The 55071-nt window shown below is 70.2% G+C and carries 58 protein-coding genes, 2 rRNA genes and 1 riboswitch (1 of these 61 only partly in view); of the genes, 25 read left to right on the top strand and 35 right to left on the bottom strand.

Going from position 1 to position 55071, the window contains the following annotated elements:
* The 10 genes from ACIO1C_RS13605 to lnt form a co-directional block, all read left to right on the top strand.
* Positions 1-180, top strand: the end of a protein-coding gene (locus ACIO1C_RS13605) for an undecaprenyl-diphosphate phosphatase (RefSeq protein WP_401862306.1). 693 nt of this gene lie to the left of the window's left edge; only the last 180 of its 873 coding nucleotides appear in the window; its start codon lies off the left edge, out of view; its stop codon occupies positions 178-180.
* 152 nt (positions 181-332) lie between these two features.
* Positions 333-503, top strand: coding sequence for a hypothetical protein (locus tag ACIO1C_RS13600; protein ID WP_356431818.1), 171 nt, complete (start codon positions 333-335; stop codon positions 501-503).
* 89 nt (positions 504-592) lie between these two features.
* The gene (locus ACIO1C_RS13595; RefSeq protein WP_401862303.1) at positions 593-1159 is read left to right on the top strand and encodes a hypothetical protein; all 567 of its coding nucleotides are present in this window, start codon (positions 593-595) and stop codon (positions 1157-1159) included.
* 217 nt (positions 1160-1376) lie between these two features.
* The gene (locus tag ACIO1C_RS13590; protein WP_401862301.1) at positions 1377-2828 is read left to right on the top strand and encodes an MFS transporter; all 1452 of its coding nucleotides are present in this window, start codon (positions 1377-1379) and stop codon (positions 2826-2828) included.
* A 424-nt stretch (positions 2829-3252) separates the two neighbouring features.
* Positions 3253-3768 (top strand): methylated-DNA--[protein]-cysteine S-methyltransferase, encoded by a 516-nt coding sequence (locus ACIO1C_RS13585; RefSeq protein ID WP_401862300.1) that lies wholly within the window; start codon positions 3253-3255, stop codon positions 3766-3768.
* 43 nt (positions 3769-3811) lie between these two features.
* Entirely contained in the window at positions 3812-4312 is a 501-nt protein-coding gene (locus ACIO1C_RS13580; RefSeq protein WP_401862297.1) for an RNA polymerase sigma factor, read from the top strand.
* A complete protein-coding gene (locus tag ACIO1C_RS13575) occupies positions 4312-4929 on the top strand; it encodes a methylated-DNA--[protein]-cysteine S-methyltransferase (RefSeq protein WP_401862294.1) in 618 nt (205 codons plus the stop codon). The genes ACIO1C_RS13580 and ACIO1C_RS13575 overlap by 1 nt, the downstream gene beginning before the upstream one ends.
* Positions 4926-5711: a 2OG-Fe(II) oxygenase gene (locus ACIO1C_RS13570; protein ID WP_401862292.1), complete on the top strand. Its 786-nt coding sequence runs from the start codon at positions 4926-4928 to the stop codon at positions 5709-5711. Before ACIO1C_RS13575 ends, ACIO1C_RS13570 begins: the two co-directional genes overlap by 4 nt.
* Before the next feature lie 155 nt (positions 5712-5866).
* Positions 5867-6337 carry a nuclear transport factor 2 family protein gene (locus ACIO1C_RS13565; RefSeq protein WP_401862289.1) on the top strand — a complete coding sequence of 157 codons (471 nt, stop codon included), beginning with the start codon at positions 5867-5869 and terminating at the stop codon, positions 6335-6337.
* Between the two features lie 109 nt (positions 6338-6446).
* A complete protein-coding gene (gene lnt / locus ACIO1C_RS13560; RefSeq protein WP_401862286.1) occupies positions 6447-8060 on the top strand; it encodes an apolipoprotein N-acyltransferase in 1614 nt (537 codons plus the stop codon).
* Here lnt and ACIO1C_RS13555 read toward each other — a convergent pair.
* Entirely contained in the window at positions 7984-8889 is a 906-nt protein-coding gene (locus ACIO1C_RS13555; protein WP_401862284.1) for a Gfo/Idh/MocA family protein, read from the bottom strand. The genes lnt and ACIO1C_RS13555 overlap by 77 nt on opposite strands.
* Positions 8890-9014: 125 nt before the next feature.
* On the opposite strand from ACIO1C_RS13555, the gene ACIO1C_RS13550 reads away from it, so the two are divergent.
* Both ACIO1C_RS13550 and ACIO1C_RS13545 read left to right on the top strand, forming a co-directional pair.
* The gene (locus ACIO1C_RS13550; RefSeq protein ID WP_401862281.1) at positions 9015-9533 is read left to right on the top strand and encodes a DinB family protein; all 519 of its coding nucleotides are present in this window, start codon (positions 9015-9017) and stop codon (positions 9531-9533) included.
* Between the two features lie 158 nt (positions 9534-9691).
* Positions 9692-10123, top strand: coding sequence for a hypothetical protein (locus ACIO1C_RS13545; RefSeq protein ID WP_401862278.1), 432 nt, complete (start codon positions 9692-9694; stop codon positions 10121-10123).
* A 46-nt stretch (positions 10124-10169) separates the two neighbouring features.
* On the opposite strand, the gene ACIO1C_RS13540 is transcribed toward ACIO1C_RS13545, so the two are convergent.
* From ACIO1C_RS13540 to ACIO1C_RS13510, 7 genes are all read right to left on the bottom strand, one after another.
* Positions 10170-10679 (bottom strand): hypothetical protein, encoded by a 510-nt coding sequence (locus ACIO1C_RS13540; protein WP_401863178.1) that lies wholly within the window; start codon positions 10677-10679, stop codon positions 10170-10172.
* A gap of 190 nt (positions 10680-10869) precedes the next feature.
* Positions 10870-11553 carry a uracil-DNA glycosylase gene (locus ACIO1C_RS13535; RefSeq protein ID WP_161308472.1) on the bottom strand — a complete coding sequence of 228 codons (684 nt, stop codon included), beginning with the start codon at positions 11551-11553 and terminating at the stop codon, positions 10870-10872.
* Between the two features lie 91 nt (positions 11554-11644).
* Positions 11645-13228: an ABC transporter substrate-binding protein gene (locus ACIO1C_RS13530; protein WP_401862275.1), complete on the bottom strand. Its 1584-nt coding sequence runs from the start codon at positions 13226-13228 to the stop codon at positions 11645-11647.
* A gap of 138 nt (positions 13229-13366) precedes the next feature.
* Positions 13367-14173: an SDR family oxidoreductase gene (locus tag ACIO1C_RS13525; RefSeq protein ID WP_401862273.1), complete on the bottom strand. Its 807-nt coding sequence runs from the start codon at positions 14171-14173 to the stop codon at positions 13367-13369.
* Positions 14174-14268: 95 nt separating this feature from the next.
* Positions 14269-15030: a 3-oxoacyl-ACP reductase FabG gene (gene fabG, locus ACIO1C_RS13520; RefSeq protein ID WP_401862272.1), complete on the bottom strand. Its 762-nt coding sequence runs from the start codon at positions 15028-15030 to the stop codon at positions 14269-14271.
* A 339-nt stretch (positions 15031-15369) separates the two neighbouring features.
* A complete protein-coding gene (locus tag ACIO1C_RS13515) occupies positions 15370-15753 on the bottom strand; it encodes a DUF3037 domain-containing protein (RefSeq protein ID WP_161308469.1) in 384 nt (127 codons plus the stop codon).
* Positions 15750-16607: a HipA family kinase gene (locus ACIO1C_RS13510; RefSeq protein WP_401862269.1), complete on the bottom strand. Its 858-nt coding sequence runs from the start codon at positions 16605-16607 to the stop codon at positions 15750-15752. The genes ACIO1C_RS13515 and ACIO1C_RS13510 overlap by 4 nt, the downstream gene beginning before the upstream one ends.
* Positions 16608-17053: 446 nt before the next feature.
* On the opposite strand from ACIO1C_RS13510, the gene ACIO1C_RS13505 reads away from it, so the two are divergent.
* Positions 17054-17611, top strand: a complete 558-nt coding sequence (locus tag ACIO1C_RS13505) for a MarR family winged helix-turn-helix transcriptional regulator (RefSeq protein ID WP_401862267.1) — start codon at positions 17054-17056, stop codon at positions 17609-17611.
* Positions 17608-19278 (top strand): MDR family MFS transporter, encoded by a 1671-nt coding sequence (locus tag ACIO1C_RS13500; RefSeq protein ID WP_401862265.1) that lies wholly within the window; start codon positions 17608-17610, stop codon positions 19276-19278. Before ACIO1C_RS13505 ends, ACIO1C_RS13500 begins: the two co-directional genes overlap by 4 nt.
* Before the next feature lie 142 nt (positions 19279-19420).
* Here the strand turns inward: ACIO1C_RS13500 and ACIO1C_RS13495 are convergent, their stop codons facing one another.
* The 5 genes from ACIO1C_RS13495 to ACIO1C_RS13475 form a co-directional block, all read right to left on the bottom strand.
* Positions 19421-19930 carry a hypothetical protein gene (locus ACIO1C_RS13495; RefSeq protein WP_401862262.1) on the bottom strand — a complete coding sequence of 170 codons (510 nt, stop codon included), beginning with the start codon at positions 19928-19930 and terminating at the stop codon, positions 19421-19423.
* 168 nt (positions 19931-20098) lie between these two features.
* Complete coding sequence (locus tag ACIO1C_RS13490) at positions 20099-20626, bottom strand: hypothetical protein (RefSeq protein WP_401862260.1); 528 nt, start codon at positions 20624-20626, stop codon at positions 20099-20101.
* Between the two features lie 216 nt (positions 20627-20842).
* A complete protein-coding gene (locus ACIO1C_RS13485; protein WP_401862257.1) occupies positions 20843-21214 on the bottom strand; it encodes a VOC family protein in 372 nt (123 codons plus the stop codon).
* Positions 21215-21341: 127 nt separating this feature from the next.
* On the bottom strand, positions 21342-21503 hold the full coding sequence (locus ACIO1C_RS13480; protein ID WP_401862255.1) for a hypothetical protein: 162 nt from the start codon (positions 21501-21503) through the stop codon (positions 21342-21344).
* A 331-nt stretch (positions 21504-21834) separates the two neighbouring features.
* On the bottom strand, positions 21835-22014 hold the full coding sequence (locus ACIO1C_RS13475; protein WP_401862254.1) for a hypothetical protein: 180 nt from the start codon (positions 22012-22014) through the stop codon (positions 21835-21837).
* A gap of 173 nt (positions 22015-22187) precedes the next feature.
* On the opposite strand from ACIO1C_RS13475, the gene ACIO1C_RS13470 reads away from it, so the two are divergent.
* Positions 22188-22739, top strand: a complete 552-nt coding sequence (locus ACIO1C_RS13470) for a hypothetical protein (protein ID WP_401862251.1) — start codon at positions 22188-22190, stop codon at positions 22737-22739.
* A 236-nt stretch (positions 22740-22975) separates the two neighbouring features.
* A complete protein-coding gene (locus tag ACIO1C_RS13465; protein WP_401862248.1) occupies positions 22976-24334 on the top strand; it encodes a S28 family serine protease in 1359 nt (452 codons plus the stop codon).
* Between the two features lie 334 nt (positions 24335-24668).
* On the opposite strand, the gene ACIO1C_RS13460 is transcribed toward ACIO1C_RS13465, so the two are convergent.
* Both ACIO1C_RS13460 and ACIO1C_RS13455 read right to left on the bottom strand, forming a co-directional pair.
* Entirely contained in the window at positions 24669-24839 is a 171-nt protein-coding gene (locus tag ACIO1C_RS13460; protein ID WP_161311333.1) for a hydrophobic protein, read from the bottom strand.
* Positions 24840-24932: 93 nt separating this feature from the next.
* Positions 24933-25757, bottom strand: coding sequence for a class E sortase (locus tag ACIO1C_RS13455; RefSeq protein WP_401862246.1), 825 nt, complete (start codon positions 25755-25757; stop codon positions 24933-24935).
* 336 nt (positions 25758-26093) lie between these two features.
* On the opposite strand from ACIO1C_RS13455, the gene ACIO1C_RS13450 reads away from it, so the two are divergent.
* Positions 26094-26528, top strand: a complete 435-nt coding sequence (locus ACIO1C_RS13450) for a Rieske (2Fe-2S) protein (RefSeq protein ID WP_401862243.1) — start codon at positions 26094-26096, stop codon at positions 26526-26528.
* 208 nt (positions 26529-26736) lie between these two features.
* On the opposite strand, the gene ACIO1C_RS13445 is transcribed toward ACIO1C_RS13450, so the two are convergent.
* Positions 26737-27642, bottom strand: a complete 906-nt coding sequence (locus ACIO1C_RS13445; protein ID WP_401862241.1) for a LysR family transcriptional regulator — start codon at positions 27640-27642, stop codon at positions 26737-26739.
* A 68-nt stretch (positions 27643-27710) separates the two neighbouring features.
* Here ACIO1C_RS13445 and ACIO1C_RS13440 point away from each other — a divergent pair, with 68 nt between their 5' ends.
* Positions 27711-28775 carry a DMT family transporter gene (locus tag ACIO1C_RS13440; RefSeq protein ID WP_401863177.1) on the top strand — a complete coding sequence of 355 codons (1065 nt, stop codon included), beginning with the start codon at positions 27711-27713 and terminating at the stop codon, positions 28773-28775.
* On the opposite strand, the gene ACIO1C_RS13435 is transcribed toward ACIO1C_RS13440, so the two are convergent.
* Positions 28766-30097: an aminotransferase class I/II-fold pyridoxal phosphate-dependent enzyme gene (locus tag ACIO1C_RS13435; RefSeq protein WP_401862240.1), complete on the bottom strand. Its 1332-nt coding sequence runs from the start codon at positions 30095-30097 to the stop codon at positions 28766-28768. The two genes, ACIO1C_RS13440 and ACIO1C_RS13435, sit on opposite strands and share 10 nt — an antisense overlap.
* 36 nt (positions 30098-30133) lie before the next feature.
* On the opposite strand from ACIO1C_RS13435, the gene ACIO1C_RS13430 reads away from it, so the two are divergent.
* The gene (locus ACIO1C_RS13430) at positions 30134-30874 is read left to right on the top strand and encodes a pyridoxamine 5'-phosphate oxidase family protein (protein WP_401862237.1); all 741 of its coding nucleotides are present in this window, start codon (positions 30134-30136) and stop codon (positions 30872-30874) included.
* Between the two features lie 19 nt (positions 30875-30893).
* Here the strand turns inward: ACIO1C_RS13430 and ACIO1C_RS13425 are convergent, their stop codons facing one another.
* Positions 30894-31916, bottom strand: coding sequence for an EamA family transporter (locus tag ACIO1C_RS13425; RefSeq protein ID WP_401862235.1), 1023 nt, complete (start codon positions 31914-31916; stop codon positions 30894-30896).
* Between the two features lie 148 nt (positions 31917-32064).
* Positions 32065-32601, bottom strand: a complete 537-nt coding sequence (locus ACIO1C_RS13420) for a Clp protease N-terminal domain-containing protein (protein WP_401862234.1) — start codon at positions 32599-32601, stop codon at positions 32065-32067.
* Between the two features lie 226 nt (positions 32602-32827).
* Between ACIO1C_RS13420 and ACIO1C_RS13415 the strand changes: the two genes are divergently transcribed.
* A complete protein-coding gene (locus tag ACIO1C_RS13415) occupies positions 32828-33022 on the top strand; it encodes a hypothetical protein (RefSeq protein WP_327237630.1) in 195 nt (64 codons plus the stop codon).
* Positions 33023-33115: 93 nt separating this feature from the next.
* Here the strand turns inward: ACIO1C_RS13415 and ACIO1C_RS13410 are convergent, their stop codons facing one another.
* Positions 33116-33766 (bottom strand): PadR family transcriptional regulator, encoded by a 651-nt coding sequence (locus ACIO1C_RS13410; protein WP_401862233.1) that lies wholly within the window; start codon positions 33764-33766, stop codon positions 33116-33118.
* A 132-nt stretch (positions 33767-33898) separates the two neighbouring features.
* On the opposite strand from ACIO1C_RS13410, the gene ACIO1C_RS13405 reads away from it, so the two are divergent.
* Positions 33899-34726 (top strand): PhzF family phenazine biosynthesis protein, encoded by an 828-nt coding sequence (locus tag ACIO1C_RS13405; RefSeq protein ID WP_401862231.1) that lies wholly within the window; start codon positions 33899-33901, stop codon positions 34724-34726.
* Positions 34727-34756: 30 nt separating this feature from the next.
* On the opposite strand, the gene ACIO1C_RS13400 is transcribed toward ACIO1C_RS13405, so the two are convergent.
* Positions 34757-35536, bottom strand: coding sequence for a CPBP family intramembrane glutamic endopeptidase (locus tag ACIO1C_RS13400; RefSeq protein ID WP_161306662.1), 780 nt, complete (start codon positions 35534-35536; stop codon positions 34757-34759).
* 219 nt (positions 35537-35755) lie between these two features.
* On the opposite strand from ACIO1C_RS13400, the gene ACIO1C_RS13395 reads away from it, so the two are divergent.
* Complete coding sequence (locus ACIO1C_RS13395) at positions 35756-37540, top strand: substrate-binding domain-containing protein (RefSeq protein ID WP_401862229.1); 1785 nt, start codon at positions 35756-35758, stop codon at positions 37538-37540.
* Positions 37541-37605: 65 nt separating this feature from the next.
* Here the strand turns inward: ACIO1C_RS13395 and ACIO1C_RS13390 are convergent, their stop codons facing one another.
* Positions 37606-39129: a glutamate--cysteine ligase gene (locus ACIO1C_RS13390; RefSeq protein WP_401862226.1), complete on the bottom strand. Its 1524-nt coding sequence runs from the start codon at positions 39127-39129 to the stop codon at positions 37606-37608.
* 566 nt (positions 39130-39695) lie between these two features.
* On the opposite strand from ACIO1C_RS13390, the gene ACIO1C_RS13385 reads away from it, so the two are divergent.
* Together ACIO1C_RS13385 and ACIO1C_RS13380 are read left to right on the top strand one after the other, a co-directional pair.
* Complete coding sequence (locus ACIO1C_RS13385; protein ID WP_401862224.1) at positions 39696-40304, top strand: hypothetical protein; 609 nt, start codon at positions 39696-39698, stop codon at positions 40302-40304.
* Between the two features lie 304 nt (positions 40305-40608).
* The gene (locus tag ACIO1C_RS13380; RefSeq protein WP_327238789.1) at positions 40609-40812 is read left to right on the top strand and encodes a DUF5999 family protein; all 204 of its coding nucleotides are present in this window, start codon (positions 40609-40611) and stop codon (positions 40810-40812) included.
* A gap of 149 nt (positions 40813-40961) precedes the next feature.
* On the opposite strand, the gene gcvP is transcribed toward ACIO1C_RS13380, so the two are convergent.
* Positions 40962-43847, bottom strand: a complete 2886-nt coding sequence (gcvP, locus tag ACIO1C_RS13375) for an aminomethyl-transferring glycine dehydrogenase (protein ID WP_401862221.1) — start codon at positions 43845-43847, stop codon at positions 40962-40964.
* Between the two features lie 174 nt (positions 43848-44021).
* Positions 44022-44119, bottom strand: a riboswitch (glycine riboswitch).
* Positions 44120-44248: 129 nt separating this feature from the next.
* On the opposite strand from gcvP, the gene ACIO1C_RS13370 reads away from it, so the two are divergent.
* Positions 44249-44647, top strand: coding sequence for a PRC-barrel domain-containing protein (locus ACIO1C_RS13370; protein WP_161306660.1), 399 nt, complete (start codon positions 44249-44251; stop codon positions 44645-44647).
* Here ACIO1C_RS13370 and ACIO1C_RS13365 read toward each other — a convergent pair.
* The 12 genes from ACIO1C_RS13365 to ACIO1C_RS13310 form a co-directional block, all read right to left on the bottom strand.
* The gene (locus ACIO1C_RS13365; protein ID WP_401862218.1) at positions 44542-46182 is read right to left on the bottom strand and encodes a DNA polymerase IV; all 1641 of its coding nucleotides are present in this window, start codon (positions 46180-46182) and stop codon (positions 44542-44544) included. The genes ACIO1C_RS13370 and ACIO1C_RS13365 overlap by 106 nt on opposite strands.
* A gap of 126 nt (positions 46183-46308) precedes the next feature.
* Positions 46309-46878, bottom strand: coding sequence for a MerR family transcriptional regulator (locus ACIO1C_RS13360; protein WP_401862216.1), 570 nt, complete (start codon positions 46876-46878; stop codon positions 46309-46311).
* A 203-nt stretch (positions 46879-47081) separates the two neighbouring features.
* Complete coding sequence (locus tag ACIO1C_RS13355) at positions 47082-47555, bottom strand: bifunctional nuclease family protein (protein ID WP_161308445.1); 474 nt, start codon at positions 47553-47555, stop codon at positions 47082-47084.
* Positions 47556-47608: 53 nt separating this feature from the next.
* The gene (locus ACIO1C_RS13350; RefSeq protein ID WP_401862213.1) at positions 47609-48337 is read right to left on the bottom strand and encodes a MerR family transcriptional regulator; all 729 of its coding nucleotides are present in this window, start codon (positions 48335-48337) and stop codon (positions 47609-47611) included.
* 16 nt (positions 48338-48353) lie between these two features.
* Positions 48354-49112 carry an FHA domain-containing protein gene (locus tag ACIO1C_RS13345; RefSeq protein WP_401862210.1) on the bottom strand — a complete coding sequence of 253 codons (759 nt, stop codon included), beginning with the start codon at positions 49110-49112 and terminating at the stop codon, positions 48354-48356.
* Between the two features lie 190 nt (positions 49113-49302).
* Positions 49303-50061, bottom strand: coding sequence for a DUF881 domain-containing protein (locus ACIO1C_RS13340; protein WP_401862208.1), 759 nt, complete (start codon positions 50059-50061; stop codon positions 49303-49305).
* A gap of 5 nt (positions 50062-50066) precedes the next feature.
* Positions 50067-50399 carry a small basic family protein gene (locus ACIO1C_RS13335; RefSeq protein ID WP_023543062.1) on the bottom strand — a complete coding sequence of 111 codons (333 nt, stop codon included), beginning with the start codon at positions 50397-50399 and terminating at the stop codon, positions 50067-50069.
* Complete coding sequence (locus ACIO1C_RS13330; protein WP_401862206.1) at positions 50396-51328, bottom strand: DUF881 domain-containing protein; 933 nt, start codon at positions 51326-51328, stop codon at positions 50396-50398. The genes ACIO1C_RS13335 and ACIO1C_RS13330 overlap by 4 nt, the downstream gene beginning before the upstream one ends.
* A 102-nt stretch (positions 51329-51430) precedes the next feature.
* Entirely contained in the window at positions 51431-53926 is a 2496-nt protein-coding gene (locus ACIO1C_RS13325) for a mannose-1-phosphate guanyltransferase (RefSeq protein WP_161306733.1), read from the bottom strand.
* A 113-nt stretch (positions 53927-54039) separates the two neighbouring features.
* Positions 54040-54648 carry a CDP-alcohol phosphatidyltransferase family protein gene (locus ACIO1C_RS13320; protein WP_161306734.1) on the bottom strand — a complete coding sequence of 203 codons (609 nt, stop codon included), beginning with the start codon at positions 54646-54648 and terminating at the stop codon, positions 54040-54042.
* 151 nt (positions 54649-54799) lie between these two features.
* Positions 54800-54916 (bottom strand): 5S ribosomal RNA (gene rrf / locus ACIO1C_RS13315).
* Between the two features lie 81 nt (positions 54917-54997).
* Positions 54998-55071, bottom strand: a 23S ribosomal RNA gene (locus ACIO1C_RS13310); the annotation flags it as partial.

The raw sequence follows: 55071 nt of genomic DNA, 5'->3' as shown, positions 1-55071 counted from the left end.
ATCTTCGCGACGATCATCGCGTTTATTGTTGGATATGTCGTCATTGCCTGGTTCATGAAGTTCATCACCACGAAGAGCTTCATGCCGTTCGTCGTCTACCGGATCCTCCTCGGCATCGCGCTGTTCTTCCTGGTGGGCACGGACACCCTGAGCCCGCACGCGGGAGAGTCGGCGGGCTGACGGACCAAAACCCACGCGGCCGGAGCCCCCGCGGGGACATCGCTGTGGGGGCCACCCCGTAAGAAGAGGGTTAAAACCCCCCGGATCCGAGTGTGAGCAAGGACGCTCCCCGATCGGTCACTTCGCGCCCTGGCTGCGCCTACGCTAGTCGTATGTCCTCTTCTTCCCCTTCCGCTTCCGCGGTGTCCGGCGCCGTCGCGGCCAACGAGCGCATCCGTGCGCTCGTCGACGCGGCCGACGGGACGTGGCCTGCCGAGGCGTACGAAGTGCTGCTGCTCGAATGGGCCGCCGCCCTCCGCCCCGACGTGAACCGGGCCGCCTAGCCCCCTTCCCTCCCGTCCCCCAGCGCCGGCCGTGCGGCCCGAGGTCCACCCATGGATATGGACATGGCCCGAGGAGACTGAGAAGACAGATGACCACTCCTGACACCGCAGAGCTCGATGCCGGGGAACCTGACGCCGGGGAACCGGACACCGCCGCCGAGGAGAAAGCCGGCCGGCACGCGGTGCGCCGCAGGGCCCGGGGAATGTCGCACCACGAGGTCGCGGCCGCTCTGGAGGACGCCCGCAGCCGACTGCCCGAGGAGAGCGGCGACGGCGGCGAGGTAGAAGCCACGGACGACCCGTCCAACGCCCGCACCCTCGCCGAGTTCGAGGAGTGGGAACGCATCGAGGCACTGCTCGCGGTCCACGCCGGCACATACGACCCCGACACCGACGCCTTCGTCCAGGGCGGCCTGGCCGGCGAGGCGGACCGCCGCGCGGCCGAGCGAGCCGAGGCGGCCGACCCCGGCGAGGCCGGAGACACACTGCTGCGGGCGCTGTCCCGTGCAGGTGTCCTCGACGGACCGGGCGGATCCGGCCCCTCCGCCGACGAGGTCACGGCGATCGCGACCCGACTGGCCCAGGCGGATCCCGAAGCCGCCCTCGCGGTGAGCCGCTGGATCGACACGGCGTCAGACCACACACCTCCTTCCTGAAGCAACGGCACGCCTGATGGCGTGTCAGTTCCGGGTCGGCGACACCACGGATCGTAGGCTGAGCCGACGGCCCGGCAGTCCCGGGCGTCGCCCCACGAGGACGCCACAGATCTCTGTGCCGAGCGCCTGACCTGCATGTGCGCCTCCCCCCACCACGACCCCGGAGGCGACAATCAGTTCCCGTTTCCTTACGCCTCGCGTCTTCACCAGCCTCCCCTTGGCGGGCAACTACGCCGCCGCGGTCACCCTCGCGCTGCTCGCGCTGAGTCCGTTCCTCGTACTCACCACGGCGCTCTCCCTCTTCCCTGAGATTCTCATGAAGGAACTGGACGCCAGCCGGTTCCAATTGCAACTCACGAGCGGACTTTCGAACGCCGGATACGCGTTCGGCGCGGTGGTGGCCGCCGACCTCTTCCAACGGCTGCCCGGACGCCATCTCTACATCTTCTGTGAGTCCGGCTTCGTGGTGGCCGCCGTGCTGGCACTGAGCGCCCAGGAAATCGGGCAGTTCATGGCCGGTGTCATCCTCCAGGGCCTGTTCACCGGCATGCTGCTGGTCCTCTCGCTGCCGCCGCTCATCCTCACCCACGGTGTGGACCGTCTGCCGACCACCGCCGCGGTCATCAGCCTCGGGCTGTTCGGCATGGTCACCGCCGGCCCCGTGATCGGCGGACTGGTCGGCAGCTACAGCGGCTGGCGGCTGCTGTACACCTCCGTCGCCGTGCTGGCCGCGATCGGTCTGACCGTCGGCGCCATGACCTTCGAACCCAACGAACCCCCGGCCCGGGGAGCCCGCTTCGACTGGACGGCCATCCCCCTCGCCTTCGGCGCCACCATGCTGCCGTTCTTCGGTGTCTCCTGGCTGTCGCGCGGCGATTTCAGCGACTGGGAGTTCATCGCGCCGGTGGTTGTCGGCGTCGCCCTGGGCGCCCTCCTGCTGGTGACTCAGTACAGCAAGACCAAACCGCTGATGCCGGTGCGGCCGATCAGCAACACACTGCCGGTCACAGGAACACTCAACGCCATGGTCGTAGGCGCCTCCTTCACCACCCTGCTGGAGCTCACCGAGGTCTACATGCTCCAGGTGTCCGGGTACTCCTCCGTGAAGACCGGACTGCTCATCGCCCCTCAGATCGTCGGCGTCGTGGTTTCCGCCCTCCTGTTCCGCAAGATCATGGTCACCCGCTGGACGCCGTACATGGCGCTCTCCGGCCTCCTCAGCATCGTCATCGCCGCGGCGGTGCTGTTCGCCCTGACCCCGACCAACGCGGCCACCATCGTCCCCATCGTCGCGATCCTCCTGGGGTACGGCGCAGGCGCCGGTGTGGTCCCCGGTCTGTTCCTGGCCGGTTTCTCCGTGACCGCCGTGCAGATCGGTCCCACCTTCGCCCTCGTCGAACTGCTGCGCTCCGAGGCCGCGTTCCTGATCGGCCCCGTTCTCGTCCATCTCGCCATGATCCAGAGCAGTTTCACGGACGGGTTCCAGCTGTCTCTGGAGATCATGCTGGCCTTCACCGCCGCCTCGGCCGTCATCCTGCCGGGACTGTTCCTGCTCGGCGGCGCCCGCCCGGAGCCGCCGAACCTCGAAGGCTGGATGTCCGGCGCCTCGACCGGCTACCACTCCCCGCGGATCGCCAACAAGATCCGCAAGCCCCTGCCCTCGTCGTAAGCGACGGCCGGCGGCTCTGTCCTCTACCCCCGCCCTCCACACCCGCGAGTCTTTCCCGGGGGCTCCACCGACCGGTCGGTGGAGCCCCCTCCCGCACATATAGGGGACAAAGCACCGGTCGGGCTTGGAGACAGGACCACGCTCTCTTCTGTCTCCTCGTCCGTCGCGTCGGTCTCCTCGTCCGTCGCGTTCTCGTCCGCGTTCGGTTCTGTCGCCATGAGGTGCTCCCGTTCGTGTGTGTCGGATGATCACTGTCATTGCGGCGCCTCACCGAGTAGACGCCGGCCGGACTCAAAACGTGAGCCGCCGGTGCGCCGCAAAGAAATCTCCCGCCCGACCTCACGTTTCGCGTCGCCCCAGCGTCTACGAGATGTGAAAGGCGATCCGTCCGGGATCGTCACCGGTTCGGGGAAGGGAACATTCCATGCAGACCTTGAGCAGCCGCAGGGTGCATACGACGATCGAGTCGCCGCTCGGCGATCTCACGGTGGTCGCGGAAGACGACACATTGACAGGGCTCTACTTCGCGGACCACCGCCGCGGCCCGGCGACCGACTCGCTCGGCGTGCGCGAGGAAGCGGGCTTCGAGGAAGTCAGGCGTCAGCTCGGTGAATACTTCGCTGGAGAGCGGCGCGAGTTCGCTCTGCCGCTGACTGCCGTCGGGGACGCGTTCCAGCAGCGTGTGTGGCAGCTGCTTGCCCGCATTCCCTACGGCCGGACACGTTCTTATGGTGACCTCGCGCGTCAGCTGGGGGATCCGGCGCTCGCGCAGGCCGTGGGCGCGGCGGTCGGGCGCAATCCGATCAGTGTGATCGTGCCCTGCCACCGCGTGGTGGGCGCCGACGGCAGCCTCGTGGGCTATGCGGGCGGGCTGGGGCGCAAGCGGCACCTGCTGGACCTGGAAGAGCCCGCACCGGCCAAAGCCGATCGGCTTTTCTGACGTGGCGACCTCACGTTCGGCGCCGCCGGTTCGTTTACCAGGTGTGACCAAGCCACCCTTCCAACAGATCGTGACCGAGTACGGGCCCATGGTGCTCCGCGTCATCCGCGCCGTCCTCGGGCCGGACGACGCCGAGGACGCGTGGTCGGAGACTTTTCTCGCGGCGATGAAGGCCTATCCCGACCTGCCGTCCGAGGCCAATGTGGAGGCCTGGCTGGTGACCGTCGCCCATCACAAGGCGATCGACGCCACCAGGGCCAACGCGCGTCGGCCGGCCCCGGTGGAGGAGCTGCCAGAACGTCCCAGCCGCATCGGCAGACCGCAGGACTGGGACGGAGACCTGTGGCAGGCCCTCAAGGCCTTGCCCGAGCGGCAGCGCCAGGCGGTGGCGTACCACTACCTGGCGGGTCTGCCGTACAAAGAAATCGGCGCACTGACCGGTTGCAGTGCCGCCGCCGCACGCCGGGCCGCGGCCGACGGAATCAAGACTCTGCGCAGCACATATCCAAGAGATACCGACGAGATGGGAGTGGCCCGAAGGTGATGAACGCATCCGACCCGGAGACCAGGCGCCTGTTCGCGGCGCTGCCTTCACACGACAACCAGGTGCTGACCCGGCTGGAGGCCCGGCTCGTCGCACAGGCGGAGGAGGAGGGAATCCTCGACGTCGCCTACCGCACCCTGGACACCCCGGCCGGGAACCTGCTGCTCGCCGCCACCGAACAGGGGCTGGTCAAGGTCGCCTACGCGGTCCAGGACCACACGGAGGTCCTTCAGAAGCTCGCGGAGACGATCGGGCCGCGCATTCTGCGCGCGCCTGCCCGGCTCGACGAGGCCAGCCGGCAGATCGACGAGTATTTCGCCGGCCGGCGCAAGCGGTTCGACCTGCCGCTGGACTGGCGCCTGTCCAAGGGCTTCCGTCGTGACGTGCTCAGCCACCTCGGCCAGATCGGCTACGGACACACCGAGAGCTACGCGGAGGTAGCCGTCGCCTCCGGCAGCCCACGAGCCGTCCGGGCCGTGGGAACGGCGTGCGCCACCAACCCCCTGCCGGTTGTGGTGCCGTGCCACCGCGTGGTGCGCTCCGACGGATCGGCCGGCCAGTACGTAGGCGGTGTGGACGCCAAGCACATCCTTCTCACCCTGGAGACAGCAGCATGACCACCACAACAAAGCGGAAGCACACCGGCGGCGCGGCCGCCACCACAAAGGCCACCTCGGAAGCAGAGGAGAGGGACGTGTTCGCCCGGCGGGTGGGCGCTGCGGACTGGGACACGGTAACCGACGAGATCAACGCGTACGGATGTGCGCTCCTGCCCCAGTTGCTCACCCCCGCCGAGTGCGCGGATCTCAGTCTGCTCTACGAGCGGTCCGATCTGTTCCGCTCCACGATCGACATGGGACGCCACCGCTTCGGCAGCGGCGAGTACCGCTACTTCGACCGGCCCTTCCCCGAGGCGGTGCAGCGGCTGCGCGAGGAGTTGTATCCGCGACTGCTGCCAGTGGCCCGTGACTGGTACGCCAAGCTCGGCCGGGACGCCGAATGGCCCGAGTCGCTGGCGGAGTGGCTGGAGATATGCCACCGGGCGGGGCAGGAACGGCCCTCACCGATCCTGCTGCGCTACGGGGCGGGGGACTGGAACGCACTGCACCGCGATGTGTTCGGCGAGAAGGTCTTTCCGCTCCAGGTGGTCGTCAATCTGAACGCACCCGGTGAGGACCACTCCGGCGGTGAGTTCTTGATGGTCGAGCAGCGACCCCGGGCGCAGTCGCGAGCGACGGCCACCCTCATACCCCAGGGACACGGGCTGGTCTTCACCACCCGCGACCGGCCGGTGATGTCCAAGCGAGGCTGGTCCGCCGCCCCCGTACGGCATGGCGTGTCCGTCGTGCGCTCGGGCCGGCGCCACACGCTGGGGCTCGTGTTCCACGACGCCACCTGATCACGCCCGGCGGGCCCGCCGCGCACTCCTGAACGCGTCGGCAAAGAAGGCGTGGACGGCAGGGCGAGGCCGCTTCGCAGCACGGCTTGATCAAGACTTCCGTCGCCGGACCCATGGCCCTTGGCCTGGGGGCTCGCCTACCGGAGACTGGGACGATGACGCAGCGCGTGGAACTTGCGACACTCCTGGACCGGCTCGCCATCGATGAAGTGATCACGAGCTACGCGGTGGCCGTCGAGGATGCCGACTGGCCAGGTTTCCTCGCTCTGTTCGCCCCGGAGGGCCGCGCCGACTACACGGCGGCGGGTGGGGTCGAAGGGCCGGCGGGTCAGGTCGCCGAGTGGCTGGCCGGTGAGTTGCGGCCGTTTGCCGTTCGGCAGCAGCTGATCGTCAATCGCCGTGTGCGCTTTCAGGACGCGGACGGTTATCCGGGGAATCACGCCGAGTTGACGGCCGGTTATCTCAGTCCGCTGCGTCATGAGTCGGGCGACGACGTGATGTCGGGCGGCCGGATCGTGTTCGGGCTGCTGCGGGGTGAATCGGGCTGGCGGCTGAGCCGCGTCGTCGTCCACGAACAGTGGCGGCGCGCTGGGGATCTGCCCGGTGCTGTGCGAGCCGCCGGCTGACCCTTCCGGTCCAGTCCTGGGCGTCTCCCCCCGCTCCCCGGCCATGCCTGCTTCGGTCCTCGGCTTCGGGGGAAGAGACTGCTGAACAGGCAGGATGAGGAGGCACGGTATGCAGACCCTGGCCGTCAGGCGCGTGGTGTCCGGCCCGCGCATGACCTCGCCCTGGTGGCGTGGTGCGGCTGCCGTGGTGGCGGGCGCGCTTCCCGCCCTGGCCTTTCCGGCTCCGTCTCTCTGGTGGTTCGCGTACGGGGCGCTGGTGCCCTGGATGCTGCTGGTCCGGAGTGCGCCCACAGCGCGGCGGGCGGTGGTGGACGGTTGGCTGGGCGGCCTCGGTTTCATGCTGTTCGTGCACCACTGGCTGATGCCGAGCCTCAATGTGTTCATCGTGATAGTGGCGGCGCTGCTCGGGCTGCTCTGGGCTCCGTGGGGGCTGCTGGTGCGTTCGATGCTCGGCGGGGTGCCGTCCGCCGGGCGGGCGGTGGCCGCCGTCGCCGTGGTGCCCTCGGGCTGGCTGATGGTCGAACTGCTCAGGTCCTGGGAAGGACTCGGCGGGCCCTGGGGGCTGCTCGGAGCCAGCCAGTGGGAGGTCGCACCGGTGTTGCGGCTCGCCTCGGTGGGCGGTGTGTGGCTGGTGAGCCTCCTGGTGGTCTCGGTGAACACCGCACTCACCTTGCTGATCGCGGTGGCCGCCGCCCGGACGGTCGCGGCGGTGGGGCTCGTGGTGTGCGCACTCGCCGTGGGCAGTGCGTGGACGTGGGCGCCGAGGCCCGAGCGGTCGGGGCAGGCGAGGATCGCGGTTGTCCAGCCGGGCATCATCTCCGGACCCGGTTCGCTGGAGCGCCGGTTCACCCGCAACGAGACGCTGACGCGGACACTCGCCGGTCAGGACCTGGATCTGGTGGTGTGGGGCGAGAGCGGTATCGGCGCCGATCTGGGGCGGCGTCCCGATCTGGTGGCGCGGCTGGCAGCGCTCTCCCGTACGGTCCGGGCCGATCTGCTGGTCAATGTGGACGCCCGTGTCAGGGGCGCGGCCGAGGGGGCCGGGATCTTCAAGCGGAGTTTCCTGATCGGGCCGAAGGGACCGACGGGCGACACCTACGACAAGATGCGGCTGGTGCCCTTCGGCGAGTACATCCCGGCCCGTTCCGCTCTGGGGTGGGCCACGTCGGTGGGCAAGGCGGCCGGCGAGGACCGCGTGCGGGGATCGCGGCAGGTGGTTATGACACTGCCGCCGGGGCCGTCGGGAGGCGGGCTGCGGTTCGGTCCGCTGATCTGCTTCGAGACGGCGTTCCCCGACATGAGCAGGCGCCTGGCGCAGGACGGTGCGCAGGTGCTCGTGGGCCAGTCGTCCACTTCCTCCTTCCAGGGGAGTTGGGCGCCGGAGCAGCATGCCTCGCTCGCGGCACTCAGGGCGGCCGAGACGGGCCGGCCGATGGTGCACGCCACGCTCACCGGTGTGAGCGCGGTGTTCGGCCCCGAGGGTGAACGGATCGGGGGGTCGATCGGGACGGAGCGCAGCACCGCCGCGGTCTTCGGCGTCCCGCTGGCCCGTGGCACCACTCCGTACGTGCGGTTCGGTGACTGGGCGGTGTACGCGGCGATCGGCGTTCTGGTGACGCTGGGACTGGCGCGGGGCGGGCGCCGGCTCAGGCGGCCTGCTCCAGCGCCTGCCGTACCACTCGCTCGCACAGCTCATGACTCAGCAGAGCGTCCCGCGCGCTGACGGTCCTGCCGTCCCGTACGGCGTCGAGGAACGTCAGGACACACTGTTCGATGCCGCGCTGGCGGGAGACCGGCACCCAGTCGCCGCGCCGTCGTACGCTCGGCTGTCCCTTGTGGTCGATGATCGTGCCGAGGTCGTGGACGGCCCGCTTGGTGTCCTGTCCCGACACCTCCAGGATCTCCTCGGTGGAGCCGTTCAGCCGGTTCATCATGCCGATGGCGGTGAAGCCGTCGCCGGAGAGCTGGAGCACGACGTGGTGCAGCAGCCCGTCGCGGAGCCGGGCCCGTACATCGGTGTGCTCAACAGGTCCGGGGACCAGGAAACGGAGGGTGTCCACCACATGGATGAAGTCGTCCAGGACGAAGGTGCGGGGGTCCTCGGGCAGTCCGACACGGTTCTTCTGGAGGAGGATCAGGTCACGCGGGTGCTCCAGGAGCTGGGCGTAGCCGGGGGCGAAGCGGCGGTTGAAGCCGACGGTGAGGCTGACGCCGCGTGTTTCGGCGAGTTCCACGATCCGCTGCGAGTCGGCCAGTTCGTAGGCGATCGGTTTGTCGACGTACGTTGGCACCCCCGCCTCCAGCAGGCGGGTGGTGATCTCGGCGTGCGCGGCGGTGGGGGCGTGGACAAACGCGGCGTCGAGGCCCTGCGCGAGCAGCGAGTCCAGGTCGGTGTGGCAGTGCGCCGCCGGGATGCGATAGGTCTCCGCCGTCCTCGCCAGGGTGGCGGGGGTACGGGTTTGGAGATGTAGTTCGACCCCGGGCAGGGTGGTGAGCACCGGCAGATACGCCTTTTGCGCGATGTCTCCGAGCCCGATGCAGCCGACCTTCACGAGTACCTCCTGGCGCTTCTTGGGCGCGTGTCCGACCGTTGATCCACTGTCCGGGCAGCATACGGGGGCCGCCAACCCGGATAACCCGTGGCCGTGAGGGTGGGCGGTGCGTGAGGATGACCGCCATGACCACACCACAACGCTCAGAACCCTCCACCCTCGCCGGCGAGCGAGAGATGCTCGAAGGCTGGCTGGAGTACCACCGCGCGACCCTGGCCACCAAATGCGAGGGGCTGGACGACACGCAGCTGCGCCAGCTCTCGGTGGCCCCCTCGGAGCTGAGTCTGCTCGGGCTCGTACGGCACATGGCCGAGGTCGAGCGCGGCTGGTTCCGCAACACGATCGCCGACGAGAAGGCCGAGGGGATCTTCTTCGACGACGCCGACCCGGACGGTGATTTCCATGCCGGCGAGCACGACACCTATGCCGAGGCGTACGCGGTCTGGCAGGCGGAGATCGCCCACGCCCGCGAGGTGGCCGCGCCGCTCGGGCTCGACGACGTCGGCGCCGGCCGGGTGAGCCGACACACGGGCGACCCGTACAGCCTCCGGTGGGTCTACACCCACATGATCGAGGAGTACGCCCGGCACAACGGCCACGCCGATCTCCTCCGCGAGCGGATCGACGGCGCGACGGGCGACTGACCGCGGGCGGGTCAGGCTCAAGGGCTGTCGGGCTGTCGGGCTGTCGGGCAACAGTCGCCCGGTCCTCACCCGTACGGGCCAATCTTCGCCCGTCGGCTCGCTCAACGACCCCGCCGACCAGCAGAGTTGCGCGGGTGTACCGAACGAGAAGCGCGGCAATGATCATGGTGGGAGTGGCGGTCACGACCGTCTCGGGATGTGTGGCGGTGGATCCGGGAACGGCGCCCGTACCGCGCCCGGAGACGCGTACCCCGGCGGCGCGGCCGGAGGTGGAGCCGCAGATCGTCCAGGCTCCGGCCCGGGAAGTACTGGACGCGGTCCTCCCCGTACCGGAGCGGAAGGCGGCCCCCTCCGCCTCGCCCGACGCCGGCAGGATCGCCCGCCCCCAGCCGGACAGCCGGGCCGTCCACCGTCCGGAAGCCCCGCCCGCGAAGCCGAAGCCCCGTGAGCGGCCCGTGGAGCGGCAGCGGGCCCTGCCCACCACCGCGCCGCCCTTCATCCGCGAGGTGTGCGCGCTCGGCGAGACGTACGGGGGCTGGTCCGAGGACAGCCCCCAGGCGCGGATCTGCCACGACGCCTACGGGAACTGACCGGTGCCGTGACGGGGTGCGGCGACGGGTGCCGTACCCGTGCCGGTCACCACTCCCTGAGCAGGCGCTCCACACGGTCGATGCCGGCCCGCACCCCATTGCCGTAGCCGTCGCCTCCCGAGTCCCCCAGCACGTCCGAGGCGGCGCGTGCCCGGTCCAGGTGGAGCCGCGCCGCCTCGGGGCGTTGCAGTTTCAGGTAGTCGGCGGCGAGGTTCAGATGGAGCGTGGGGTAGAAGGCACGCATCTCCGGTGAGGCCTCACGTGCCTCTCCCGGCGCCGAAGGGGCCCGCCGGTCCGACTCCTCGCCGCCCTGCCCGTCAGCGGCGGTGAGGGCCCGCAGGTCCCAGGCGAGTTCGTCGCCGGCGTCGTCCTGGGTGTCGGCCATGTAGTGCGCCAGCGTGCAGCGGTGGAGTGCGTCCCCCGCCTCTCCGATCTCCGCCCAGAGGGCGCCGAAGCGATTGCGCGCCTCCTCACGGTCACCACCGTGGAGCAGCATGACCGCCTGCCCGATCCTGGTCATGAAGGTGTCCCCCGACGCCTCCCGCTGCTCCGTCACTATCGCCTCCGCTGCCCGTCCGAGAATGCCGACGAACCCGACGCTAACCCTCATGACGGACAATCCCCCTCAGGCTCGGGTGCGGAGCCCGAGCCTGTCAGCGGCGCCCTCGGATCACCGTGCCTCGGATCACGATCCCTCAGATCACGATCCCTCGGATCACCGTCCCCTCGGATCACCGTGCCGTGAATCAGCCGAGGTCAGGAATGCGCCAGTCGATGGGGTCGTGCCCCTGGGCGGCGATCGCCTCGTTGATCTGGGTGAAGGGACGGGAGCCGAAGAACTTCTTCGCCGACAGCGGCGACGGGTGGGCGCCCTTCACCACCACATGCCGCTCCTCGTCGATGAGCGGCAGCTTCTTCTGCGCGTACGCCCCCCAGAGGACAAAGACCGCCGGGTCGGGACGCTCGGCCACCGCGCGGATCACCGCGTCGGTCACCTTCTCCCAGCCCTTGCCCTTGTGGGAGTTGGCCTCGCCCTCGCGGACGGTCAGCACGGCGTTGAGCAGCAGGACGCCCTGCTCGGCCCACGGCATCAGATAACCGTTGTCCGGCACCGGGTGGCCGAGCTCCTCCTTCATCTCCTTGTAGATGTTCCGCAGGGAGGGCGGGGTCCGCACCCCGGGCCGCACGGAGAAGCACAGGCCGTGGCCCTGCCCCGCGCCGTGGTACGGATCCTGGCCCAGGACGAGCACCTTGACCTTGTCGTACGGGGTGGCGTCGAGGGCGGCGAAGACCTCGTCGCGCGGAGGGTAGACCGGCCCCTTCTCCCGCTCCTCCTCGACGAACTCGACGAGCTCCTTGAAGTAGGTCTTCTGCAGCTCGTCGCCGAGGACGCCGCGCCAGGACTCGGGCAGCATGTCGGTGTCGGTCACGTCAACAACCTCCGGTAAGGGATCACTTGTGGCACCGAACCTACCGGTGACCACTGACAACGGCCGTCCCGGTCCGGTGCCCGAGTGAGCGTTACCAGCTCGCCTTGCGGTTCAGTTCCCACATCTGCATGACCGTCTGCGGATCGAGCGCCCGCTCCCCGCCCCCGATGTCCTCCCCCGCCGCGACGTACAACTTCCCCTGCCACAGGGGCAGCAGCCGCACGTCCTCGACGAAGATCTCCTGCGCGCGCTCGAACTGCCCCGTGACCGCACCCCGGTCGCTGACCTTCCGCGACTCCGGCAGCAGCTCCCGCGTGATCTCGTCGCTCTCGTACGGCGTGCTCAGCGCGTTGTTCTTGCCCACGAAGGGCGCGATGAAGTTGTCGGGATCGGGGAAGTCGGGGAACCAGCCGCGGCCGAAGACCGGGTACCGCCCCTTCGTGTACCCCGCCTGGAAGTCCTTCCAGGGCTTGCCGTGGAGGGTGACCTCGAACAGCCCCGACGCCTCCAGCTGCCTCTTGATCTCGGTGAATTCCGCCGCCGTACCGGAGCCGTAGCGGTCCGTCGTGTACCAAAGCGTCAGCGGCACTGGCTCCGTGATGCCCTCCGCCAGCAGGAGGGCCCGCGCCTTGGCGGCGTCCGGTGCGCCGAACCGGTCGAAGAAGCTGGTCGCGTGGCTCGCGATGCCCTTGGGCACCATCGAGTACAGCGGCTCCGCCGTGCCCTGGTAGACCTTGGCGACCAGCGCGTCACGGTTCACGACCTGGGCGATCGCCTTGCGTACGGCGAGCTGCCCCACCGCCGGGTCGGTGGGGTTGAACACGAGGTAGCGGATGTCGGCGCCGACCGTCTCGACGAGCTGGAGGTCCTCGTTCTCGGGCTTCTTCTGTTCGAGTTCGACCACGTCCTGGGAGGTGAGACCCCGGTAGATGACGTCGATGTCCTTCTTCTTCAAGGCGCCGAACAGGACGGCGGAGTCCTTGAAGTACTGAATGGTGACGCCTTTGTTCCGGCGGTCGGCGAACCCCTTGTACTTCGTGTTCTGGACCAGTTCCGCCTTCGTCCCCGGGGTGTACGAGGTGAGCGCGTACGGCCCCGAGCCGCTCACCTTGCCGTCGTCCCGCAGCTTGTCGGCCGGGTACTCGGCGGGATCGACGAGGGACATCGCGGGGGTGGCGAGAATGAACGGGAAAGTCGCGTCCGGCTTCTTCAGCCGGAAGGTGACGACGTCGTCGCCGGTCGTCTCGACCTTGTCGAGCGACTCCAGCAGACCCGCCGGCCCGCCTTGTACGTTGATGGCGCGAATGCGGTCGAAGGAGTGCTTGACGGCCTTCGCGTCGAGTTTGTAGCCGCTGGAGAACGTCAGCCCTTCACGCAGCGTGCACCGGAAGACCTGATTGGTGGTCGGGTCGGTGAAGGCGCAGTTCCGCGCCGCGTCGGGCTGGGGGTACGAACTGTTGGTGGGGAAGCTCAGCAGCGTCTGGAACACATTGCGGAACAACTCCCACGAGTTGTCCCACGAAGCGGCGGGGTCGAGCGTGCTCGGCTCGCTCGTCGTGCCGACGATTATTCGCCGGCCGTCCTCACCGTTCTCGTCGGGGAGTAACCCACATGCCGTGAGCAGGGACAAGGACGCGAGGGCCGAGGCAGCCTGTCTACCGGTCCGGTTGAACACCGCGCACACTCCTAGTTCAGCCATGGATCGGCAGACCATACCGCAATGCCCCATCCGGTCAACATGTTGATCAGATGGGGCACTTGGGGAGTTCCGCGGCACTGCGTGTCAGTACTGGTCAGCGCGTGTCAGCGCGTGTCAGCCGACTCCGGCGTTCAGGAAGATGCCTCCGTCGACCACCAGGGTCTGGCCGGTGATCCAGTCCGACTGGTCCGAGGTGAGGAAGGCCGCGGCCCCTCCGATGTCCTCGGGCACCCCGAGCCGGCCAAGCGGGTACGAGGCGGCGGCCTCGGCCTCGCGCCCCTCGTACAGCGCCTGCGCGAAGCGGGTCTTGACGACCGCGGGCGCGATCGCGTTGACCCGTACGGCAGGCGCGAACTCGTGCGCAAGCTGGAGGGTCAGGTTGACCATGGCCGCCTTGCTCATGCCGTACGCGCCGATGAAGGGCGATGCGGAGATACCGGCGAGCGACGCGATGTTCACGATCGCGCCGCCGTTCTCCTTCTGCCAGAACTTCCAGGTCAGCTGGGCGAAGCCGAGCGCCGAGACGACGTTGGTCTCGAACACCTTGCGGGCGACGTTCAGGTCCAGCTCGGCCATCGGGCCGAAGACCGGGTTCGTACCGGCGTTGTTGACGAGGAAGTCGATACGGCCGAAGGCCTCCATCGCGCGCTCGACGGCGATCGCCTGGTGCGCCTCGTCGTGCGCCTTGCCCGCGACGCCGATGACCCGGTCGGAACCGAGCCGCTCCACGGCCTCCTTGAGGGCGTCCTCGCCTCGCGCGGTGATGCAGACCCGGTCGCCGCGGGCGACGAGCGCCTCGGCGACTCCGTAACCTATGCCGCGGCTCGCCCCTGTGACCAGCGCGACCTTGCCGCTGTCCCGGGGCCGGCCGCCGGGCGTCCGGTCGTCCCGCGCCTGTTCGTCCTGCGTCTGTTGTGTCATGTCCGTGATCCCTGCTCCCGGGCGTCTCAGTGCGTCGGTGCGTCGGTGCGTCGGTGCGACTGCCGGCGCCGGTGCCAGTGCCGGCGCCTCGGCGGCTAGTTGAGCGGTCCGCCGGCCACGTACAGCACCTGGCCGGAGACGAAGCCGGCCTCCTCGGCGGTGAAGAAGGCGATGGCGTTCGCGATGTCGTCCGGCGTCCCGACGCGCTGGACCGGGATCTGGGTGGCGGCCGCGGCCTGGAAGTCCTCGAAGCCCATGCCGACCCGCGCGGCGGTCTGCGCCGTCATCTCGGTGACGATGAAGCCGGGGGCCACGGCGTTGGCGGTGATGCCGAACTTGCCCAGTTCCTTGGCGAGGGTCTTGGTGAAGCCCTGGAGGCCGGCCTTGACCGCGGCGTAGTTGGCCTGGCCCCGGTTGCCCAGCGCGGAGCTGGAGGAGAGGCTGACGATCCGGCCGAAGCCCGCGTCCACCATGTGCTTCTGGCAGGCCTTCGCCATCAGGAAGGCACCCTTGAGGTGCACGTTCACCACGGTGTCCCAGTCGGACTCGGTCATCTTGAAGAGCAGGTTGTCCCGCAGTACGCCGGCGTTGTTGACGAGGATCGTCGGCGCGCCCAGCTCGGCGGCGACGCGTGTGACGGCCGCCTCCACCTGCGCGCTGTCGGACACGTCACAGCCCACGGCGAGCGCGGTGCCGCCTGCCGAGGTGATCTTCTCGACGGTGTCCTTGCAGGCCGCCTCGTCCAGGTCGAGTACGGCGACGGCACGGCCCTCGGCCGCCAGTCGTACGGCGGTGGCGGCGCCGATGCCCCGGGCCGCCCCGGTCACGACCGCGACGCGCTGCTCAGTGGTGGACATGCATGTTCTCCTCGCCCTAGGAACCCGCGACTCTCGATGACCCCACGCGGTCACCGGACACGATCACCGCACGCGATCTCCGGCCCTGATCTCCGGCCTCGATCGCTGAGCAACCGCTTAGTAGCTTCAGCAGACGAGACGCTAGAAGCAGCGGCACTCGGTGTCAACGCCCGACGCCGTCGACAGCCCGATCGGCCGAGAACGATCGGGGGGGGCGGAGGGGCCGGCGGACGCGACACACCGCCGTGCCCGCCACAGGCCACACGGCCCGGAGCAGCACCGGACACAACGCCCGGCAAGTCCCGGCACCTCCCGGCACCTCCCGGCACACCACCCGCCTCAGCGGACCAGCAGCTCCAGCAGGCGCTCCGTCTCCGCCTCGGGATCGGCCGTCAGCCCCGTGTGTACGGGCCCGGGCTGTACGACGGTCGAGCGCGGCGCGATCAGCCACCGGAAGCGCCGTCCGGGGTCGTCCCCGGCCGCCTGCCCCGCTCCCGTACCGCCGCCGCAGACGCTCTCGACGGCGCGCAGGGCCGCCCGTACCCCGACCACATCGGCGTCCGGATCGAGGGCCTTCAGCTTGGCCTCGTCCAGGTAGGTCCTGGCCGCGACGTAGGAGGCCGCCCGACAGTAGACGAGCACCCCGGCGTTGAAGCACTCACCGCGCTCCATGCGCGGCACGACGCGCAGCAGCGCGTACTCGTAGACGTCCCGCTTGCTCACTTGACGCCGTCCTTGTCGTTCGTGCTCTTCGCCCGGTCGGGGCGAGGGGTCAGCCGGTCGGCGAGCCAGCCCGGCGCCTGGGAGGGCCTGGTCCTGGCGGGCGCGTCGAAGACGATGCGTTCGTGGATGCTCGCGGCTCGTGCCAGCAGCGGCTCCGCGTAGGCGCGGCGCAGCGCGTCGGTGGTGTCAAAGCCGGGCTCGTCCGCCAGCCACTCGTCGGGTACGTCGGCGACGACCGCGGCCAGCAACTCCTCGGTGACCAGCGGGGCGAGGGCGGCGGCGGCCGACGCGATGTCCGGTGCGAAGGCCGCGAGGGCGTGGGCCGAGGCGTTGTACGGCTTGGCCGCGGAGGCCTGGGCGGTGGGCCAGTTGTGGTGCCAGATCATCGTGGCGCCGTGGTCGATGAGCCACAGGTCCCCGTGCCAGACGAGCAGGTTCGGGTTCCGCCAGGAACGGTCCACGTTGTTGATCAGCGCGTCGAACCAGACGACGCGGCCGGCCTCCGCCGCGTCCACCTCGTACGCGAGCGGATCGAAGCCGATCGACCCGGGCAGGTAGTCCATCCCGAGGTTCAGCCCGCCGCTCGCCTTGAGCAGGTCCTGCACCTCCTCGTCCGGCTCGGAGAGACCGATGACCGGATCGAGCTGGATGGTCACGAGTTCCGGCACGCGGAGCCCCAGCCGACGCGCCAACTCCCCGCAGACGAGCTCGGCGACCAGCGTCTTGCGCCCCTGCCCCGCGCCGGTGAACTTCATGACGTACGTGCCGAGGTCGTCCGCCTCGACGATCCCGGGCAGCGATCCGCCTTCCCGTAGGGGGGTGACGTAACGGGTCGCGTTGACTTCTGTGAGCATTTCCCAGGCCGTCCGTCTCTTCAACCTTGCAATCCACGGTCAACTCTACAGAGGCATAGCAGCGGGAATGACCCGCCAACGGCGGGGAGAGTCTGGGGAGTTCCGGTCGGCCTGCCGATCTCCCCGTTCCCCCCGAGCAGTCCGTCAATGGCGGCGCGCCCCCTGCTTCCGGCCTCCGGTGTGAAGTGAGCATAGTAACCGAGGGTGATCGCGGGCGAGGAGTGCCCGAGCCACCGCGCCAACATCACAACCGACTCTGCGGCCTCAGCATGATCGAGGCACAGGTGTGCCGCAGCACGTGGAAGCTACGCGGATCGACACCTCCCCGGGCCTGCGGTGCGTGGCCCCGGCGCTCCCCCTCCACCCCGGCGTCGAAGGCACCGCCAGGACAGGATATAGTTGCGTGATACACGCAACTGGTTGCTGATGTGAGGGGAGGTACGAGCGTGGGCGATCCGCCCCCGGAAGGGGATCCCGGCTCGTCGCCCGAGGGGTCCGGCAGCGGTGAGACCGTCCGGCAACTCGCCGAGGGTGTCGACCGCCTCATGCGGATGTTCATCCGTACGCGCGCGCAGTTGCTGGACCGCGCCCGCGACGACGTCGACTGGTCGGTCCAGATCGTGATGGGCGCCCTCGTCAAGAACGGGCCCCTGCGCGTCAAGAAGCTGGCGGAGCTGGTCCAGTCCGATCCCTCCACTGTCAGCCGTCACGTGGCACAGCTCGTACGTGACGGCTTCCTCGAAAGACGCGCCGACGCCGATGACGGCCGCGCCTGCCTCCTGGTGGCCACCGACAAGGCCCGGCGTGCCGTCGCCGACCGGACCCGGTCGCGCGACGTGCACTTCGAGAAAATGCTCCACGCATGGGACGACCACGACCGTGAGCGGCTGGCCGCGCTGCTGGTGCGATTCATCGACGACTTCGAAACGTACAAGAACGTGCTCGCCGACAAGGATTGGAAGGGCCTCGGTCCGGCGGCGAGCCGAGAGGAGAGCACCGCATGAGTTCCACCAGCGCCGCGTCCGCCGATATCGGCCCGGTCGGTACGGGGGAGGCGCCGAGAACCGGTTACACCCACCGGCAGATCATGGTCATCCTGTCCGGTCTGCTGCTCGGGATGTTCCTGGCAGCCCTGGACCAGACCGTCGTCTCGACCGCGATCTACAAGATCGGTGAAAGCCTCGACGGGCTGACCGCCCAGGCCTGGGTGACCACGGCGTTCCTCATCACGTCGACGATCGCCACGCCGATGTACGGCAAACTGTCCGACCAGTACGGGCGCAAGCCCTTCTTCCTCTTCGCCATCGCGGTGTTCATCACCGGCTCGGCGCTCTGCACCCTCTCCACCTCGATGTACATGCTCGCCGGGTTCCGCGCGTTCCAGGGCATAGGCGCCGGCGGCCTGTTCTCCCTCGCCTTCGCGATCATCGGCGACATCATCGCGCCGCGTGAACGCGCGAAGTACCAGGGCTACTTCATGGCCGTCTTCGGTACGTCCAGCGTGCTCGGCCCGGTCGTCGGCGGCGCGCTGGCCGGCCAGGACACCCTGCTCGGCATCGACGGCTGGCGCTGGATCTTCCTCATCAACGTCCCGATCGGCGTCGTGGCGCTGATCGTGGTGGCCAAGGTCCTCCACCTGGAGCACAACCGGCGCGAGCACCGCATCGACTTCGCGGGTGCCATCGCCCTCGTGGTCGCGCTGGTGCCCCTGCTGATCGTCGCGGAACAGGGCAGGACGTGGGGCTGGGGTTCCGGCTCCTCGCTCGCCTGCTACGTCATCGGCGCGCTGGGCGTCGTCGGTTTCCTGGTCGCCGAGCACCGGGCCGGGGACGACGCGCTGCTGCCGATGCGGCTCTTCCGCAACGGCGTGTTCGCTGTCGGGGCCGCGCAGTCGACGATCATCGGTATCGGCATGTTCGGCGGCATCACCCTGCTGCCGCTCTACCTCCAGCTCGTCAAGGGCAACTCCCCGACCAAGGCGGGTCTGCTGACCCTCCCCCTGGTGCTGGGCATCATGGCGCTCTCGGTCGTCGCGGGTCAGATCACCTCACGTACCGGCCGGTACAAGATCTTCCCGATCATCGGCGGCGGCCTGCTCGTCATCGGCATGCTCATGCTGTGGCGGCTGTCGGCCGACAGCGGCCTCGTCTACACGGACATCGCGATGTTCGTGGTCGGCGCCGGTCTGGGGCTGAACATGCAGACCATCGTGCTGGCGATGCAGAACGCCGTGCCGCCGCGTGACATCGGCGTCGCCACCTCGTCCACCACGTTCTTCCGGCAGATGGGCGGTACGGCGGGTGTCGCCGTGTTCCTGTCGATCGTCTACTCCGTGGTGGGCGGCAAGATCAGCGACGCCTTCGCCGACGCACGCGGCACAGCGGCCTTCCAGGCCGCCGCGAAGGCCCACCCCGACCAGCTCAAGACACTGACGTCGGCGTCCTCCGGCTCGGCGGGCACGCTCGACAACACGTCGTTCCTCAACCACCTCGACCCGGTTCTCGCCCACCCCTTCAAGGTCGGTTTCACGAACGCGGTCACGGTCGCGTTCCTGGTGGGTGCCGTGGTGTTGGTGTTCGCCTTCATCCTGGCCTTCTTCATCAAGGAGGTGCCGCTGCGCACCACGGCGGCGGCCTTCACGAAGGAGCCGGCCGAGAGCGAGGCGAAGTAGCGACACCGCACGGCGGGCCCGGGTGAGCCGCGAGTGGGGCCGACCGGTCGCCGGATCACTTGATCCCCGGGGCCGTTGATCCCCGTGGGTTCGAGGCAACCGAAGGCCCTTCAGCCTGAACCCACGGGTCCACCGGTCTGCTTCAGGCCGGCGGACCCGTGGGTTCGGTGGGAACACGAGGGTGCCGTGCGAGCCGAAGAGCTTCGGCCAAGACGTCGGCGTCGACCTGGGCCGGTGTCCTGTCGCCGTATTCGAGGACGTCGTACTCGTCGTCCAGATGGGCCAGTCGTTCGGCCAGGGGCAGTTCGTGTCCGAATCGCTGATGGATCCGGAAGGCCAGTTCGCGAGATGTCAGCCTGCCCGCCAGCGTCCGGGCGGCAAGTGCCCGTACGGCGGCTTCCTGTCCGGCAAGGCTTCCCACCAGGTGGAAGGTGAGACCCAGTTCGTCGAGAGCCGGGGGCAGGAGGTCGGGGACGTCGTAGTTCGCCTCCGCGCGTGTGCACGCGGCCAGGACCCGCAGGGCAGGACTGTCGAGGCCGGCAACGAGTGCGTCGCAGGCAGCGGTGACCACGTCGGTTGCGCGGATCTCGCCCATGCTCCAGAGAACGGCGCAGTCCTGAAGCTCGCGGGCCGGCGGTTCGGTCAACGGCATCTGTTCATGATCTCGTCAGTGGGTCGAGCAGGTCGAGTGGGTTTCACACCGCGGCAGCGGTCTGCGGGGCGGACGACTGCGCGTCTCACTCCGTCGAGCGATGAAACTGCCACGGCCGGTTCGCTGCCGCTCCGACGACCGGAGAGCCGGAACGGGGGCCCCGCCGCGTCAGGCGGTGACCATGATCGCCTCGATCGACCGGTTCGCACCCGTCGTGCCGACCGTGATGCGGCCGCCCGCCACCCAGCCCTGCCAGCCGTAGCCGCTCAGGTGCGCGTTGGCCGCCACGCTTCCGCCCTGGGTCTGGAACTCGACGGCCTCGATCGGCAGGGACTGGCCGGTGGTGCCGATCTCGAGGGTCTCGTTGTCCCCGACGCAGATCCAGGACTGCCAGCCGATCGTGGAGACGTGCGCACGCGCGCACAGACCGGACATGCCGACCGTGACGAATCGCAGCGCTTCGACGGCCCTGCCCTCGCCCGTGGTTCCCGCCATCACTCCGCCGCAGGAGTACGCACTCTCCCAGCCGATGCCCGCGACGTGCGCCTGGTAGCAGAGCACGCGGTTGGCCGCGGCCTGCGCCGTGCCCGCGCCCGGCTGCCCGCTCCCGGCGGCCCGCGCGGTGCCGACCCCGACGAGCGAGGAGCCAAGAGCGAGCAGGGCGCCCGCAAGAGCCATCGTCGGTAACTTGCGCATGGGTCATCCCCTCCCGGGGGTCGGCACGACTTCGACAACCAGCGGCAGTGCGTGGCAAGGATGTGCAACCGCCCTCCACACAGTCAACACCGCGCACACCGTCGCTCACCGCCTCGCCGGAATCGGACCACGCCCGTGTGCGGGATCGGCGTCCCACTTTGCCGGGCCGAGCAAGTGCGCATGCCGTCCGGGGTGGTCTCCCCGGCCCACTCCTCGTCAGCCCCGCAGGAGGCAGAAGGGATGGCCGGCCGGATCTGCGAAGATCCTCCAACCGCGCGTGTCGACGTGGAGCAGCGTGGCGCCAAAGCCGAGGACCTGCTCCTGGGCCCGGTCAAGATCGGGGACATCAAGGTCCAGATGGAACTGCTGCGGATACGTGCTGTCCGGCCACCGCGGCGCCCGGTGATCCTTCACCCGCTGGAACGCGAATACCAGGCCAGAGCCCGTGTGAAGGGTCGAAAAGTCGTCACTGACCGCCCACCTGCGATCGGGCTCGTTGACCGTACCGCCGAGGAGTGATTGGTAGAACCGGGCGAGTTCAAGGACATCCGGACAGTCCAGAACCACGCACTGCAGCTTGCCGATCACCGGTGATCCTCCCACAGCACGGGCCCCTGGCTCCGGTGAGCCACGGCCCGACGCGCAGCGCTGCGCGGGACCGCCGAGCGCGTAGACCTTAGCCGCGTCTTCCGCCACTCGTCCGTCACATCACGATCTACGGCTGGAGGGCAGGCAGCCTCGGCCCGGCATCCGTACGGGCGGCGCGAGGATCGCGGCCGGGCCGGAGCGCGCCGGCAGCGTCGGCGGCCGCGATGTCGCGGAGCAGCGCGCCGACCGCACGTGTGAGCGGATCGCTGACGCGTGGTGCGCGGCTCACGAAGGCCGCATTCACGGCGCCATGCCGTTGGCGCCGACCCCCGCGCAGGCCGGCGCCGCCGTCGCGGCCCGCGATGCGATGCTGGAGCTGCTCTCCGAACGGGCCGGTGTGCGGTACGGGCGACACAACGCCTACGGAGCCCCACTATCAGCGCTATCAGCGGTCCGCTGACGGGCGGTCGAGCCTGTCGGCCGGTGGTCGATGGCGACGCGGGGACGACGGGCGAGTGGGCGACCGCGCGGATCCGCCCGGAGCGCGGGTCCCGTGTTCTCATCTGCGCCGATCCTTCTCGGTGACCAGCGCGCTGATCGCGGCACCGAGGCCCATCGGCTCACGCCCGTCGCGCCGCGCCGTACGGACCGGCCCGCGGCTTCTTCGCCCTCTTCTGACCGCCGCCGTTCCTTCGGGCCTGCTCCGTCGCGGCCCACGGCGCGACCCGGGCCGGGTCGACGCCGGACCGCTCCCCGGCGGCCGCACCCGGCTGCTCCTGCTGCTCCTGCCGCACGGGCACGGCCGCGCCGACGCACGGCTGCCCTGGTCAGGAGGGCCAAGTACTGCGTCCGTACGTACAAAAGGGCAGGCGCGGATGCGGTGGGGGCGTAGCGTGCGCGTCCGGGCCTCCCGGCGATGCAGGAGTGGCCTTCTCTGAGATCAACAAGGAACGACGCCGAAAGGGCACCCCACATGCGACTCAGTCGTACCCGCACCCGCACACTCGCCGCTCTGGCCTTCCTGACCGCCACCGGCCTGTTCCTCACGGCGTGCGACTCCGACTCCATCGCCGACGGTTCCGCGAGCAGCTCCAGCCCCGGCACGAGTGCGGGCGCCGACCCGAGCACAGGTGAGGCTGCCGACCCGACCACGAGTGCCAGTTCGAGTTCCGGTGGCGACGACAGTACGAGCCCCGATTCGGATTCGGGCGACGATGCCAACGCTGCCGCCGGCAGTGGTACCGACAACGGTCCTGTCGACAATCCGGATGCCCCTGGTGCCGACGGCACGTTCAGCGGCGTACTGACCTTCTTGGCGCCGGGCAAGCTGCTGGTCGGGGAACGTGCCTTCTGGGTCGCCGAGGACACCGAGATCATCGGCGGCGACATCTGCGGAGATCCCGAGACCCCGGAAGCCGAGAAGTGCACCCCGGACGACTTGGACGCCGCTGCGGAGAACGGCAACCTGAACGTCGAAGTGACCATCAAAGAGGGCGTGGCCGAGCAGGTCCGCCAGGCCTCGTAACCACGAGCCGGGCGGCCGCGCCACGTAGGGGAACGGTCCCCTCTCCCGGCTCGCCCCTACGTCCGGCCCCCGGTATGAAGTGAGCACAGTAACCGAGGGTGATCGCGGGCCCGGAAGTCTCAGCCTCGCTCAAGGGCCTCCCGTACGTGAACTCCGGTGCGTTCTCCCCCGCGTGGGGGACACCGCTCACCCGGCGAGGGGATCCGTACCCCAAGGCCCGTGACTTGACTGGCCACATGAGAAGAACTCACCGCCTTCCCCTCCGCGAGGCCCTCGTCGTCCTCGCCCTGCTGGCCGTCCCGCCGATCGCCGGGCCGCTGCCGGGAACCGCCGCCCCGGCAGCGGCGGCCACCTCCGAGCAGTCGCCCGACGGAGACGTCCGGGCCCGCATCGAGGCCGTCCCCGGCATGCGGGTGACGGCGGAAAAGCCCGCGGCGCCCGGCTACCGCTTCTTCGAGCTGGCCTATCGGCAGCCCGTGGACCACCGCCACCCCGCGAGCAAAACGTTCGAACAGCGGCTGACGCTCCTGCACAGGTCCACCCGGCAGCCCATGGTGCTGTACACCTCCGGCTACGACCTCGTCGCGAGCCCGGACTTCCGCTCCGAGCCCACGGAACTCGTGGACGGCAACCAGATCGTCACCGAGCAGCGGTTCTTCGGCGAGTCCCGGCCGAGCCGCGTCGACTGGTCGAAGCTGGACATCTGGCAGGCGGCGAGCGACCACCACCGCCTGATCGAGGCGCTCAAGCCGCTCTACGGCGGCCCGTGGATCTCGACGGGAGTCAGCAAGGGCGGTATGGCCTCGGTCTACCACCGACGCTTCTACCCCCGCGATGTGAACGGTACGGTCGCCTACTCGGCGCCCAACAACGTGGACGACCAGGACGACAGCGCGTACGACGCGTTCCTCGCGAGCGTGGGGACACCGGCCTGCCGCGCGAAGCTGGAGGCCGTACAGCGTGAGGCGCTCCTGCGGCGGGACGAGATGGTGGCCCGGTACGAGGAATGGGCAGCCGGAGAAGGGCACGCGTTCACGGTCATCGGCGGCGCCGACCGGGCGTACGAGCTCGCCGTGCTGCGTGCCATACCGATGTACTGGCAGTACGGCGACGCCCTGTGCACCGGCGTCCCGGACCCCTCGGCCTCCACGGAGGAGCTTTACACCTGGCTGGACAGGACCTCCGGCCTCGCGAACTACACGGACACGACGCTCACGCCCCTCACGCCGTACTTCTACCAACTGGGCACCCAGCTCGGCTATCCGCAGTACAGCACCCCGCATCTGACCGGCCTGCTCCGCCACCCCGGCATCCAGGATGTGCGGACCTACGTGTCGCGCGAGATCCCCCTGCGTTTCCAGCCGCACGCGATGGCCGACGTCGACCGATGGGTACGGAAGGAAGGAAGCCAACTCCTCTTCGTGTACGGGCAGAACGACGCCGCGACCGCCGAGCGCTTCCGCCTCGGCAGTGGCAGCCGGGATGCTCGGATCCACGTCGCGCCGGACACCAACCACCGGGCACGCATCGCGTCCCTGGACGCGGAAGCCGCGACCCAGGCCACGGCGACGGTCCGGCGGTGGGCCGGGGAGTAAGGGTCCCGGTGAAACGCGACGGTGCCTCTCCGGTTGACCGGAGAGGCACCCCCGCACCGCCGCGATCAGCAAGGAATTGCGTACGGATACGTACGGAAGGTGACCGGGGGCATGCCGTGCTGGAGGCGCGGTTCCCTGTGCGCCACGGCAGCCACCCGGTCACCTCTGAGGTTCCCCTGCCCCCGTTCGCGGAAATGACGTTTGCCGGTGCGGTCCCTTCTTCACTTCTCGACGCTTTTCCCATCCGGCTCTCACAGGTTCGCCGGGACATAAAAAAATTCGGGTGGGGCCGGACTGAACGTCCGGCCCCACCCGAAAGTGCTGGAAACGCTGTCTACCAGCGGTACCAGCGGCCTCGCTTGCCGCCGCCGGCCGCGGGGCGGACGACGAAGCCGAGCAGCCATACCACCAGCACGATGATGGCGATCCACCACAGAATCTTGAGTGCGAAGCCCGCACCGAAAAGAATCAGGGCGAGCAGAAGAACGAGTAGCAGGGGAACCATAGTTATCAACCTCCAGGACAGCGTGTGCCCCGGAGGAATCTGCTCATGCATATGATCTTATGTAATTCTTACAGCACGCTGGGTCACCAGCGTTCAGGGCGTGGACGCCTTCTTCTCCCCGACCAGTTCGCCGATCTTGTCGATGCGGTGCTCCGGGTTGTGCTTGTCGTCGCGCCAGAAGTTCCCGGCCGCGTTGTCCTCCGGTGTCGCGCACGTCGAGAGTGTGATCATCGCCTTGGTCGGGTGCTTGTCCGGTGAACCGGGCACCGCCGCCCGCTGGTCCGCGAGGGAGCTCGCGGAGCGGAAGGAGGTGATCCGGGACTCCGTGATCTTGTACTCGTACGTGGTCCCGTCGGCTGTCACGAACACGCGGTCGCCCGCCTTGAGCGACGGCACCTCGCGCAGAGGGCCGCCCGCGGAGAGGCGGTGGCCCGTGACGAGGTAGTTGCCGACCTCACCGGGGCCCACGCCCCCGTCGGGCCCGTACGGACTGGCGGCGATGCCCCGGTCCTGTATCCGCGTCCCCGGCCAGTCGTCGGTCGTGCCCTTGTACGGGACCACACGCAGCGCCTTGATGTCGATGGACGGGATGGTCAGCGTGGCGTTGACGATCCGCGTGGACGGCGCGCGCGGCGACGGCTTCGCGGACGCGGCGTCGGACGTCCCGGTCCCCGTCGCGGTCCCCGCCGCGGTCCCGGTCCCCGTCCCCGTCCCGGTCGGCGGTGTTTCCGTCGGGCCCGTCGCACTCCTCGTCGGCGCCGGCCCCGTCACCGCCACCGACGCCGGAGGTCCGCCCGCCGGCGCACCCGCCGCACCGGCGCCGCTGCCCGCGCCCGCTGCGGACGAGCCGCCCAGAACGGCGACAAGCGCGCAGGCCAGCGCCGGGACAACAGCTCGGGATCGGTACGTGGAGTACATGATCCTCCTGGTGGGATGCCGGCGAGAGCCGCGTAGGTGCGTTTCATCAAATGTCCGACTCCGCCGCCGAACCGTCAACCCGGGGCCTGCGGCGGACCACGCGAGAGCGTCCCACGAATGAGGAACTCCCCGCCCGGCGCGGAACATCGCCGATCACGTCGTCGTCACAGAGGATCCTCAGAGAAACGGGGTACACAGAGGAATCCGAGGACGGAATCCGAGGGCAGCCACCGGGGATTCCGGAGAGTTCGCCCCACGCTTGAACACGGAGACGGGTTTGTCCGTACTTTCCGGTGATCGGCCGACGTAGTGGCGGCCAGGAGAGAGGTACGCAGCATGACGGGAACGCAGGGCACCGCACGGATCGTGACACGCCGGACCATCGTCGCCGCGGCAGGCGCCGTAGGGCTGGGCGCGGCACTCGTCGCGTGCGGGGACGACACGTCGGGGACCGCCGACCAGAAGCCCGGCGACGCCGGAGCGGGCGACGTCCTCGCGAAGACCACCGACATCCCCGAGGGTGGCGGAAAGATCTTCGACGGCCAGGGAGTGGTGGTCACCCAGCCCGAGGCCGGACAGTTCAAGGCCTTCTCGTCCAAGTGCACCCACCAGGGATGCGCCGTGACGACCGTGAAGGACGGCGTCATCAACTGCCCCTGCCACGGCAGCCAGTTCAGCGTCACTGACGGCAGTGTGAAGCAGGGCCCCGCGACCCAGCCCCTGCCCGCCGCGTCGATCAAGGTCACCGGAGACTCGATCACCCTCGCATGACACCGCGCGTACGCATACGCCCACCGATACGGATACCGCCACGGGCACGCCCACCCGTCCCGCCCCGCACCGGGACGCTCAGCCGGATCCGTACCGGCGCGTACGGCACCGCGTTATTACCCCGGCGGGCGGCGGCACGCGGCGGCTTGGTGGGCAGTCGGGGGTACGTGCCTGGGCGGGGCCCTCTCAGCCCTTCCGGGCAGTCGCCTCAGCCCTCGACCGTCCGCGCCGCCGCACCCAGCGCCTCCACCGCCGCCCTGATCGAGGGGCGGCGGCCCGCGTCCGTGCGCCACACCGCGTGGATGTGCCGCCACATCTTCTGGCGTACGGGGACCACCGCCACACCCTCAGGCACCGGCCCGCGCCCCAGCCGTGGCGCCACGCAGACGCCAAGGCCGGCCGCGATCAGGGCGAGTTGGGTGTGGTGTTCCCCCGCCAGGTGACCGATCCGCGGCTCCATGCCCTTCGAGCGGAGCGTGAACATCAGCCAGTCGTGACAGAATTCACCCTCCGGCCAGGACACCCAGGAGTCCTCGGCGAACTCCTCCAGGTCCACCTCCGACCGGCCCGCGAGCCGGTGGTCGGCGGGCATCGCCACATCGGCGGCGTCGTCCAGGAGATGCGCGATGGCGAGACCGCCCGGCACGGGCAGCCGTTTGTTGTTCCAGTCCAGCACCACGGCGAGATCGAGATCGCCCCTGAGGACTCCCCTGATACCGGCTTCCGGCTCCAACTCCCGTGCCATGACGCGCAGTTCCGGATGGGTGTCGCGCAGGGCGCGGATCGCGACCGGGAACAGCCCGCGCGCCGCCGTCGGGAACGCCGAGATCCGCACGTCGCCCACCACCCGGCCGCGCTGCGCCTCGATGTCCGACTGCGCGACCTCGACCTGCGAGATGATCCGCGCGGCATGGTCGGCGAGCAGCCGGCCGGCGTCCGTGAGCCTGACCCCCCGCCCGTTCTTGGCGAGCAGCTGCTGGCCCACCTCGCGCTCCAGCTTGGCCAGCTGCTGGGAGACGGCTGAGGTGGTGACGTGCAGGCCCTCGGCGGCGCCGCTCACCGAGCCGTGCCGGGCCAGCGCGTCCAGGGTCCGCAGTCGCTCCAGATTCAACATGTAAGCGATGCTAAGACATCGGACGCACAAAATCTCGCTTGTCCTACGAGATGGTTCACGTCATGGTGATGACCATGAGCACCGCCACCCCGCCTCGCCCCGCCCCCGCCTCCCTCCCGCACTCCCCCACACCGGCCCCCGGCACGCCGCGCGTGCGCCGCGTGATCGGCTGGCGCGTCCGGTTCGCGGCGCTCTCCCTCATCTGGGGCTTCAGCTTCCTGTTCATCAAGGTGGGCACCGACAGCTTCGCGCCCTTCCAAGTCACCTTCGGCCGCCTCCTGTTCGGAACGGCGGTCATCGGGATCGCGCTCGTGTGGAAGCGCGAGCGGCTGCCCCGGGGCCTGCGCACCTGGGGTCATCTCGCCATCGCGGCCTTCCTCCTGAACGCACTGCCGTTCTCGCTGTTCGCGTACTCCGAGCTGACGATCCCCTCGACGCTCGCGGGCATCTGCAACGCGACCTCGCCCCTGTGGGGCATGCTGCTGTCCTTCGTCGCCCTGTCCGAGGACCGCCCCACCCGCCGCCGCGTGGCCGGCGTGGGCATCGGATTCCTCGGGGTGCTGACCGTCCTGGGCGCCTGGCAGGGCTTCTCCGGCCTCGACGTCACCGGTACGGCCATGGCCCTGCTGGCCTCGCTGAGCTACCCGGTCGGCTGGATCTACGTACGCCGCACCCTGGCCGGCGGCAGCCATTCGCATCTCTCGCTCACCGGCACGCAGTTGCTCCTCGCCACCGCGCAGCTCGCCGTGGTGACACCCCTGTTCACGTCCATGCCGACCTCGTTCCCGCTGTGGCCGCTGCTGGCGGTGGTGGTGCTCGGGGCGCTGGGGACCGGCCTGGCGATCCTGCTCCAGTACGGAGTCGTCGCCGAGGTCGGCCCGACGATCGGCGCGATGGTGACGTACTTCATCCCCGTCATCGCCACGGCCGCGGGGGTCACCCTCCTCGGCGAACCGCTGAGCTGGAACACCCCCGTCGGCGCGGTGGTCATCCTGGCCGGCGCCGCCCTGACGCAGAGCAAGCCGTGGAAGTCCCGTAAGCGGGGAGGGAGCGGAAGCCGGACAGCCGAGGCGGACATGACGAAGGGCGCGGCTGCCTCACCACAGCCCGCACCCGCACCCACTCAGCCGTAGCTGCGCGCGGGCGCCGGTCCCGCCGCCGCGGCCAGCGCGTCCGCGAGCGACGCGATGTCGCCGTCCGAGAGCGCCGACACGGTGACCCGTACCGCCGCCCGCGTAGACACCCGGAAGCGCGCCCCCGGCGCGACCGCCCACCCGGCGTGCAGCAGGCCCGTCACCGCACTCGTCTCGTCGGCGACCGGCACCCAGACGTTCATGCCGCTGCGGCCGAAGGCCTCGACACCCCGTACCGCCAGGGCCCGTACGAGCGCGTCGCGCCGTTCGCCGTACGCGCGCGACACCGCCGGGACGTCCACCGCGCCCGAGGTCCACAGGTCCACGACGGCCCGTTGGAGGAGGCGGCTGACCCAGCCGGGACCGAGCCGCTGACGGCCCGTCACCCGGTCGATCGTCATCGCGTCACCGGTCAGGACCGCGAGGCGCAGATCCGGCCCGTACGCCTTCGCCGTGGACCGCACCAGCGCCCAGCTGTCGGTGGCCCCGGCGAGCGGGTGCAGGGGCAGGTCCACGAAGTGGTGGCCGTGGTCGTCCTCGATCACCAGCACCTCGGGGCGGGTGGCGAGCACCGCGCGCAGCCGCGCCGCCCGGGCCGCGCTCACCGCCGCGCCCGTCGGATTCTGCGCGCGGTCGGTGACGATGACCGCGCGGACGCCGTCGCGCAGCGCCCGCTCCAGGTCAGCGGGCAGGGGCCCCTCGTCGTCCACCCCCACCGGCACGGGCCGCAAGCCGAGCGCGGGCACGAGGTCCAGCAGACTGCCCCAGCCCGGGTCCTCGACGGCGACGGCGTCACCGGGCCGGAGGTGGGCGGCGAGCACCCGTTCGATCGCGTCGAGGGATCCGGAGGTGACGGCCACCGGCCCGCCGGGCACGCCGTCGGCGTCCAGTCCCGCGCGGGCGAGCCGTGCGAACTCCGGGTCGACCGAAGCCTGTCCGTACATCCCGGGCCGCTCCGCGTTGTGCCGCGCGGCGGCGGCGAGGGCGTCGTGCAGCGGCGGCAGCAGGGCGGGATCGGGGTTGCCCGCCGACACGTCCCGTACGCCGGGGGGCGCCTCGACCCGGATCGACCCACGGGCCGTGCTGGCCGGGCGCGCCCGTACGCGACTGCCCCTGCGCCCCGCCGTCTCGATCACCCCGCGCTCGCGCAGCGTGCGGTAGGCGGCGGCGACGGTGTTCGGATTGACCCCCAACTCCGTCGCCAACTCCCGCATGGGTGGCAGCAGTTGGCCCGGCACCAGCTCGCCCGAGCCGACCGCCCGCTCCACACTCGCGGAGATGTCCGCCGCACGCCGACCCTGGATCCGATACTCTCCTAGCACAAAGATTACTATGCACTAGTGCAATGGAGGACACAAATGCCGGAGAGCGCACAGCCGGGTGGCGCACTGCCCGGGACGGCACCGCGGAACACACCACCGCGGAACGCACCACCGCAGGAGACCTCCGCCGCCTACCGGCCCACCGCGCGCACCGTTCCGACCCGCTCCCGCGAACGGGCCTCGTACGACCGTGAGTTGGTCCACGCCATACTCGACGAGACGTACATCTGCCATCTCGGTTTTGTACGCGACGGCGCACCCGTCGTCCTGCCGACGCTCTACGGCCGGGTGGACGAGCGGCTGTACGTCCACGGCTCGACCGGCTCGCGCCCGCTGTTGCTCGCGGGCGCCGCCGACCCCGGCCTCCCCGTGTGCCTGACGGTCACCCACGTCGACGGCCTGGTCCTGGCGCGCTCCGCCTTCCACCACTCGATCAACTACCGCTCCGTGGTGGTGCACGGCGTCGCCCGCCAGGTCACCGACCCCCAGGAGCGGCGCATGGCGCTCGACGCGATCGTCGACCACGTCGTGCCCGGCCGCGCCGCCGACTCGCGCCCCGCCAACGCCAGGGAACTGGCCGCGACCGCCGTGATCCGCCTCGACCTCGACGAGGTCTCCGCCAAGGTCCGTACGGGCGGCCCCAACGACGACGCCGAGGACCTGGAACTCCCGTACTGGAGCGGGGTGGTCCCCGTCGTACGCGGTTACGGCCCCCCCGTACCGGCGGACGACCTCGACTCGTCCGTACCCCTGCCCGACTACCTCGCCGCCCACTGAGACGACGTCCGGACGGGCTCTAGCCGGCCGGCCGGCCGGTCTCCTCAAGAACATCGGTGGCCGCGGGTGCCGGGGCTTCGCCCCCGCCACCGCTCCCCGCACCCGTACCACGGGAGGGCGGCCGGGGCGTCGAGGACTGCGCGATGAAGGCGCCGACCAGCACCACCGCGCCGCCGGCGATCTGCGGCGCGGAAAGGTGCTCCCGCAACAGCACCCACGCGAGAACGGTCGCGATGACCGCCTCCAGGCACGCGACCACCCCGGCCACCTGCGGCGAGAGCTTCCGTACGGACACCACACCGGTCGTGTACGCGAGCACGGTCGCGATCACCACGATCCAGCCCAGCAGGAGCGCCGCGGGCACCTCGGAGCCGCCCAGGTCGGCCGTACCGCCGAGCAGGGACCAGTCCATCTCCCACGGCCGGCCGACGACGGTCAGCACCACGGTCCCGACCAGCAGTCCGTACGCGATCACCCCCAGCGGATCCGCCGTGTCCGCCGGGTCCTCCGTACCGCTCCCCTGGTCCGACAGCACGAAGTAGCCGACCTGGCAGCAGGCCGCGGCGAGCGCGAGCAGGATCCCCACCGGGTCGAAGCTCAGCCCGGCCCAGACCTCGACCACACAGGCCAGGCCGCCCACCGCCAGCACGACCCCGACGGCGGCGGCCCGGGTGACGGGTCGCCGCTGCACGAAGCGGACCCAGAGCAGGACGAGAGCGGGCGCGAGGTACTCGACGAGCAGCGCGACACCGACGGGGATACGGGAGAGCGCGGCGAAGTAGAAGGCCTGGACGCCGGCCACGGCCAGCAGGCCGAATCCGGCGAGCAGCGCGGGCCTGCGGCGGACCAGGTCGCGGTGGCGCCAGGCCACCGGAAGCATGAGCAGGGCCGCGCCGGCGACCCGCAGCCAGACCACCTGGAGGGGGTCGAGCCCCGCCTCGATCAGCGGCTTGGCCGCGACACCGGAACCACCGAACGCGAACGCCGACGCCAGGGCCAGGCCCAGTCCGACGCTCCTCCCCTGCCCCTGAGACGCGTGCATGGCGTCATCATGACAGGTCACGTCAGGAGCTACACACCGGTCACACCTGTCATCCGCCCGCGCATCCCCGCCCGCCCCGTCAACCGCCCCGCCGGCTGTCCCGTCGCCCCGCCGTCAGCCGCGCGGCTGACGGCGGGTCACCCCGTCGTCAGCCGCGCCGACCCGCTCCGGACAGCCGTCCCGACAGCGACAGCGCGTCCACCCCCGCCCGTTCGAGCACCTCGACCGCCCTGCACGACCGGTCCCCGGCGAGCGCGGCCAGCAGGTCGAGTCCGGAGGCCCGTGCTTCGCCGCGCCGCGCGGCCCGCTCCAGCGCGTGGTTCATGGCGGCGACGGCGGGCGGGGACCAGCCGGTCACGGCGTCCTCCCGCAGGACCGGTACGGCGCCGGAGTCCTCGACCGTCCCCTGCCAGCGCAGCCCGTACCCGATGCTGCGCTGGACGAGATAGCCGAGCACCCGCGCGACCTGGGGCCCGCCGTCGAAGGCGGCCCGCACCCCGGGATCGGTCTCCAGCAGGGAGTGCAGGAGATGGGCCGTGTCGATCTGCGCGTCACCGTCGCGGTGGGCCCTTCTGCGCGCGCCCGAGACGACCGACGCCAGCTCCACGGTGAGCCGGGCGTCCAGGTCGGCGCCCGCACGGGTCGGTACGGGTTGCCGGGGCACTCGCGGGGTAGGGCTCTGCACTCTCTCACCTCATCAGCCGGCCCCCGGGGAAGGCATCCCCGGCGGGGGCCATCTTGGTGTCCCACGGAAGGTGGGCGCATTGGGCGGGTTCCTCATCCTTACGAATGAGATCTGCCCCTTCTCACCCCCGAGGGGGCGCGCCGCCTTGCGTCCCTCCTACGGACGCGACCGGACGCAACCGCGACGGAGCGCGCGGGCGTCCGACAGATACGAGAAGAGGAGGCGGATGTACTGGATGGTCGCCCTGCTCGCGATGGACGGTCAGCAGTACGTCTACCGCGTCTACGCGCCGCCGGACGCACTGCGCGGGGACGTGTTCTGGGCCGCGTTCCACTGCCACGACGAGGGTCCGCATCCGCGAGCCTCGGACGCGTTCGACTCCGCGGTGTTCTGGCGGCTGCGCGTGGCCGACCGCATCTGACCGTGTCCGAACGCCTCCAACCGCCGCCGGCCGCGCGCGACAAGGCCCCGCGGTCATGACCGCGGGGCCTCGCCTCCGTACAACAGCTCTCCGTCAGTCCTCATCGGCGAGGATCAGGTAGAGCTTCTTGCGTGCTTCGTTGGTGACCGCGAGGGCCTTCTGCCGCTGCTCGGGCGTGCCGGTCTTCCAGACCTGCGCGAACGCCTCCATCAGCCCGAAGCCGGCCTGCCGGATCTCGTTGACCGTCTCCCAGTCGACACCGCGCCCGGCCTCTTCCCACGGAGCGTCGGGGCCTGTCTCGGCCTCCGCCTGTCCGCTCTCGGTGAGCGTGAACAGCTTCTTGCCGCCCTCGCTCTTGCTGGTGATGTGCCCCTCGTCCTCCAGGAGCTGGAGGGTGGGGTACACCGAGCCGGGGCTGGGCCGCCAGGCCCCGCCGCTGCGCTCGCCGATCTCCTGGATCATCTCGTAACCGTGCATGGGCCGGTCCTTCAGCAGCGCCAGGATCGAGGCGCGTACGTCACCACGCCGCGCCCTTCCCCGGCCGCCGCCGCCACCGCGCCCCCGGCCTCCGCCGAAGGGACCGCCCCCGAAGGGACCCCCGCCGAACGGCGGGCCGAAGGGCCCGAAGGCGGCGCGCCGCCCCTCGAAGCCTCCCCGGCCCCGCCCGCCGGGCCCGTAGTGACCGGATTCCGGTCCGTGCTCGTGGCCGTGCTCATGTCCGTGTCCGTGTGCTTGTGAACGCATCTCTACGTTCCTCCTTCACATATCGTTGATCTGTCGCGATACCCCAACGATATATCGGAAGCGTACGTTTGACAAACACCTTTTCCTTCTGCCCTCTCACCTGGTGCTTCGCCGATCGCCTACCGTCGGCGCATGCGGATTCGAATCGTCGACGCCTTCACCGACCGCCCCTTCGCCGGCAACCCCGCGGGGGTCCTGCTCCTGGACGCGGCGGACTTCCCCGACGACGGATGGCTGCTACGGGTGGCGGCGGAGGTCAATCTGTCGGAGACGGCCTTCGCGCATCCCCTGCCGGCCGGCGGCGACGCAGACTGGGCGCTGCGCTGGTTCACCCCGCTCACCGAGGTCGACCTGTGCGGCCACGCCACCCTGGCCACGGCTCACGTGCTGCGCTCCACCGGACGCGCGACCGGTCCCCTGCGCTTCGCGACGCGCTCGGGCGTCCTGGGCGCCACCGCCCACGAGGACGGCGCGCTGACGCTCGACTTCCCCACCTCGGCGCTGAGGCCGGTGGAAACCCAAGACCGCGTCGGCATCGGCGCCGCGCTGGGCGCCGAGCCCCTGTCGGTTCACCGCACGTCGGAGTGGATCGGTGATCTGCTGGTGGAGCTGGCGGACGAGCGGACCGTACGTCTCCTCGCCCCCGACCTCGGGCGGCTCGCCGCCCTCTCGCGGCGCGGCGTGGTGGTCACGGCCGCCGCGGAGGACCCGGCGGGCGGCTACGACTTCGTCTCGCGCGGCTTCTTTCCCGCGGTGGGGATCGACGAGGATCCGGTGACGGGCAGCGCGCACACCGCGCTCGCCCCGTTCTGGTCGGCGAGGCTGGGGCGCGCCGAACTGACCGGCCTCCAAGGAGGTGCCCGTACCGGAGTGGTCCGCACCTCCCTGCGCGGCGACCGTACGCTGCTCACCGGCCACGCGGTGACGGTCATCGACGGCGAGCTGCTCAGCGCGCCGTGAGCCCTCCAGGACGCGGAACAGGCACAGCCCCTACGCCGTAGGCAGCCACCCCACCTTGCCCGCCAGCAGCGCGTATCCGACAAACGCCCCGATGTCGAGCAGCGAGTGGGCCACCACCAGCGGCCCGACCCTCCCCCAGCGCCGGTACAGGAGGACGAACACCACGCCCATCACCATGTTGCCGAGGAAGCCGCCGATCCCCTGGTACAGGTGGTACGAGCCACGGAGCACCGAACTCGCCACCAGCGCCGCCATCGGTGTCCACCCCAACTGCCCCAGCCGGCGCAGCAGATACCCGACGACGATGACCTCCTCCAGCACGGAGTTCTGCACCGCCGAGAGGATCAGCACCGGGAACTTCCACCACACGCCGGGCAGTGACTCCGGCACCACGGTCAGGTTGAAGCCCGACGCCTGGACCGCCAGGTAGAACGCGAGTCCCGCGCTGCCGATCCCCGCCGCCACGAGCGTGCCGCGCCCCAGATCGGGTCCCGGCCGGGTGCGGTCGAAGCCGATGGCCCGCAGTCCGCTGCCCTCCCTGAGCAGGAAGTGCGCGACGAGGGCGACCGGCACCAGAGCGGTGGTGATGCCGAACAGCTGCCAGGCGAGATCGAGCCACGGCCGCCCCGGGGCCGCCGACGAGTTGAGCTGGGCCGCCTGGTCCCTGAGGGCGCCGGGTTTTGTCACCGAACCAACAAAACTGATCAGCGCCGACACACCGCTCGCGCCCAGCGAGAGCGCCAGGACGAGCACCGTCTCGGACCGGAGGATCCGCCGGGGGGCGTCCTCCTCGGGAAAGGAACCGGCCACCTGATCCACGTCCGCCCGCACACCTGCCTCCAGTTGAGTATTCCCGCCTCATGCCACTTGCCGTGCCGCTAGGGTCTCGAATGCAGGTACGAAGATCGCGCGCGACAGGCCGGGGGACGGTCGCCGTTCGGCGGCGAGGTACCCCCTCTTCTACACCCATCGAGCCGCGCCCTTCGAGCCCACCCCTGTTCACCCCTCACGAAGGAGGGCGCCACCGCCATGGGACGTCACAGCTTGCCCGACGAGAGAGCGGCGGGTCCCGGCAGACCCCGCTCCCCCCGCCGTCGCAGCGTCGCGATCGCCACCGCCCTCGTCCTGACGGTGGCGGCGGGGGCCGCCGTCGCGGTGCAGAGCGGCGCGCTCTCCTTCGCCGAGGCCTGCGGGGACGTTCCGGTACGGCTGCGGATGGTGGCCTCGCCCGACATCGCGCCCGCGCTGCGGGCCATCGCCGACCGCGCCCGCGCGGACAAGGTGACCTCCGACGGGCGCTGTCTGGACATCCGGGTCGTCGCACGCGAGAACTACCGGGTCGCGAGCGCCCTCGCGCGCGGCTCCGAGACCCCGGACTTCGAGGTCTGGGTGCCCGACTCCGGCGTGTGGGTGGACCGCGCCGAGAGCGTCGGGGACGCCGCGTCGCTGACCCCGGCCGGCAATGTGGCCCTCTCCCCGGTCACACTGGCCGCGGTGCCGACGGCCGCGGCGTCCCTCGGCTGGCCCAGGAAGACGTACACCTGGGCGGGGCTGACCACGGCGGCGACCGAGCAGGACCAGCGGCTCCTGGGGGCGGCCGACCCGGCGCGCAGCGCGACCGGCCTCCTGGCGCTCACCAGCATCGCCGACTCGTCCCGCGACGGCGGCCCGGACGGCGACACCAGGGCCGCCGCCACGGCGAAGCTCCTGTCGCAGCGCGTCTCCGACTCCGACATCCAGGTGCTCAGGACGCTGGCCGAGGACGACTCGGGCGCGGAGAAGGGCAATCCCCGGCGCAACGAGGCGGTTTTGCTCTCCGAACAGGCCGCGTTCGTCCACAACTCGGGGAGCAACGGCGCCGCGAACCTCCAGCTCTTCTACCCGACCGACGGCGCGCCCGCGCTCGACTACCCGTACAACCTGGTCGACGAGTCCGAGCTGACCACCGACGAGAGCCGCGCCGCCATGCGGTTCATGGCCCTGCTCACCGACGACGCCTCGTACCGGACGCTGGAGGACCACGGCTTCCGGGCGGGGGCGGCGGACACTCCGGTGGAGGCCGCGCTGGTCCGTACGGCGGGCGGGCGCGCGCCCCAGCCGTACGACACGGACGACTCCAGGCCCCCGACGGCGGAGGAGGTCCAGCGGACGCTCGGCCTGTGGACCGTCACGGTGCAGAGTGCCCGGCTGACGACGGTCGTGGACGCGTCGGGCTCGATGGAGGCGCCGGTCCCCGGGCGCGGCGGCCAGAGCCGGATGGATGTCACCAAGGCCTCGCTCCTCCAGGCGCTGGCGCAGTTCACGCCCGAGGACGAGATCGGGCTGTGGAAGTTCGCGACCCGGCTGGACGGTGCCAAGGACTACCGCAAGGTGGAGGAGACGGCCCGGCTCGGGGACGCGGCGAAGGGCGGCGGCACGCACCGCGAGAAGCTGTCGGACGCCTTCTCCGCGCTCGAACCGGTCCCCGACGGCGACACCGGTCTGTACGACACGACGCTGGCGGCCTACAAGGAGGCCCAGGCCTCGTACGTGAAGGGCAAGTTCAACGCCGTGGTCCTGCTCACGGACGGCACCAACAAGGACGACCACAGCATTTCGCGTGCCGCGCTGATCAGTCAGTTGCGTACGCTCACGGATCCCACCCGTCCTGTGCCGCTGATCGGCATCGCGGTCGGCCCCGACGCGGACCGGGCTGCGGTGCACCAGATAGCCAGGGCCACGGGCGGCGCGGGCTACGAGGTGAGCGACCCGGGCGACATCCAGGCGGTGATCCTCCAGGCGATCATGGCGGTCGGCGAGGAGGAGGAGCCGTAAGCCCGCCGCCGACGCGCCGCCCGCCCGTCCGTCCTCCGCGCCTCCGCGCCTCCGTCCTCCGCCGGTCAGGCCGGGTCACCGGCCCCCGGCGCGGACAGTCCGGCCGGCCAGGTGTGCACCGGCTCCCCCCGGTGCATCAGTTCGCTGTAGCGCCGGGTGGTGGCGGCCAGCGCGGCCTCCCGCCCCAGCCCCTCCTCCCGTGCCCGGTGGTAGGTGTCCACCTGCCACGAGGCGCCGTTCACCCGCCGCTTGCACCGCTCCTCGATCACCCCGAGGTAGAAGTCGCGGTCCGCCGGCTCGACCTGCCACGCGTCGAGACCGGCCGCCGCGAGCGGCAGCAGTTCGTCCCGTACGAGCTTCACGACCGGCACGGTGGTGATACCGGTCCCCCGGCCCGGCCGTGGCCACCGCAGCTCCGCGTCGATGCCGTGCCGGCAGGCGGTCTCGAAATTGGCGGCCGCCGTCTCGAACGGCAGCCGCTTCCACACCGGCCTCGTGTCGTCCGCGAGCGCGCGCACCAGCCCGTAGTAGAAGGCGGCGTTGGCGATGACGTCGGTGACCGTCGGGCCCGCGGGCAGGACGCGGTTCTCCACCCGCAGGTGCGGCACGCCGTCCGCGACCTCGTAGACCGGCCGGTTCCAGCGGTAGACCGTGCCGTTGTGCAGCGCCAGCTCCGCCAGGTCGGGCACTCCGCCGTCGTCCAGTGTCCGCAGCGGGTCCTCGTCGTCGCAGATCGGCAGCAGGGGAGGAAAATAACGCAAATTCTCCGCGAACAGGTCATACGCGGAATCGATCCAACGCTCGCCGAACCATGTCCGCGGCCGGACTCCCTGCGCGGCGAGTTCGGGCGGCCTGACATCCGTCGCCTGGAGGAACAGCGGCGGCCTGGATTCCCGCCACAACTCCCTGCCGAAAAGGAAGGGAGCATTGGCACCCAGTGCCACTTGAACGGACGCGATCGCCTGCGCGGCGTTCCACACACCCGCGAATCGCTCGGGTGTGACCTGAAGATGCAGTTGTACGGAGGTGCAGGCGGCCTCGGGGGTGATGGACGCGGACCGGCAGGTGAGACGCTCCACCCCCTCGATGTCCAGGGCGAAGTCCTCGCCCCTGGCCGCGACCATCTGGTCGTTGAGGAGTGTGTAGCGGCCGACGTCGGAGAGATTCGCGGAGACCGTGTCGTCCTGGGTGAGGGTCGGCAGAATACCGATCATCACAATGCCCGCGTCGACCTCGTCGGCCTTGCGGTGGGCATATCCGAGGCCGGCCCGCAGTTCTTCGGCCAGTTGGTCGAGAACGCGTCCCTCCAGCCGGTGCGGAGCTATATTTACTTCCAGGTTGAACATTCCGAGTTCGGTCTGGAAATCGCCACTCGCGATACGTTCGAGCACCGCGCCATTCATCATTCGCGGCATGCCGTCCGAGCCCGCGAGATTGAGCTCGATCTCCAGGCCCATCAGATTCTTGGGCCGGTCGAACCTCTTCTCCGCCAGGAGCCGCCCCAGTACCGCCAGGCACTGCTGCAACTTTCTGCGGTATTTCTGCCGATCGGACAGAGCGAACCCGTCCGCCTCGACCTTCTCCCCCATCGAAGCGTCCCTCCTCCAGTAGGCAGCCCCGGGCTCCGGCCGCTCGCGTCACGGTCGATAATGCCCAGACTCCGTGATCCGTAACGCCCCCTCACCCTCCGGGCAACGGGTAGAGTGGAGACTGGAGGCACGCGGCACATTCCATTGGCATGCGTGCTGTATGCGTTGTGCGTGCGTGGTGCTGAGTCCCACACCCGATCCGTCGGCAAACTCAACCGACCTCGTCGGCAAAATCAGCGGGATTGTCGACGGGCCGTCATCTTCGCGATGACCAGTTTCGGCCGTCCACGGGCAACCAATCGGCCCAGGCCAGCCGCCCGCGTTCCGCGTTTATCCAAGAAAACGCAGCCGGAAGACGGACCTGATAGTGCCTTGCCCGCAATATTGGCGACAGCTAGAAGAAACATGGTGTGAACACGTGTCGTATAACATCCGTGTACGAGGCAGAGAGGCGCCGTCCGGCTCACGGCCGCCAGGCCACCCTCTGACCACGCACGCTGACACCGACGTCCGCACACGTACGACCTCACGCACCACCCTGTCTCCTGAGTGAGAGGCAACCCACCATGCCGCTGCATGTCCCCCCGGCCCCCGCCCCCGCCCTTCGCAGCGTTCTCGCGGCACTCGGTTCCCCCACCGCCGTTCGCGAGGCCCGCACACCCGCTCTGCGGTCCGTCCAGGGACCGCTGAGCCCCGAGTTCCCCCTTCCGCTCCACGTGCTGGACCAAGTCGCTCCCAAAGGTCGTGCGGTACCCCCGGCGGGTCGTGCGCCACGGACGAGACTGGTCGGCTGGCGCTTCCTGATCCGCAACGGCGACCGCGCCGTGGCCGCGGCCGACACCATGCTGACCGCCGACGGCTGGGCGTTCTCACGCTTCTTCGAGGGCCCCTACCTCGCCTCCACGGAACGTGCGCTGCGCCAGGCCGAGACACTGGGGACGGCGTACCAGCCCCGGCTCCTCTCGGTGCCCGAGCTCTACATGATCACGCTGTGGCTGCACAGCGACACGGAGGCCGACGCGTCCGAGGGTTCGCCCCTGCCCGCCGACATCCTGGTGCCGCTCGCGCCCGCCCCGCCGGGCATCGCCGCGCACCGTCCGCACCGCGTCGCCGAGTTGCTGCCGATGATCGGGCTGAGACTGGCCCCGGCGCCGCTGCTCCGTACCCCCGCCTGACCTGCGTACCGCTCCCCCGAAGCCCCGCGATCCCGCCGGTCGCGGGGTTTCGTGCGTGCCGGTCCTGGGCCGCTCCCCCGCCGGTCACCGGCGCCCGGCCCCGAACCGGCCCGTCCGGCGGACAAGTTGAACTGAACCGTCCGGCCGGGTGACGCGTCCTTGGCCAGAAGGAAGTGCTGCCGTGAAATACCTGCGGATTGCCGTCCGTGGGGCAACACTAGGACCGGACCAACAGATACGGGGGGCGGCCATGACCACATCGAGCCGCAGGACACTCACCACGACGCAGCGAAAGAACCCAGCCATGTGCCAGCACCAGCCCGTGTGCCCGACCGCCGACTCCGCCGACCGGGACGCCGCCCGGCTGACGGCTCACCATCCGGAACAGGGCTGGAGCCTGCTGTGCAACGGCGTTCTGGTCTTCGAGGACACCGGCGAACTGCTGCCCGACGGAAAGATCATCGCGCCGCACCGCCCGCGCGACGAGCAGGCGGTGACGGCGGCCTGAGCCGCCGGGCAGCCGCGCGCCGACACCGCGCGCCGCCGGTATGACGGGGGCCGGCCCGGAGACGTTCCTCCGCACCGGCCCCGACGCACACCCCGCCGTTCCCGTTCCCCGACGGCCGTACTGTCAGTGGTCGCTGTCCGCGCTCGCTGTCAGTGGTCGTACGCGTCCAGCGGCGGGCAGGAGCAGACCAGGTTGCGGTCGCCGTACGCGTCGTCGATACGGCGGACCGGCGGCCAGTACTTGTCCGCGGCCGAGACACCGGCCGGGAAGACCGCCTCGGCACGGGTGTACGGGTGGTCCCACTCCCCGCCGAGCGCGGACGCCGTGTGCGGCGCGTTGCGCAGCGGGTTGTCGTCCGCGGGCCACTCGCCCGACGCGACCTTCTCGACCTCGGCGCGGATCGCGATCATCGCCTCGCAGAACCGGTCCAGTTCGCCCAGGTCCTCGCTCTCGGTCGGCTCGATCATCAGCGTGCCGGCCACCGGGAACGACATCGTCGGCGCGTGGAAGCCGTAGTCGATCAGCCGCTTGGCGATGTCACTGACGCTGACGCCCGTCGCCTTCGACAGGGGGCGCAGGTCCACGATGCACTCGTGGGCGACCAGGCCGTTCGGCCCGGTGTAGAGCACCGGGTAGTGCGGCTCCAGGCGCTTGGCGACGTAGTTGGCCGCGAGCACCGCGACCTGCGTCGCGCGCTTGAGGCCCTCGCCGCCCATCAGCCGTACGTACGCCCAGGAGATCGGCAGTATGCCCGCCGAGCCCCAGGGGGCGGCGGAGATCGGCCCGACACCCGTCTCGGGTCCGGCGGCCGGCTGGAGGGGGTGGTTGGGCAGGTACGGGGCGAGGTGGGACCGTACGCCGACGGGACCGACCCCGGGGCCGCCGCCGCCGTGCGGGATGCAGAACGTCTTGTGCAGGTTCAGGTGGGAGACGTCCGAGCCGAACTTGCCCGGCTTGGCCAGCCCCACCAGCGCGTTGAGGTTGGCGCCGTCGACGTAGACCTGGCCGCCCGCGTCGTGCACGGCGGCGCAGATGTCGCTGATGTGCTCCTCGAACACCCCGTGGGTGGAGGGGTAGGTGACCATCAGGACGGCCAGCTCGGCGCCGTGCCGCTCGATCTTGGCGTGCAGGTCCTCGACGTCGACGTCACCGTCCTCGCGGGTCTTGACGACGACGACCTTCATCCCGGCCATGACCGCGCTCGCGGCGTTCGTGCCGTGCGCGGAGGACGGGATCAGGCAGACGGTGCGCCGCGTGTCGCCGTTGGCCCGGTGGTACGCCCGTACGGCGAGCAGCCCGGCCAGCTCCCCCTGGGAACCGGCGTTGGGCTGGAGGGACACCGCGTCGTACCCGGTGACCTCGGCGAGCCGCTCCTCCAGCTCCCTGATGAGCGTCAGGTAGCCCTCCGCCTGCTCGGCCGGCGCGAAGGGGTGCAGGGCCGCGAACTCCGGCCAGGTGACCGACTCCATCTCCGTGGTCGCGTTCAGCTTCATGGTGCAGGAGCCGAGCGGGATCATGCCGCGGTCCAGCGCGTAGTCACGGTCGGAGAGCTTGCGCAGGTAGCGCAGCATCGCCGTCTCGGAGCGGTGCTGGTGGAAGACGGGATGGGTCAGGATGTCGTCGCTCCGCAGCAGTGTCGCGGGCAGCGCGTCCCCGGCGGCCGCGTCCAGCGCCTCGATGTCGGCGTCGACGCCGAACGCCGTCCACACGGCGGCCAGCTGGGCGCGCCCGGTGGTCTCGTCACAGGCGACGGAGACGTGGTCGGCGTCGGCCTGGTACAGGTTGACGCCGTGCTCACGGGCGGCGGCGACGACCTCGGCGGCCCGGCCGGGGACCCGTACGGTCAGCGTGTCGAAGTACGCGCCGTGCACGACCTCCGCGCCGCCCGCCCGCAGGCCCTCGGCGAGCAGCGTCGCGTACCGGTGGGTGCGCCGGGCGATGCCCCGCAGGCCGTCGGGGCCGTGGTAGACCGCGTACATGCCCGCCATCACGGCGAGCAGCACCTGCGCGGTGCAGATGTTGCTGGTGGCCTTCTCGCGGCGGATGTGCTGCTCACGGGTCTGGAGGGCCAGCCGGTACGCCTTGTCGCCGTCGGCGTCCACGGACACCCCGACGAGCCGGCCCGGCAGGGTGCGCGCGAACGTGTCCCGTACGGCCATGAATCCCGCGTGCGGTCCGCCGAAGCCCATCGGGACGCCGAAGCGCTGCGTGGTGCCGACGGCGATGTCCGCGCCCAGCTCGCCGGGCGAGGTGAGGAGCGTCAGGGCGAGCAGGTCGGCGGCGACGGTGACGAGGGCGCCCAGTTCGTGCGCCCGCTCGACGACCGGCCTGATGTCCCGTACGGCCCCGGAGGCGCCGGGGTACTGGAGCAGCACACCGAAGACACCGCGCTCGGCCACCTCGGCCGGGATGCCGTCGGTCAGGTCCGCGACGACGACCTCGACGCCGGTCGGTTCCGCGCGGGTCCTGATCACGGCGATCGTCTGGGGCAGGGTGTCGGCGTCGATCAGGAAGACACCGTCCTTGACCTTGCCCGCGCGGCGGGACAGCGCCATCGCCTCGGCGGCCGCCGTGCCCTCGTCCAGCAGGGAGGCACCGGAGGTCGGCAGCCCCGTCAGGTCGGCCACCATCGTCTGGAAGTTCAGGAGGGCTTCGAGCCGGCCCTGGGAGATCTCCGGCTGGTACGGCGTGTACGCGGTGTACCAGGCCGGGTTCTCCATGACGTTGCGCAGGATCACCGGCGGCGTGAACGTGCCGTAGTAGCCGAGGCCGATCATCGGGGCGAGGACCGTGTTGCGGTCGGCGAGGTCGCGCAGCTCCGCCAGCACCTCGGCCTCGGTACGGGCCCCGGGCAGCCCGAGCGCCTCCGCGCTCTTGATCACGTCGGGCACCGCGGCGGCGGTCAGCTCGTCCAGCGAGCCGTAGCCGACCTGCGCGAGCATCTTCGCCTGGGCCGCCACGTCGGGCCCGATGTGGCGCTGCTCGAAGGGAACGCCACGCTCCAGCTGGGAGAGCGTAATGCGGTGGTCGGTCATGGTGGGAGGCCTCCTGGTCGTCACGACCTGCGAGGGCACCAAGGCGCGGGTGCCCGGACGGCCTCCCCCTCTGTCATCTGACCTGAGAGCTTCACCGGGCGCCAGGAGGCCGCCCGGCTTTCACCGTCGGTGAGGGCGGACGCCGTCGGCGCCTGCCCTGCTTTCCAGAGTGACCTCGTCCGTGCGGTACGGGGGCCTGAGAGATTCCGGGGAGGATTTGCTCCTTCGGCGCCTCCGGCGATCTCACCGGAGGACTCTCCCGCACAGGGTCAGCAGCCGTGTGCCAGCCTACCAGCGAGGTCCCGCGCAGGGCTTTTCGAGTGGCCGACAGGCCGGATCTGCACTTTTCTTATGAGTGGAGCGACGGGTCTTCCCCGCTTGTGCGACCAGTTGGAGGGACCGTGGAGAACGACATCGATCCGCGCAGCCTGATCGGCCGCAAGGCGTTCGACCGCGACGGCCACAAGATCGGCACGGTGGACGAGGTGTATCTGGACGACGCCACGGGGGTGCCCGAGTGGGCGGCCGTCCGCACCGGCATCTTCAGCCGTGACGCGTTTGTCCCGCTCGCGCCCAGCACGCTGGAGGAGGAGACGCTCCGGATCCCCTTCGAGCGCTCGCTGATCAAGGACGCGCCCGACTTCGGCGTCGGCCGGCACCTCTCGCCCGAGCAGGAGCTCCAGCTCTACCGCCATTACGGCCTGGCCCTGCCCGAGCCGGGCCCGCCCGAGCGCCCCGCCTCGCTGTCCGACCGGGACGCCGAGCGGGACTTCGGGCGCGTCGCCGGCCAGGACGACTGATCCCGCTCCGGCGGCCCCGGCCCGTTCTGCGCGGCCTCCGGCCCGTCCTGGGCGGGCCCCGGCCCGTCCTGGTCCGGTCCGGCCGGTCCTCCGGTCAGGGGCAGCGGGTCCGACAGCTCCAGCTCGGGATCGTCCATCCAGAAGGTCCGCACCCGCCCCGGCGCGGACCACGGCTCCTCGAACCGTACGGTGACCCGGCGCAGCCCGCTGCCCTGCACCCAGCCCGCGCCGAACACGGAGTGGCGCACGTCGTGCCCCGCCGGAAAGCGCCGCTCCGCGGGCAGGTCCGGTGTCTCCGACGCCTCCTGAGCGGCCGGTACGCCCCCGGTGGGCGCCGCGTCCCCCTCCGCCGCCCCGGGTGCCCGGGAAGGGTCGGCCCGCTCCTCCCCGGCCTTCTCAGAGCCCTTCTCGGGTGCCGCCGGGGGTACGGCGACGTGGACCGCCTCCGCAGCCGCCCTGTCCGCCGCCGCCTGCGCGAACAGATCCTCCTGCGTGTAGTCCGCGAGCCCGCTCACCCCCACCCCCAGCAGCCGTACCCCACCGGTGGTGTCCACCGCCTCCAGCAGCCGCCCCGCCGCCTCCCGCACCACACCCGGGTCGTCCGTGGGCCCGCGCAGCGTCTCCGAGCGGGTCAGCGTGGAGAAGTCGTACCGCCGGACCTTGAGCACGACCGTCCGCCCCGAGTGCCCGGCCGCCCGCAGCCGCTGGACGCACCGGTCGGCCAGCCGGTCCACCTCCGTCCGCACCCGCACCCGGTCGTGCAGGTCGACGTCGAAGGTGTCCTCCACGGAGACGGACTTGGTCTCCCGCTCGGCCACCACGGGCCGGTCGTCGTGGCCCCCCGCCATCCGGAACAGCGACGCCCCGTGCGACTTCCCCAGCAGCCGTACCAGCTCGTCCTCACCGGCCTCGGCCAGATCGGCCACGGTGGTCATCCCGGCCCGCCGCAGGTGCTCCCCCGTCGCGGGACCGACCCCGGGCAGGGTCCGTACGGTCATCGGCCCCAGGAGCGCGCGCTCGGTCCCCGGCTCGACGATGACGAGGCCGTCGGGCTTGGCCTGCTCGGAGCCGATCTTCGCCAGCATCTTTGACCCCGCGAGCCCCACCGACCCGGTGAGCCCCGTGGTCACGCGGATGTCCCGGCGCAGCCGCTCCCCGGCGGCCCGCGCGGAAGCCGTGTCGTGGGCCGAGCCGCCCGCCTCCAGGTCCACGAACGCCTCGTCCAGGCTCAGCGGCTCCACCAGCGGCGACAGCCGGCCCAACAGCTCCATCACCTGCTCGCTGATGGCCCGGTAGACGGTGAAGCGCGGGACGAGATACGCGGCGTTCGGCGCGAGCCGTCTGGCCTGCGCCATGGGCATCGCCGAGTGCACCCCGTACCGCCGCGCCTCGTAGGAGGCCGTGGAGACCACCCCACGCGGTCCGAGCCCGCCGACCACCACGGGCTTTCCGCGCAGACTCGGCTTCGCCGCCTGCTCGGCGGCGGCGAAGAAGGCATCCATGTCCAGATGCAGGATGGTCGGGGCGGCTCTCACACCCTCGATGCTCCCTCACACCACTGACAATCGGCCGGCACGGCGTGAGGGCGGTACGGCGTGAGAGCGGATCCGGCGTGAGGGCGGGTCCGGCCCGGCGTTCACCAAGCGTCGGACCGCCGAGTCTCAGACCGCGCGGTCCCTGCGCCGCCTGGCCAGTTCGTCCGCGGGGTTGTTCCCCACCAGCGTCTCGCCCGTGTCGATCCGCTCCCCGTGCAGCTGCGACAGGGCGGCCTCGACGTCCCGCCACACCACCCCGACCGCGATCCCGAAGATCCCCTGACCGCCCTGGAGCAGAGTGACGACCTCGTCCGGCGACGAGCACTCGTAGACCGTCGCCCCATCGCTCATCAGCGTCATCCGCTCAAGATCCTGGACGCCACGGCCCCGCAGGTGCCGCACGGCCGCCCGGATGTTCTGGAGAGCGACCCCCGTGTCGAGGAACCGCTTCACGATCTTGAGGACGACCACATCACGGAAGCTGTAGAGCCGCTGCGCCCCGGAACCGTACGCCGCGCGCACGCTGGGCTCCACGAGCCCCGTACGCGCCCAGTAGTCCAACTGGCGGTACGTGATCCCCGCCGCGGCACACGCGGTCGGTCCTCGGTACCCGACCGTCTCGGTACCGGGGTCGGCCGCCTCGCTCCGCAGCGGGAACGCCCCGCCCACCGCCGTACCGTCGCCGCTGCTTCTCACGCCGACCTCCGTCCTTGACCTGCCCTCAACGACGGTAGGGAGTCACCCGGGGTGCGTCAACGATCGCCGCACTCGCCACGCCGAGTGATAATCACCTTGAGAGTGGTTTCGCGTGTCCCGGTCCCGGGAAGGGCTGACCGAATGTCCTGTCGGTGCCGGCCGGAGGCCGGCCCGCCTCCGGCCTTCAGGCACTCACCGGCCACTCACTGGCTGTTGGTCCCGAAGTCCTCGGGAGAGATCTGGTCGAGGAACTCGCGGAACTTCTCCACCTCGTCCTCCTGCTCGTCCGGGATGGCGATCCCCGCGTCGTCCAGGACGCCGTCACTGCCGTAGATCGGCGTGCCGGTGCGCAGCGCGAGCGCTATGGCGTCGGACGGCCTGGCACTCACCTCGACCCCGCTGGCGAAGACCAGCTCCGCGTAGAAGACACCTTCCCTGAGGTCCGTGATGCGGACCTCGGTCAGTTCCTGGCCCACGGCCTCAAGGACATCCTTGAAAAGGTCATGGGTCAGCGGCCTGGCAGGCGTCATGCCCTGCTGGGCGAAGGCGATGGCGGTGGCCTCCCCCGGCCCGATCCAGATGGGAAGGTACCGATCGCCTCCCACTTCACGCAGGAGCACGATCGGTTGGTTGGAGGGCATTTCCACCCGGACACCCACAACGTCGAGCTCGTTCACACAGCAACCCTAGGACGCGAGCGACCGGTTTGGGTAGTCGGACTCCCCCATGATCAGTGCGGATGTGCTCCGAGAGCCGTCCGGAACAGTGCCGCGTGCAGTTTCACCGAGAGGGTCGCCAGCTCCCTCGTGGTGGCCTCCGCATGGGCTCTGGTCTGCGGGTTACGGTGCCGGCGCAGGGGTGCGACCACCTGCTCGACCATCCCGGCCTCGCGCTGGGCCGCCGCTCTCATGATCCGCAGATGACGTGGTTCCAGACCGAATCTTCCGAGATCCGCGACCAGTTTCGCCACGGTCACGGACTCGGCGTCGTATCCGCCGTCCGGCGTCGGAGTGATGAGGCCGTACGACTCCCACTCGTCCAGCGCGCTCGCGTCGGCCCCGGAGGCCGCCAGCAGCTCCTCACGCCCGATCCTGGCGGCGGTCCGCGGCGCGGGCCCGGTCTCCGCCCGCCGCTGGCGCTGCTGGGACGGCAGAGGGAGACGCTCGCCCCGGCCGAGGGCGTCGAGATGCTCCCGGATGGCTTTCAGCGGGAGGTAGTGGTCCCGCTGCATCCGCAGCACCTGCGTCAGCCGCTCCACGTCCTGGGGTCCGAATTTCCGGTACCCCGAAGACGTACGGCGCGGCTCGACCAGGCCCTCCGCCTCCAGGAAACGGATCTTGGACATGGTGACCTCGGGGAACTCGACCCGCAGCCGGCCGAGCACCGCACCGATGCTCAGCAGAGTGTCGCCCGAGGGGGCGGTGCCGTGACCGGCACCGCCCGTGGGTGTTCGCAGCATGGACCTTTCCTGAAAGTCACACGCCCCGCTGGCTCGCGTAGAAGACCAGCCGGTACTTGCCGATCTGAACCTCGTCGCCGTTCGACAGCAGGACCGAGTCGATCCGCTCACGATTGACGTACGTGCCGTTCAGGCTGCCCACGTCCGAGACGGTGAAGCGGCCGTCGGCACCCCTGCGGAAGTCCACATGGCGGCGGGAGACGGTCACGTCGTCGAGGAAGATGTCGCTCTGCGGGTGACGGCCCGCCGTCGTCAGCTCGCTGTCCAGGAGGAAGCGGCTGCCCGAGTTGGGCCCCCGGCGCACCACGAGGAGCGCGGAACCCAGCGGGAGGGCGTCCACGGCGGCCTGGGCCTCCGGGGAGAGGGACGGCACGGCGGTCTGGCCCGTGACCTCCGACTCGTACGCCTCAAGGCCGGAGATGGAGATGGTGGAGGTCGTCTCCGAAGCGCGCTCGGCGGGCGCCCCGGCCCGCAGCGGCGCCCCGCAGTTGGAGCAGAACCGACTGGCCTCCGCGTTGCGGTGGCCACACCTCGTACAGACCGGCAAGGCAGACCCTCCACCCGTACTCGAGGCTGATGGTTCACCGAAACCTATGCGGCCCTGACCGGCGGGGTCAACAGACGACGCGCCGCCGGCCCCGTCACCCACCTGGTCACGGAAGAGCGGGCGGTCGCCGCTCGGCTCCTCGCTCCCGCCGTGCCGCGCCGCACGGTGACGGGAACCCCCGCCGTCCTCGCGTGCGCTCTTGCCGAACAACTTCCCAAACAACTTCACGGGCGATTCCCCTTGACCGATACAGACCCGCCCGTGGGGCAGGACGAACCCTGAATGAACACACCTGCCGACCCGGACATCTTGACAACGTCCGTATCCACCGGACAGTTTCCACCACTCACCACACTGATCGTGCGCCGACCCCCCGCAACCTCATGCCCGCGGCCGGTGGCCGCCATGCTCCCCCGCCTCACTGCGCCGACGACCGAGCGTAGTCAGGGCGCCGCGCCGGTCGCAAGGCATTGACAATGATCTTCTCAGCCCGGGCCACCGTGGCCGTGGCCTGCTCCTTCTCCAGTGTCTGCACCACCCCGCCCGGGATGTTGAGGGCGGGCTCCAGGTCCTGCGGCTTGCCGATGACCTTGAAACGGTACGGCGCGGTGACCCGCTTCCCGTCCACCTGGATGTCACCTCCCGTACCCGAGAAGTAGGTGTTCGCAACCACCCGGACGTCATTGATCTGGATCGCCTCCGCGCCCGCGGCCCGCAGCTCCTGGATCGTGTCGAGCAGCATGTCGGGCTCAACGGTGTCGCTGCCGTCCGCGACGGTCAGCGTGATCCCGGGCCCCTCGGCGGCGACGGTGCCGGCCAGGATGCCGAGCTGCTGTTCCTTCTCCCGCGTCTGTTTGCGGGCCTCCTCGGCCTGGTCGGAGCTGGTCTCCAGCTCGGTGCGCTGGTCGTCGAGGCTCTGCTTCTCGTCCTCCAGCCGCTGGGTGCGGTCGTCCAGCTCGTCGAGGATCCGCACCAGGTCCTCCTGCCGGGCCCCGCGCAGCGCGCTGTCGTCGTTGTTCGACCTCACCTGGATGGCGAGCCCCAGACCGAGCCCGAACAGCAGCACGGCGACGATGAGTTGGGCCCGGGTCACTCGGGGCGGCCACAGCCCCGCCGCGAGCCTCTGCCGGCCGGTGAGCCGCCGGGGCTCCCTGTCTGTCCCTCCCTGGTCGCTCATCGGCGTCACGCCCGGAAGACGTGCCGGCGGATCGCGGCGGCGTTGGAGAAGATCCGGATGCCGAAGACCACGACCACACCGGTCGACAACTGGGCGCCCACACCGAGCTTGTCACCGAGGAACACGATCAGCGCGGCCACCACCACGTTCGAGAGGAAGGAGACGACGAAGACCTTGTCCACGAAGATCCCGTCGAGCATGGCCCGCAGGCCGCCGAAGACCGCGTCCAGGGCCGCCACGACGGCGATCGGCAGATAGGGCTCGACCACCGCCGGCACTTCGGGCCGGACCAACAGTCCGACCACGACTCCCACGACGAGGCCCAGTACGGCGATCACGATGTGCCCTTCCCTGTGTCGGCCGCGTCCTGCCCGTTGCCCTTCCCGGGGGCGGCGGCCTTCGGCTTTGCTGTACGTACGATCAGGCTCGGCGCGGCCGGGAGACGCACCTCGCCGCGGACCGAGATGCTCGTCCTGATGTCGAAGTTCTCCTGGAGCGCGTGCAGATACTGCCCGTCGGCGCTGTCCTGGAACGCGGTGCTCAACTTCTTCCCGTCGCCCACCGCCAGCACGGTGTAGGGGGGCACCAGCGGCCTGTTGTCGACCAGTATGGCGTCACCCGCGGCCCTGATCGCCGAAAGGGACGTCAGGCGCTGGTCGTTGATGGCGATGGCCTCGGCGCCGGACTCCCAGAGGCCGTTAACGACCCGCTGCATGTCCCGGTCCCGTACCCGGCCCGTGTCGGCGAAACTGGCGCTCTCCCGGGGCCCGCCGCCACCGCCCTGCTCGCTGTCCTTGGCGTCGTCCACGACCAGCCTCAGGCCCGGTCCTTGGACGGCGGACGCGCCGGACAGCAGGTCGACCAGCTCGGCGTGGGCACCGCTCGGCCGGCGCAGCGCCGCACGCTGCCGTTCGCCGACCTCGTCACGGAGCTTCTCGACGTCACGCTCCAGCCTGTCCGCCGCCGAAGTCTCGTCGTGGATACGGTCGATGAGCTCTTCGCGCTCCTTGGCCACGACGGGGGCGGAGATCCGCGCCTGGGCCGCGCCCACGGTGACCACCAGCGCGGCCAGCACCAGGCCCGCCGCGAGCCACAGTTTGGCCTTGAGAGTGCGGGGCAGTTCACCGCCCTCGGCGTCCCTGCGGGCCGCCGCTTCCGCGTACCCCTCGTCGAGGCCGTGGTCCATCACGTTGTTCAGCAGCGACATGGACGCATCGGGACGCGCGCGTGGCGTGCCGGTGCTCCGAATGGGGGACTGCTGCGACATGCCGCACATCGTCGCACGTCGTAGGTACTGCCGAAGAACCGGCCGGGCGGACCGCGAACGGCCCGCCCGGCGGCAACGCTGATCGGTGCTGGCCGACCGGTGCTAGTGACCCGCTCCGTCCACCACCGACGACCACTCGTCGAGCAGGGCCTGGGCCGACGCGTCGTCGGGTCCTTCCGCCCACAGGTGGGTGACGGCCTCGGACGGGTCGGGAAGGACCATCACCCAGCGCCCGTCGGTCTCCACGACCCGGACACCGTCCGTGGTGTCCACCTGCCGGTCTCCGGCCGCCTCCACGACGCTGCGCATCACCAGTCCCTTGACGGCCCAGGGGGTCGCCAGATCGCGGCGCAGCACATGGGCTCGCGGTATGCGGGCGTCGATCTGGCTCAGCGTCAGCTGCGTACGCGCCACCAGACCGATGAGCCGCACGAACGCCGCCGTACCGTCCAAGACACTGCTGAACTCCGGCACGATGAACGCTCCGCGCCCGTCACCGCCGAAGATCGTGGTCTCCTCCCGGCCGACCCGCGTCAGATCGTCGGGCGAGGTGGTCGTCCACTCCACCTGCGTGCCGTGGTACGCCGCGACCTGCTCGGCGATCCTGGTGGTCGTCACCGGCAGTGCCACCCGGCCGCTGCGGCGCTCCGCGGCGACCAGGTCGAGCAGCACCAGCAGCGCCCGGTCGTCCTCGATGATCCGGCCCCGCTCGTCGACCAGCGACAGCCGCTCGCCGACCGGGTCGAACCGCACACCGAACGCGGCACGCGCGGACGCCACGATCTCGCCGAGCCTGACCAGGCCGGAGCGGCGGGATTCGGCCGTCTCCGTCGGCCGCGACTCGTCGAGCCCCGGGTTGATGGTCAGCGCATCGACACCGAGCCGTCCGAGCAGGCTGGGCAGCACGAGGCCGGCGCTTCCGTTGGACGCGTCGACCACGACCTTGAGCCCGGCCTCCGCGATACCCGTCGTGTCGACGTTGCGGAGGAGGGAGCCCGTGTACGAGTCGAAGACGCTGGCCGGGAAGTGCAGGTCCCCGATCTCTCCCGGGAACGCGCGGCGGTACTCCTGCCGGGCGTAGATGCGGTCCAGCTTGCGCTGGCCGGCCTGGGAGAGGTCGGCGCCCCGCTCGTCGAAGAACATGATGTCCACGGAGTCGGGGACCCCCGGGGACGTACGGATCATGATGCCGCCCGCGCTGCCCCTGGCGGTCTGCTGCCGGGCGACGGGCAGCGGTACGTTCTCCAGGTCGCGTACGTCGATGGCGCTGGACTGGAGCGACGAGATCACGGCCCGCTTGAGCGCGCGCGCACCACGCGAGTGGTCACGGGCCGTGGTGACGGTGGACCCCTTCTTCAGGGTCGTCGCGTACGCGCCCGCCAGCCGTACGGCCAGCTCCGGCGTGATCTCGACGTTGAGGATCCCGGAGACACCACGGGCGCCGAAGAGATTCGCCTGTCCTCGGGACTCCCAGATCACCGAGGTGTTGACAAACGCGCCGGCCTCGATGGTCTTGAACGGGTAGACCCGCACATTGCCCTGGATGATCGATTCTTCGCCGACGAGGCATTCGTCGCCGATGACCGCGCCGTCCTCGATCCGCGCGGCACGCATGATGTCCGTGTTCTTGCCGACCACACAGCCGCGGAGATTGCTGTGCTGGCCGATGTAGACGTTGTCGTGGACGACCGCTCTGTGGAGGAACGCGCCGGTCTTCACGACCACGTTGGACCCGAGGACCGTGTGCTCGCGCAACTCCACGTCGGCCTCGACCTTGGCGTAGTCGCCGATGTACAGCGGCCCGCGCAGCACCGCGTCGGGGTGCACCTCGGCACCCTCGGCGACCCATACGCCGGGAGAGATCTCGAAGCCGTCGATGTCGACGTCGACCTTGCCTTCGAGGACGTCGGCCTGGGCCTTCACATAGCTTTCGTGCGTGCCGACGTCTTCCCAGTAGCCCTCGGCGATATAGCCGTAGATGGGCTTGCCTTCCTTCATGAGCTGAGGGAAGACGTCCCCGGACCAGTCGACCGAGACATCGGCCTCGACATAGTTGAAGACCTCGGGCTCCATCACGTAGATGCCCGTGTTCACGGTGTCGGAGAAGACCTGTCCCCAGGTGGGCTTCTCCAGGAACCGCTCGACCTTTCCTTCCTCGTCCACGATCGTGATACCGAATTCCAGAGGATTCGGCACACGGGTCAGGCACACCGTCACCAGTGCGCCCTTTTCCTTGTGGAAAGCGATGAGGTCGGTCAGGTCGAAGTCGGTGAGGGCGTCACCGGAAATGACAAGGAACGCGTCGTCCTTGAGTGCCTCTTCGGCATTCTTGACGCTTCCCGCCGTTCCCAGCGGCTTCTCCTCGTTGGCGTAGGTGAGTTCCATGCCGAGCTCTTCGCCGTCGCCGAAATAGTTCTTGACGAGAGAGGCGAGAAACTGCACGGTCACGACGGTCTCGCTGAGCCCATGGCGCTTGAGCAGTCGAAGCACATGCTCCATGATCGGCCGGTTCACCACCGGCAGGAGCGGCTTGGGCATGCTTGAGGTCATGGGGCGAAGTCGAGTTCCTTCGCCACCGGCCATCACGACGGCCTTCATGTCGGAAGCGTCCTCCTTGAAGAGACGATCTCGCCGACCGAACCCGTCCGGACAGGCCTCTAGGCGTGTGAGCCGCGGGCCGGGCGACTCTGCGCGGCACGGCGTCGACGAGCTCAATCGGCCACTGTGTCCGCCCGGACGAGCCGGCGGACCTGGACCACATACAGGATCCCTGCCCACCAATACAGAGTTGTACCCCATCCGGCGAACGCCCATCCGAAAACTTCGGCGAGCGAGGCAAGCCAACCGCTCCGGTCGCTCAGCAACAGGAGCGGGAAGGCGTACATCAAGTTGAAGGTAGCCGCCTTCCCGAGAAAGTTCACCTGGGGAGGCGGATAGCCGTGCCTCCGGAGGATTCCCACCATCACCAGAAGCATCAGCTCACGGGCCAAAAGCGCCGCCGTCAGCCAGAGCGGCAGGATCTCCCGCCAGGTGAGGCCAACCAGGGTGGAAAGGATGTACAGCCGGTCCGCGGCGGGGTCCAGGAGCCGTCCGAGACTGCTGATCTGGTTCCACCGGCGGGCCAGCTTGCCGTCGAGATAGTCACTGACGCCGCTGAGGGCCAGCACCAGCAGGGCCCAGCCGTCGCTGTTCGGTCCGCCGAACTCGGGGCGGAGAATCAGCCACAGGAAGACCGGCACACCGACGAGGCGGGCCATGCTGAGGATGTTGGGGATGGTGAGCACCCGGTCCGTCTGAACGCGGGTCTCCTGGACCTCCACCCGGGGGCCTCCTGTGTGGAATGTGCCAATGATGCCTCCTGGACCCTACCCTCAGCCCGGGCCGGCGGATGCCAGGGGGTCCCGCGCATGAGTCCTGAACGCAAAAATGCCCTGTACCAGAAGGTACAGGGCATTCCCACGATCAAAGATTGTTCGGCGGCGTCCTACTCTCCCACAGGGTCCCCCCTGCAGTACCATCGGCGCTACGAGGCTTAGCTTCCGGGTTCGGAATGTAACCGGGCGTTTCCCTCACGCAATGACCACCGAAACACTATGAAGACAACTGAAAAGCTGGATGACAACACGGCTCTTCGTTACTTCAGAACTAACACAGTGGACGCGAGCAACTGAGGACAAGCCCTCGGCCTATTAGTACCAGTCAGCTTCGACCGTTACCGGTCTTCCACATCTGGCCTATCAACC

The organism is Streptomyces sp. NPDC087420 (assembly GCF_044744165.1).
Taxonomy (GTDB): Bacteria; Actinomycetota; Actinomycetes; order Streptomycetales; family Streptomycetaceae; genus Streptomyces.
This window is presented reverse-complemented; position numbering and strand designations above follow the sequence as displayed.

Coding starts and splice junctions, on each gene's coding strand:
- ACIO1C_RS13500 (WP_401862265.1), top strand. CDS start 17,608: ATGAGTTCCACCAGCGCCGCGTCCGCCGATATCGGCCCGGTCGGTACG.
- ACIO1C_RS13445 (WP_401862241.1), bottom strand. CDS start 27,642: ATGTTGAATCTGGAGCGACTGCGGACCCTGGACGCGCTGGCCCGGCAC.
- fabG (WP_401862272.1), bottom strand. CDS start 15,030: ATGTCCACCACTGAGCAGCGCGTCGCGGTCGTGACCGGGGCGGCCCGG.
- ACIO1C_RS13380 (WP_327238789.1), top strand. CDS start 40,609: ATGTGCCAGCACCAGCCCGTGTGCCCGACCGCCGACTCCGCCGACCGG.
- ACIO1C_RS13385 (WP_401862224.1), top strand. CDS start 39,696: ATGCCGCTGCATGTCCCCCCGGCCCCCGCCCCCGCCCTTCGCAGCGTT.
- gcvP (WP_401862221.1), bottom strand. CDS start 43,847: ATGACCGACCACCGCATTACGCTCTCCCAGCTGGAGCGTGGCGTTCCC.
- ACIO1C_RS13330 (WP_401862206.1), bottom strand. CDS start 51,328: ATGTCGCAGCAGTCCCCCATTCGGAGCACCGGCACGCCACGCGCGCGT.
- ACIO1C_RS13460 (WP_161311333.1), bottom strand. CDS start 24,839: ATGGTTCCCCTGCTACTCGTTCTTCTGCTCGCCCTGATTCTTTTCGGT.
- ACIO1C_RS13575 (WP_401862294.1), top strand. CDS start 4,312: ATGAACGCATCCGACCCGGAGACCAGGCGCCTGTTCGCGGCGCTGCCT.
- ACIO1C_RS13350 (WP_401862213.1), bottom strand. CDS start 48,337: ATGCTGCGAACACCCACGGGCGGTGCCGGTCACGGCACCGCCCCCTCG.
- ACIO1C_RS13495 (WP_401862262.1), bottom strand. CDS start 19,930: ATGCCGTTGACCGAACCGCCGGCCCGCGAGCTTCAGGACTGCGCCGTT.
- ACIO1C_RS13585 (WP_401862300.1), top strand. CDS start 3,253: ATGCAGACCTTGAGCAGCCGCAGGGTGCATACGACGATCGAGTCGCCG.
- ACIO1C_RS13440 (WP_401863177.1), top strand. CDS start 27,711: ATGACCATGAGCACCGCCACCCCGCCTCGCCCCGCCCCCGCCTCCCTC.
- ACIO1C_RS13395 (WP_401862229.1), top strand. CDS start 35,756: ATGGGACGTCACAGCTTGCCCGACGAGAGAGCGGCGGGTCCCGGCAGA.
- ACIO1C_RS13455 (WP_401862246.1), bottom strand. CDS start 25,757: ATGTACTCCACGTACCGATCCCGAGCTGTTGTCCCGGCGCTGGCCTGC.
- ACIO1C_RS13550 (WP_401862281.1), top strand. CDS start 9,015: ATGACCACACCACAACGCTCAGAACCCTCCACCCTCGCCGGCGAGCGA.
- ACIO1C_RS13325 (WP_161306733.1), bottom strand. CDS start 53,926: ATGAAGGCCGTCGTGATGGCCGGTGGCGAAGGAACTCGACTTCGCCCC.
- ACIO1C_RS13490 (WP_401862260.1), bottom strand. CDS start 20,626: ATGCGCAAGTTACCGACGATGGCTCTTGCGGGCGCCCTGCTCGCTCTT.
- ACIO1C_RS13600 (WP_356431818.1), top strand. CDS start 333: ATGTCCTCTTCTTCCCCTTCCGCTTCCGCGGTGTCCGGCGCCGTCGCG.
- ACIO1C_RS13595 (WP_401862303.1), top strand. CDS start 593: ATGACCACTCCTGACACCGCAGAGCTCGATGCCGGGGAACCTGACGCC.
- ACIO1C_RS13525 (WP_401862273.1), bottom strand. CDS start 14,173: ATGACACAACAGACGCAGGACGAACAGGCGCGGGACGACCGGACGCCC.
- ACIO1C_RS13405 (WP_401862231.1), top strand. CDS start 33,899: ATGCGGATTCGAATCGTCGACGCCTTCACCGACCGCCCCTTCGCCGGC.
- ACIO1C_RS13450 (WP_401862243.1), top strand. CDS start 26,094: ATGACGGGAACGCAGGGCACCGCACGGATCGTGACACGCCGGACCATC.
- ACIO1C_RS13410 (WP_401862233.1), bottom strand. CDS start 33,766: ATGCGTTCACAAGCACACGGACACGGACATGAGCACGGCCACGAGCAC.
- ACIO1C_RS13425 (WP_401862235.1), bottom strand. CDS start 31,916: ATGCACGCGTCTCAGGGGCAGGGGAGGAGCGTCGGACTGGGCCTGGCC.
- ACIO1C_RS13430 (WP_401862237.1), top strand. CDS start 30,134: ATGCCGGAGAGCGCACAGCCGGGTGGCGCACTGCCCGGGACGGCACCG.
- ACIO1C_RS13570 (WP_401862292.1), top strand. CDS start 4,926: ATGACCACCACAACAAAGCGGAAGCACACCGGCGGCGCGGCCGCCACC.
- lnt (WP_401862286.1), top strand. CDS start 6,447: ATGCAGACCCTGGCCGTCAGGCGCGTGGTGTCCGGCCCGCGCATGACC.
- ACIO1C_RS13390 (WP_401862226.1), bottom strand. CDS start 39,129: ATGGGGGAGAAGGTCGAGGCGGACGGGTTCGCTCTGTCCGATCGGCAG.
- ACIO1C_RS13510 (WP_401862269.1), bottom strand. CDS start 16,607: ATGCTCACAGAAGTCAACGCGACCCGTTACGTCACCCCCCTACGGGAA.
- ACIO1C_RS13545 (WP_401862278.1), top strand. CDS start 9,692: ATGATCATGGTGGGAGTGGCGGTCACGACCGTCTCGGGATGTGTGGCG.
- ACIO1C_RS13470 (WP_401862251.1), top strand. CDS start 22,188: ATGCGACTCAGTCGTACCCGCACCCGCACACTCGCCGCTCTGGCCTTC.
- ACIO1C_RS13465 (WP_401862248.1), top strand. CDS start 22,976: ATGAGAAGAACTCACCGCCTTCCCCTCCGCGAGGCCCTCGTCGTCCTC.
- ACIO1C_RS13340 (WP_401862208.1), bottom strand. CDS start 50,061: ATGAGCGACCAGGGAGGGACAGACAGGGAGCCCCGGCGGCTCACCGGC.
- ACIO1C_RS13415 (WP_327237630.1), top strand. CDS start 32,828: ATGTACTGGATGGTCGCCCTGCTCGCGATGGACGGTCAGCAGTACGTC.
- ACIO1C_RS13565 (WP_401862289.1), top strand. CDS start 5,867: ATGACGCAGCGCGTGGAACTTGCGACACTCCTGGACCGGCTCGCCATC.